The sequence below is a fragment of the Streptomyces sp. BK340 genome, from assembly GCF_007827595.1.
Lineage (GTDB): Bacteria > Actinomycetota > Actinomycetes > Streptomycetales > Streptomycetaceae > Streptomyces.
The window spans coordinates 115344-158289 of the sequence record NZ_VISR01000030.1 but is presented as its reverse complement, the minus strand read 5'-3'; the positions used below and the strand labels follow the sequence as shown (position 1 = coordinate 158289).

The 42946-nt window shown below is 71.1% G+C and carries 37 protein-coding genes and 4 pseudogenes (1 of these 41 running past the window's edge); 24 read left to right on the top strand and 17 right to left on the bottom strand.

Annotated elements, in window-relative coordinates:
- Nucleotides 1–289: 289 nt before the first annotated feature.
- The 3 genes from murC (at nt 290) to FB157_RS38425 (ending at nt 3475) form a co-directional block, all read left to right on the top strand.
- A complete protein-coding gene (gene murC / locus FB157_RS38435; RefSeq protein ID WP_145885360.1) occupies nt 290–1681 on the top strand; it encodes a UDP-N-acetylmuramate--L-alanine ligase in 1392 nt (463 codons plus the stop codon).
- A gap of 14 nt (nt 1682–1695) precedes the next feature.
- Nucleotides 1696–2103 carry a peptide-methionine (R)-S-oxide reductase MsrB gene (msrB, locus tag FB157_RS38430; protein ID WP_145885359.1) on the top strand — a complete coding sequence of 136 codons (408 nt, stop codon included), beginning with the start codon at nt 1696–1698 and terminating at the stop codon, nt 2101–2103.
- Between the two features lie 79 nt (nt 2104–2182).
- Nucleotides 2183–3475: a PP2C family protein-serine/threonine phosphatase gene (locus FB157_RS38425; protein WP_315903861.1), complete on the top strand. Its 1293-nt coding sequence runs from the start codon at nt 2183–2185 to the stop codon at nt 3473–3475.
- 623 nt (nt 3476–4098) lie between these two features.
- On the opposite strand, the pseudogene FB157_RS47720 reads toward FB157_RS38425, so the two are convergent.
- Nucleotides 4099–4353, bottom strand: a pseudogene (locus FB157_RS47720) (ATP-binding protein); the annotation flags it as partial.
- Between FB157_RS47720 and FB157_RS48930 the strand changes: the two are divergent.
- From FB157_RS48930 to FB157_RS38405, 4 genes and pseudogenes are all read left to right on the top strand, one after another.
- Nucleotides 4340–4588: pseudogene (locus FB157_RS48930) on the top strand (FAD:protein FMN transferase); the annotation flags it as partial. The pseudogenes FB157_RS47720 and FB157_RS48930 sit on opposite strands and share 14 nt — an antisense overlap.
- Nucleotides 4589–4688: 100 nt before the next feature.
- A complete protein-coding gene (locus tag FB157_RS38415) occupies nt 4689–5813 on the top strand; it encodes an ABC transporter ATP-binding protein (RefSeq protein ID WP_186581875.1) in 1125 nt (374 codons plus the stop codon).
- Nucleotides 5810–6463 carry an ABC transporter permease gene (locus FB157_RS38410; RefSeq protein ID WP_145885356.1) on the top strand — a complete coding sequence of 218 codons (654 nt, stop codon included), beginning with the start codon at nt 5810–5812 and terminating at the stop codon, nt 6461–6463. Before FB157_RS38415 ends, FB157_RS38410 begins: the two co-directional genes overlap by 4 nt.
- The gene (locus FB157_RS38405) at nt 6460–7128 is read left to right on the top strand and encodes an ABC transporter permease (RefSeq protein WP_145885355.1); all 669 of its coding nucleotides are present in this window, start codon (nt 6460–6462) and stop codon (nt 7126–7128) included. Before FB157_RS38410 ends, FB157_RS38405 begins: the two co-directional genes overlap by 4 nt.
- 4 nt (nt 7129–7132) lie before the next feature.
- On the opposite strand, the gene FB157_RS38400 is transcribed toward FB157_RS38405, so the two are convergent.
- Genes FB157_RS38400 through FB157_RS38385 form a run of 4 tightly spaced genes read right to left on the bottom strand, consistent with a single transcriptional unit; the run spans nt 7133 to nt 11118 of the window.
- Nucleotides 7133–7732, bottom strand: coding sequence for an ATP/GTP-binding protein (locus FB157_RS38400; protein WP_145885354.1), 600 nt, complete (start codon nt 7730–7732; stop codon nt 7133–7135).
- Nucleotides 7719–8135, bottom strand: a complete 417-nt coding sequence (locus tag FB157_RS38395; protein WP_145885353.1) for a DUF742 domain-containing protein — start codon at nt 8133–8135, stop codon at nt 7719–7721. The genes FB157_RS38400 and FB157_RS38395 overlap by 14 nt, the downstream gene beginning before the upstream one ends.
- A 32-nt stretch (nt 8136–8167) precedes the next feature.
- A complete protein-coding gene (locus FB157_RS38390; RefSeq protein ID WP_145885352.1) occupies nt 8168–8638 on the bottom strand; it encodes a roadblock/LC7 domain-containing protein in 471 nt (156 codons plus the stop codon).
- Nucleotides 8635–11118, bottom strand: a complete 2484-nt coding sequence (locus tag FB157_RS38385) for a sensor histidine kinase (RefSeq protein ID WP_145885351.1) — start codon at nt 11116–11118, stop codon at nt 8635–8637. The genes FB157_RS38390 and FB157_RS38385 overlap by 4 nt, the downstream gene beginning before the upstream one ends.
- Before the next feature lie 231 nt (nt 11119–11349).
- On the opposite strand from FB157_RS38385, the gene FB157_RS38380 reads away from it, so the two are divergent.
- Together FB157_RS38380 and FB157_RS38375 are read left to right on the top strand one after the other, a co-directional pair.
- Nucleotides 11350–12309 (top strand): ABC transporter substrate-binding protein, encoded by a 960-nt coding sequence (locus FB157_RS38380; protein ID WP_145885350.1) that lies wholly within the window; start codon nt 11350–11352, stop codon nt 12307–12309.
- A 23-nt stretch (nt 12310–12332) separates the two neighbouring features.
- The gene (locus tag FB157_RS38375; RefSeq protein ID WP_145885349.1) at nt 12333–13877 is read left to right on the top strand and encodes an aromatic amino acid ammonia-lyase; all 1545 of its coding nucleotides are present in this window, start codon (nt 12333–12335) and stop codon (nt 13875–13877) included.
- Between the two features lie 239 nt (nt 13878–14116).
- Here the strand turns inward: FB157_RS38375 and FB157_RS49510 are convergent.
- The 3 genes and pseudogenes from FB157_RS49510 to FB157_RS48925 all read right to left on the bottom strand — a co-directional run.
- A pseudogene (locus FB157_RS49510) lies at nt 14117–14179 on the bottom strand (AsnC family transcriptional regulator); the annotation flags it as partial.
- Between the two features lie 28 nt (nt 14180–14207).
- Entirely contained in the window at nt 14208–14663 is a 456-nt protein-coding gene (locus tag FB157_RS38360) for a tellurite resistance TerB family protein (protein ID WP_097251767.1), read from the bottom strand.
- 296 nt (nt 14664–14959) lie between these two features.
- Nucleotides 14960–15049, bottom strand: a pseudogene (locus tag FB157_RS48925) (dipeptidase); the annotation flags it as partial.
- A gap of 43 nt (nt 15050–15092) precedes the next feature.
- On the opposite strand from FB157_RS48925, the gene FB157_RS38350 reads away from it, so the two are divergent.
- From FB157_RS38350 to FB157_RS38335, 4 genes are read left to right on the top strand one after another with little or no spacing between them, the layout of a single operon-like run.
- A complete protein-coding gene (locus FB157_RS38350; protein WP_145885348.1) occupies nt 15093–16634 on the top strand; it encodes a site-specific integrase in 1542 nt (513 codons plus the stop codon).
- Nucleotides 16631–18364, top strand: coding sequence for a hypothetical protein (locus FB157_RS38345; protein WP_145885347.1), 1734 nt, complete (start codon nt 16631–16633; stop codon nt 18362–18364). Before FB157_RS38350 ends, FB157_RS38345 begins: the two co-directional genes overlap by 4 nt.
- Nucleotides 18361–20484 carry an integrase gene (locus FB157_RS38340; RefSeq protein WP_145885346.1) on the top strand — a complete coding sequence of 708 codons (2124 nt, stop codon included), beginning with the start codon at nt 18361–18363 and terminating at the stop codon, nt 20482–20484. The genes FB157_RS38345 and FB157_RS38340 overlap by 4 nt, the downstream gene beginning before the upstream one ends.
- Nucleotides 20481–20888, top strand: coding sequence for a hypothetical protein (locus FB157_RS38335; RefSeq protein WP_145885345.1), 408 nt, complete (start codon nt 20481–20483; stop codon nt 20886–20888). Before FB157_RS38340 ends, FB157_RS38335 begins: the two co-directional genes overlap by 4 nt.
- Before the next feature lie 45 nt (nt 20889–20933).
- On the opposite strand, the gene FB157_RS38330 is transcribed toward FB157_RS38335, so the two are convergent.
- Entirely contained in the window at nt 20934–22154 is a 1221-nt protein-coding gene (locus FB157_RS38330) for an MFS transporter (protein ID WP_186581874.1), read from the bottom strand.
- A gap of 67 nt (nt 22155–22221) precedes the next feature.
- Here FB157_RS38330 and FB157_RS38325 point away from each other — a divergent pair, with 67 nt between their 5' ends.
- On the top strand, nt 22222–23205 hold the full coding sequence (locus tag FB157_RS38325; RefSeq protein ID WP_145885344.1) for a helix-turn-helix transcriptional regulator: 984 nt from the start codon (nt 22222–22224) through the stop codon (nt 23203–23205).
- A gap of 130 nt (nt 23206–23335) precedes the next feature.
- On the opposite strand, the gene FB157_RS38320 is transcribed toward FB157_RS38325, so the two are convergent.
- Genes FB157_RS38320 through FB157_RS38310 form a run of 3 tightly spaced genes read right to left on the bottom strand, consistent with a single transcriptional unit; the run spans nt 23336 to nt 25156 of the window.
- Nucleotides 23336–23950 (bottom strand): M15 family metallopeptidase, encoded by a 615-nt coding sequence (locus FB157_RS38320; RefSeq protein WP_145885343.1) that lies wholly within the window; start codon nt 23948–23950, stop codon nt 23336–23338.
- Nucleotides 23951–24003: 53 nt separating this feature from the next.
- Nucleotides 24004–24453: a DUF6114 domain-containing protein gene (locus tag FB157_RS38315; RefSeq protein WP_145885342.1), complete on the bottom strand. Its 450-nt coding sequence runs from the start codon at nt 24451–24453 to the stop codon at nt 24004–24006.
- A 4-nt stretch (nt 24454–24457) separates the two neighbouring features.
- A complete protein-coding gene (locus FB157_RS38310) occupies nt 24458–25156 on the bottom strand; it encodes a DUF6230 family protein (protein ID WP_145885341.1) in 699 nt (232 codons plus the stop codon).
- Between the two features lie 723 nt (nt 25157–25879).
- Between FB157_RS38310 and FB157_RS38305 the strand changes: the two genes are divergently transcribed.
- Nucleotides 25880–26533, top strand: coding sequence for a Tat pathway signal sequence domain protein (locus FB157_RS38305; protein ID WP_145885340.1), 654 nt, complete (start codon nt 25880–25882; stop codon nt 26531–26533).
- A gap of 18 nt (nt 26534–26551) precedes the next feature.
- Here FB157_RS38305 and FB157_RS38300 read toward each other — a convergent pair whose 3' ends face one another.
- On the bottom strand, nt 26552–27508 hold the full coding sequence (locus tag FB157_RS38300; RefSeq protein WP_145885339.1) for a lytic polysaccharide monooxygenase: 957 nt from the start codon (nt 27506–27508) through the stop codon (nt 26552–26554).
- A 438-nt stretch (nt 27509–27946) separates the two neighbouring features.
- Here FB157_RS38300 and FB157_RS38295 point away from each other — a divergent pair, with 438 nt between their 5' ends.
- Together FB157_RS38295 and FB157_RS38290 are read left to right on the top strand one after the other, a co-directional pair.
- Entirely contained in the window at nt 27947–28594 is a 648-nt protein-coding gene (locus FB157_RS38295) for a ScbR family autoregulator-binding transcription factor (protein ID WP_145885338.1), read from the top strand.
- Nucleotides 28595–28616: 22 nt separating this feature from the next.
- Nucleotides 28617–29825, top strand: coding sequence for a damage-control phosphatase ARMT1 family protein (locus FB157_RS38290; RefSeq protein ID WP_145885337.1), 1209 nt, complete (start codon nt 28617–28619; stop codon nt 29823–29825).
- On the opposite strand, the gene FB157_RS38285 is transcribed toward FB157_RS38290, so the two are convergent.
- Both FB157_RS38285 and FB157_RS38280 read right to left on the bottom strand, forming a co-directional pair.
- On the bottom strand, nt 29802–31076 hold the full coding sequence (locus FB157_RS38285) for a cytochrome P450 (protein WP_145885336.1): 1275 nt from the start codon (nt 31074–31076) through the stop codon (nt 29802–29804). The genes FB157_RS38290 and FB157_RS38285 overlap by 24 nt on opposite strands.
- Nucleotides 31073–31855, bottom strand: a complete 783-nt coding sequence (locus FB157_RS38280) for an alpha/beta fold hydrolase (RefSeq protein WP_145885335.1) — start codon at nt 31853–31855, stop codon at nt 31073–31075. The genes FB157_RS38285 and FB157_RS38280 overlap by 4 nt, the downstream gene beginning before the upstream one ends.
- A gap of 220 nt (nt 31856–32075) precedes the next feature.
- Between FB157_RS38280 and cyc2 the strand changes: the two genes are divergently transcribed.
- Together cyc2 and phsA are read left to right on the top strand one after the other, a co-directional pair.
- Complete coding sequence (cyc2, locus tag FB157_RS38275; protein WP_145885334.1) at nt 32076–34232, top strand: germacradienol/geosmin synthase Cyc2; 2157 nt, start codon at nt 32076–32078, stop codon at nt 34230–34232.
- Between the two features lie 119 nt (nt 34233–34351).
- Nucleotides 34352–36241, top strand: a complete 1890-nt coding sequence (gene phsA / locus FB157_RS38270; protein WP_145885333.1) for an O-aminophenol oxidase PhsA — start codon at nt 34352–34354, stop codon at nt 36239–36241.
- 11 nt (nt 36242–36252) lie between these two features.
- On the opposite strand, the gene FB157_RS38265 is transcribed toward phsA, so the two are convergent.
- Entirely contained in the window at nt 36253–36987 is a 735-nt protein-coding gene (locus FB157_RS38265; RefSeq protein ID WP_145885332.1) for a glutamine amidotransferase-related protein, read from the bottom strand.
- 93 nt (nt 36988–37080) lie between these two features.
- Between FB157_RS38265 and FB157_RS38260 the strand changes: the two genes are divergently transcribed.
- From FB157_RS38260 to FB157_RS38245, 4 genes are all read left to right on the top strand, one after another.
- Nucleotides 37081–37944 carry a LysR family transcriptional regulator gene (locus FB157_RS38260; RefSeq protein ID WP_145885331.1) on the top strand — a complete coding sequence of 288 codons (864 nt, stop codon included), beginning with the start codon at nt 37081–37083 and terminating at the stop codon, nt 37942–37944.
- A gap of 127 nt (nt 37945–38071) precedes the next feature.
- Nucleotides 38072–38623 carry a PDZ domain-containing protein gene (locus FB157_RS38255; RefSeq protein WP_145885330.1) on the top strand — a complete coding sequence of 184 codons (552 nt, stop codon included), beginning with the start codon at nt 38072–38074 and terminating at the stop codon, nt 38621–38623.
- Nucleotides 38624–38837: 214 nt separating this feature from the next.
- Nucleotides 38838–39965 (top strand): aminopeptidase P family protein, encoded by a 1128-nt coding sequence (locus FB157_RS38250; protein WP_145885329.1) that lies wholly within the window; start codon nt 38838–38840, stop codon nt 39963–39965.
- Nucleotides 39966–40019: 54 nt separating this feature from the next.
- Nucleotides 40020–40964, top strand: a complete 945-nt coding sequence (locus FB157_RS38245; protein ID WP_145885328.1) for an aminoglycoside phosphotransferase family protein — start codon at nt 40020–40022, stop codon at nt 40962–40964.
- A gap of 18 nt (nt 40965–40982) precedes the next feature.
- Here the strand turns inward: FB157_RS38245 and treZ are convergent, their stop codons facing one another.
- The gene (treZ, locus tag FB157_RS38240) at nt 40983–42728 is read right to left on the bottom strand and encodes a malto-oligosyltrehalose trehalohydrolase (RefSeq protein ID WP_145885327.1); all 1746 of its coding nucleotides are present in this window, start codon (nt 42726–42728) and stop codon (nt 40983–40985) included.
- Between the two features lie 174 nt (nt 42729–42902).
- Between treZ and FB157_RS38235 the strand changes: the two genes are divergently transcribed.
- A protein-coding gene (locus FB157_RS38235) for a DUF1707 and FHA domain-containing protein (RefSeq protein ID WP_145885326.1) crosses the window boundary here: on the top strand, nt 42903–42946 show its 5' end (the start). 508 nt of this gene lie beyond the right edge of the window; only the first 44 of its 552 coding nucleotides appear in the window; the start codon lies at nt 42903–42905; its stop codon lies off the right edge, out of view.

Genomic DNA, 42946 nt, shown 5'->3' with positions numbered 1-42946 from the left:
CTCCACACCTACAACCACCACCGCTGCCACACCGCACTCGGAGGCCAGCCCCCGATCAGCCGAGTGAACAACGCTGCGGGTCAATACACCTAGGCACTGCGGGGCGGGGCGTCGCGTCCTTGGGTGCGGCGTCGTTGCGGCCGGTCGCGCCCACGCGGCTCAGCCCGCGGACCGGCACGGCCCCCCGCGCCTCCCGGACCGGCTGCCCCGCGGCTCTTGCGAGGTGCCCGGTCCGTCAGCGCATAGGCTAGGGGCGCCCAGCCTCGTACCGGATCTTATGGAGACTTGCATGGCACCCGGACTTCCTGCCGCCATGGACCGACCGCACTTCATCGGCATCGGCGGTGCTGGGATGTCGGGTATCGCCAAGATCCTCGCGCAGCGCGGGGCCGAGGTGGCCGGGAGCGACGCCAAGGAGTCGGCGACCGCCGAGGCGCTGCGGGCGCTCGGTGTGACCGTGCACATCGGGCACGCCGCCGGGCACCTCGCCGACGACGCGAGCTGTGTCGTCGTGTCGTCGGCCATCCGCAGGGACAACCCGGAGCTGGCCCGCGCCGCCGAGCTGGGCGTCCCGGTGGTGCACCGGTCCGACGCACTGGCCGCGCTGATGGACGGGCTGCGGCCGATCGCCGTGGCCGGTACCCACGGCAAGACCACGACCACGTCGATGCTGGCGGTCTCGCTGAGCGAGCTGGGCCGCGAGCCGTCGTACGCCATCGGCGGCGACCTGGACGCGCCCGGCTCGAACGCGCTGCACGGCGAGGGCGACATCTTCGTCGCCGAGGCCGACGAGTCGGACCGCAGCTTCCACAAGTACGCGCCCGAGGTCGCCATCGTCCTCAACGTCGAGCTGGACCACCACGCGAACTACGCCTCGATGGACGAGATCTACGAGTCCTTCGAGACCTTCGCCGGGAAGATCGTGCCCGGCGGGACGCTGGTGATCTCCGCCGACCACGAGGGTGCGCGGGAGCTCACGCGGCGGCTGGACGGGTCGGTGCGGATCGTGACGTACGGCGCGGCCGAGGACGCCGATGTACGGGTCCTGTCCGTGCTGCCGCAGGGGCTGAAGAGCCAGGTCACCGCGGTGCTGGACGGGCAGGAGCTGACCTTCGAGGTCTCCGTGCCCGGCCGCCACTACGCACTCAACGCGGTCGCCGCGCTGGCCGCCGGTGCCGCCCTCGGCATTCCCGCCGCCGAGCTGGCGCCCGCGCTGGCCGCCTACACCGGGGTCAAGCGGCGCCTGCAGCTCAAGGGCGAGGCCGCCGGTGTGCAGGTGATCGACTCCTACGCCCACCACCCCACCGAGATGACCGCCGACCTGGAGGCCATGCGCGGCGCCGCAGGCGACTCCCGGATCCTGGTCGTCTTCCAGCCGCACCTCTTCTCCCGCACCCAGGAGCTGGGCAAGGAGATGGGCGAGTCGCTGGCGCTCGCCGACGCCTCGGTCGTGCTCGACATCTACCCGGCCCGCGAGGACCCGATCCCCGGGGTGACCAGCGAGCTGATCATCGAGGCCGCGCGCGCGGCGGGCGCCGACGTCTCCGCCGTGCACGACAAGGCGGAGATCCCCGCGGTGATCGCGGGAATGGCGAAGCCCGGTGATCTCGTTCTCACCATGGGCGCGGGCGACGTGACCGACCTGGGCCCGCAGATCCTGGACCGTCTGTCGCAGCAGTAAAGGGGCTGAGGCTCATGTCGTACGACGTCGACAAGCCGGACGAGCAGTGGCGCGCGGAGCTGACACCGGCCGAGTACGCCGTGCTGCGCCAGGCCGGAACCGAACCGGCCTTCACCGGTGAGTACACGGACACCAAGACCAAGGGCGTCTACTCCTGTCGCGCCTGCGGGGCCGAGCTGTTCACCTCCACCACCAAGTTCGAGTCGCACTGCGGCTGGCCGTCCTTCTACGACCCGAAGGACACCGACGCGGTGGAGCTGATCGAGGACCGCTCCCACGGCATGGTCCGTACCGAGGTGCGCTGCGCCCGCTGCGGCTCCCACCTCGGTCATGTGTTCGAGGGTGAGGGGTACTCGACGCCCACCGACCAGCGGTACTGCATCAACAGCATCTCGCTCCGGCTGACGCCGGATGAGTCCTGAGGCTTCTGGGGCTTCGGGGGTGGCCGGGACACCAGTGACTGGTGCCCGGCTCCCTCCTGTTTGAGACTCTGTGAGGGTGATGGGTGTCGCGCGCTGGATCCAGGCCCGTCGCAGGTCCGTGCCCGCTGACGGCGACCGCGCGGACGGCGCCGGTGAGCCGGAGGGCGAGGAGGCCCGGCTGACCGTCCTGCGGGCGGCCGCGGGCGCGATCGGTACGACGCTCGACGAGGAAACCACCTGCGACGAGCTGACCCGGGCCGTCGTACGGCTGGTGGGCGGCGCGGCCGCGGTCATGCGCCGGACCGGCAAGACCGTCTCCGGGTACGAGGCGATCGCCGGAGATCCGGACGTGCTGCCCGATGTCCGCTGGGCCACCGCGGTGGCCCAGGAGGTGGGCACCCCGGCGGCCGACAGACCACCGGAGCCCTGGACCGAGCAGCCGCCGGGCAGCCCCAGCCGCCCCGCGATCTCTGTGCCTCTGACCATCGGCGACGACCAGTACGGCGTCCTGGTCGCGGGGCGGCACGGAGCGCGGTTCACCCGTTCGGAGGCCGAGCGGCTGGCCCTCCTCACCGAACGCGCCGCCTCCCACATACGGCACGCTCGCGCCTACGACCTGGTCAGCCAGACGGCCGGTGACCTGCAACGCGCGCTGCTGGCGGAGCCCGGCCGGCCGCACCCGAACCTGGACGTCGCGATCCGCTACCTCCCGGCCGGCAGCAGCAGGGTGCTGGTGGGCGGCGACTGGTGCGAGACCGTACGGCTCCATTTCGGCCGCACCCTGCTGGTCGTCGGCGATGTCATGGGCCACGGCCTGGAAGCCGCCGTCGACATGAGCGCCTACCGCTCCTCGCTGCGCTACATCGCCTCCTCCGACCTGCCCCCGCACCGCGTGCTGCGGCAGATGGACGACATCGCCTCCGGCGAGGCCGACCGGAGGCCGGCCACCTGTCTGCTGGCGCGGATCGACCCCGGCCGGGGGCAGGTCACGCTCGCCAGCGCCGGTCATCTGCCGCCCGTGCTCATCAGCGAGGACGGCCGGACCGCACCGCTGTCCGTACCGGTCGGACCGCCGCTCGGCACCGGCTTCGGCGGCTACGAGTCGGCCACCCACAAGCTGGCCCCCGACCAGACACTGGTGCTCTTCACCGACGGGCTCGTGGAACGCCGTGGCGAGGACATCGACAGCTCCATGGCCCGCCTGTCCGCCCTGCGTTTCACCGGCCACGGCGTGGACGACGTCCTGGACACCATCCTGACCAACCTGGACGCACGCCATGCGGAGGACGACGTGGCGGTCCTGGCGGCGCGGCCGTATCCGAGGCGGGAGAGTCCGGCGGTGGCGGACGGCGCCGAGGTGATGGGTTCCTGAACTGTCCTTCGGGGGCGGCTGGTTGACCTGTTCCCACCGGACGGTCGTCTTTCGCGACTCCGGCGAATCGGGCAACCGTGAAGGCGGGCACGCCTGTTGTCCGAACGCACCCACGTACGCGGCCGGGGCCCGCGCGGGCCCGCTGCGCCAGGGCGAAGGCCGACGGCCAGGACCTGATCCGGGGGCGGAAGGCGTCCCGCTCGTCCCGGCCGCTCTCATGGCCGTGGACCGTGTCCGCCACGACCACGTCGCCGAGCCGCGCGTCCTTGCGGCCGCCCGCGACGCCGACGAGGAGCAACACCGAAGGGCGCAGCCGGGCCACCGGCCGCTCGGCCGGCGCGCCGCCGCCAACTCGTCCCCAGGATCGGCCAGTTGCACGCCGACCGTCAGCGCGCCGCGCTCGCCGTGAAAGCGGCCGATCTCGTACGGCGCCGTCTGCCGTGCGCCTTTCGCGGCCGGGGCCGAGATGGCCGGCGACGGCCAGGTACTCGGGCTCGATCGCCGTCAGCACGAACGCGCAGACCTTCTCCGCCTGCACAGACCGCCTCCTCGCCATGCCCGGGCCCTCCATGGCGAGGGATGCCCGGGACCGGGGGAACCGGCCTGAAGGAGGCGGAGATCGTTCAGCGCGCGGGCCTCAGGGGAAGCCCGACCGTGAACACCGTCAGCCCGTTCTCCCGGTCCAGCGCGAGGCTTCCGCCGTGCGCCTCCACCAGCCCCCGCGCCACCGACAGGCCCGGCCCGCTGCCGCCCCGGTCCCGGCTGCGGGCCTTGTCCACCCGGTGGAAGCGGTCGAAGACGCGGTCCCGGTCGGCGGCCGGGATGCCCGGGCCCGCGTCGGCGATCCGGACCAGGGCGGCGTCCGGGGCGGTGGCGACCTCCGGGCGGTACGAGCGGGGCGACCACATCCTCGACGGGCGCACCGGACGCCCGGCGACCGGGCTGCTCAGCCTGACCTCGCAGCCGATCCGGGCCGCCGCCCAGGCCACGCCGTCCTCGCCCAGGGCGAAGGCGGCGGTGGCGGTGGCATTCGCGGTCGACGCGGGGCGGCGGGTGGTACGGACGGACGGGATGCCGATGGCGGAGGCCGGCTGGCGTCACAGAAGGGCGTGAGGGTAACGAGTGGTTGCTGGACGAACTGCCGCAACACTCGCCGTCTACACTCTCCCCGCAACGGCCCAGGTCTCGCCAGAACCGAAGGACAAGCGGCGTTTTGATACGGATAGATGCAGTCACCAAGCGGTACCCGGACGGCACGGTGGCCGTCGACGGGCTGTCGTTGGACATACCCGATCGTGCGATCACCGTCCTGGTCGGCCCCTCCGGCTGCGGCAAGACGACGACCCTGCGGATGATCAACCGGATGGTGGAGCCCAGCGAGGGCAGCATCCTCCTCGACGGCCAGGACATCCGGCAGCAGCCGGTCAACACCCTGCGCCGGTCGATGGGTTACGTCATCCAGAACGCCGGTCTCTTCCAGCACCGCACCATCCTCGACAACATCGCCACCGTGCCCCGCCTGCTCGGCTGGAGCAGGCAGAAGGCGCGGGCGCGGGCGGCGGAGCTGATGGAGCGGGTCGGGCTCGACACGGCGCTCGCGAAGCGGTACCCGTACCAGCTCTCCGGCGGCCAGCAGCAGCGCGTCGGCGTGGCCCGGGCGCTCGCCGCCGACCCGCCGGTGCTGCTGATGGACGAGCCCTTCTCCGCCGTCGACCCGATCGTGCGCAAGGGTCTCCAGGACGAACTTCTGCGCATTCAGGACGAGTTGGGCAAGACCATTGTCTTCGTCACGCACGACATCGACGAGGCCATCAAGCTGGGCACGATGGTCGCCGTGCTGCGCACCGGCGGCAGGCTGGCCCAGTTCGCCCCGCCGGCCGAACTGCTCAGCGCGCCCGCCGACTCCTTCGTGGAGGACTTCCTCGGCGCGGACCGGGGCATCCGGCGGCTCTCCTTCTTCCCTTCCGCCGAACTGGAGTTGCAGACCGCTCCCGTCGTCGCGATCGACGCGGCCGCGGAGAAGCTCGCCGCGCGAGGCACCGCTCCCTATCTCCTGGTGACGGACGTCGACGGCAGGCCGCTCGGCTGGGGCGCGCCGGACGACCTCACCGCCGGGGAGATCGACCGGGAGCGACTCCTGCCGTTCGGGCGGCCGTTCGTGCCCGGCACGGACTCGCTGCGCACCGCGCTCGACGGGGCCGTGCTCTCCCCGACCGGCTGGGCCGTCGCCGTGGACGGTGAGGGGCGCGCCGTCGGCGTCGTCTCCCAGCAGGTGATCGGCGAGGCGATCCGCGCCGCCCACACCGCGGGCCGGCAGGACGCGAAGGCCGCGCGATGAGCGGCTTCTTCGACATCCCGAGCGACCTCCAGAACAGCTACTTCGGCCTGATCGGCCTGCACCTGCGGGAGGCCCTGCTGCCGGTGCTGGCCGGGCTGCTCGTCTCGCTGCCCCTGGCCCAGCTGTGCGTGCGGTTCCGCTGGCTCTACCCGCCCGTCTTCGGTGTGACCACCGTGCTGTACGCCATCCCGTCCCTGGCCTTCTTCGTCGTCCTCATCGACTACACCGGCATGACCGAGACGACCGTGATGATCCCGCTCGCGGTGTACAGCCTGGTGGTGCTGGTCCCCGCGATCGTGGACGGTGTCCGCTCGGTGCCGCCGGAGACCCTCGCCGCCGCCACGGCCATGGGCCTCGGACCCGTACGGCGTTACTTCCAGGTCCAGTTGCCCATCGCCGTACCCGCGATCCTCGCGGGCCTGCGGGTGGCGACCGCGTCGAGCATCTCTCTTGTGAGCGTCGGCATGCTGATCGGCAACCAGGGCGCCCTCGGCAATCTGCTGCACGACGCCCAGATCTACAACCGGCCCCCGCTCGCGGTGAACTCCGTCGTGACCACCGCCGTTCTGGCCGTCCTGGTCGACGCGTTGCTGGTCGCCGTGCGTGCCCTGCTGACCCCCTGGATGCCGAAGGAGCGTGCGGCCCGGTGAACGTCCTGAACTTCGTCAACGCCTTCTTCAGCGACAGCGGCCACTGGCACGGCTACGACGGCATCCCGTACCGCGTCGTCCAGCACATCGAGTACTCCCTGGAGGCGCTCGCCCTCGCCGCCGTCATCGGGCTGCCGATCGGCCTGGTCACCGGGCACTACGGGCGCGGCGGCAACGCGCTCGCGCTGATCGCCACCGCGGCCCGGGCACTGCCCACCTTCGGCCTGCTGGTGCTGCTGGTCACCTGGCTGAGCTTCAGCATGTCGCTCGTGATGATCCCGCTGGTCGTGCTCGCCGTCCCGCCGATCCTGGTCACGACCTACGAGGCGGTCCGGTCCGTCGACCCCTCCCCGGTGGACGCCGCACGGGGCATGGGGATGCCGGAGTCACGGGTCCTGTTCCAGGTGGAACTCCCGGTCGCGCTGCCGCTGATCCTCAGCGGAGTGCGGTCGGCCGCCATCCAGATCGTCTCGACGGCCACCATCGCCGCGTACATCGGCCTCGGCGGCCTCGGCCGCTACATCATCGACGGCCTCTTCCAGAGGAACTACGAGAAGGTCGTCGGCGGCGCCACCCTGGTCGCCGGGATGGCGCTCGCGACCCTCGTGGTGTTCTGGGCGGTGTCCCGGATCGCGGTCTCGCCCGGGGTGCGGCGGAGCAACTGAGGCGTCACTGCTCGGTGCGGGCCAGCGCCAGTTCGAGCACGACGAGCAGCGCGTCCCGCACCGAGCCGCGCTCCCGGGCGTCGAACACCACGACCGGGACGCCGTCGGAGACGTCCAGGGCCCAGCGGACCTCGTCCAGGGAGTGCTCCACCTTCCCGTCGAAGGCGTTGACCGCCACCGCGAACGGGATGTCCTTGTGCTCGAAGTAGTCGACGGCCGCGTAGCAGTCGTCCAGACGGCGGGTGTCGACGATGACGAGACCGCCGACCGCGCCCTCCACGATGTCGTCCCACATGAACCCGAACCGCTCCTGCCCGGGCGTGCCGAACAGGTACAGCTTCAGCGTCGGGTCGATGGTGATGCAGCCGAAGTCCAGCGCCACCGTGGTGGTGGTCTTGCGCGGGGTGTGCGTGAGGTCGTCCACGCCCGCGGCGACCTCGGTGATCGACGCCTCGGTGGTCAGCGGCTCGATCTCCGAGATCGAGCCGACGGTGGTGGTCTTGCCCACGCCGAAGCCGCCTGCGATCACCATCTTCACCGGCAAGGGCGGCCGCACGGCGGAGGGTGCGGCCGTGCCCCGGGTGAGCGGTTCAGTCGGTGTCACTCGGTACCCCTCGGGAGTCGGGGACGGCCCGGAGGCCGTCGATAACCCTGCGCAGGACGGAGGCGTCGTGGGTGGCCTCGACGTCGGGCACGTGGACCGTCAGCTGCCCCGCCTCGCGCAGGTCTTCGGCCAGGACACGGACCACGTTGAGGTGCAGCCGCAGCCGGGCCGCGAGTTCCGCGATCGACTGCGGCAGCCGGCAGGCGGCGATGATGTCGTACCGCTCGAAGGAGAGCCGGCCGAGCGCGTCGAGACCCGCTGCGGTGGCCACCACCTGGGTCTCCACGGGCATCGACCGGCCGGGAGCGGCATCCGCCACCCGGCCGGCGGTGACCAGGAACGGCCGCACGGCGGGGGCGGGGCCGACCGGGTCCGGGCCCGGCGGCTGGGTGCCGTCCGCCATGGCTGTCCACTCCTCCTGTCCGGGCCCGCGCCTCAGCGCGTGGCGCCGACGGTGTTCTTCAGCTCCAGCACCAGCTGCGGGCTGAGGGCCGCACCGGCGCGGTTGGCGAACACCGTCATCTCGTAGGCGATGTTGCCGAGCTTGGCGTCCTTGTCGGTGACCACGCCGAGCACGGCGCCGCTGCCGATCGCGGAGACGATGACATGGCCGCCCTCCAGGTCGATGATGACCTTGTTCAGGCCGCCCAGGCCGTAGTTGCCCGAGGCACCGGCGGCCAGGCTGGTGATGCCCGAGACGATCGCGGCGAGCCGTTCGGAATGGGCGCGCTCACGCAGCTCCGACACGGCGATCAGCAGGCCGTCGGAGGAGACCGCGATCGCGTCGACGACGCCCGCGGTCTCGGTCGCGAAACGGTTCAGCAGCCAGGTGAAGTCGGCTGCGGCTGCCTGCAGGTCGGTCGGCGCGGTGCCGCCCGTCGGGGTGTCACCTGTCGACGTGCTCACTGCTCGGCTCCTTCCGGAAGGTGGTTCGGGTCGTGCGGCGGGGTCGGCGTGGGGGGAGCGGAGGAGGTCTCCTCGGGGTGCGGTCGCGCGTGGCTTCCGGTGTCGCTGTCCCGATGGGCGCGTTCCACCGCCGCCTCGAACTCCTCCAGCGCGCTGCGCTCCGCCTCGGCGTCGCGGGTGCGTGCCGTCTGCGGTGCGGCCTGGGTGGCGCCGGCGGTGGTCCGGAGGGTCGCTCCGCGCACCCGGCGGCGCAGGGGGCGTGCGGTGCCGGAGGAGGCGGCCTGCGGCTGCTCCGCGGGGGCGGCGCTCTCGCGGCTCGGGACACGGCGGGGCAGGGGGACCGCGGGTTCGGCGCCTTCCGCGGCGGAGCCGGTCTGCTGCCCGGCGGCTTCGGTCCGCTGCCCGGCGGGTTCGGGCCTCTCCGCGGCGGGTTCGGGCTTCTTCCCGGCTGAGCCGGACGGCACCGGTCCGGACGGGACGTCCGCTGCCGTCGGCGCCACGGAGACCGGCTCCGCCACCGGGCTCATCGTCAGCAGCAGTGAGGACGGCAGCGTCACCTCGGCCGTCACGCCGCCGCCGGGTGTACGGGTCAGTTCCACCCCGATCTCCCAGCGGCGGGCCAGCGCGCCGACCACGAACAGACCGAGCACCTTGGTCGGCACCAGGTCGAGGCGCTCACGACGGATCAGACGGGCGTTCTCCTCGGCCAGCCGTTCGGCGCCCATGCCGAGGCCGTGGTCGGTGACGACGACGTGGGCGCCCTCGGCACCGGACCGGACGGTCACCTCCACCGGGCTGCCCTCGGGCGAGAACGACACCGCGTTCTCCACGAGTTCGGCCATCATCAGGGTCAGGTCGCCGATGATGTCGGGTTCGACCATGGCGTCCGAGGCGGCGTACAGCCGGACCCGCTGATAGCCCTCGATCTGCCCGAGCGCGGCCCGCACGACGTTGGAGAGCGCGAGGGGCCCGCCGTCCAGCGCCGTCTCGCGGATGCCCGCCAGCAGCATGAGGCTGTCGGCGTTGCGGCGCAGGCGTACGGCGATGTGGTCGATGGAGTAGAGGCGTTCCAGCAGCGCGGGGTCGGTCTCGCCGCGCTCCACGGCGTCGATCAGCGCGAGCTGGCGGGTGGTCAGGTTGCTGACCCGGCGGCCCACGTTGCCGAACATCTCGGCGGTGTTGCGCCGGCTGAGCACCTGGCGCTCCAGCAGGGCCGCGGCGGTGGTCTGCACCCGGTTGAACGCCTCGGCCAGGTCACCGATCTCGTCGCGCGCGGTGACCGGCATGTCCCGCAACCGGGGCGGACCGTCGTCCTCGGCGTCGTCGTCGGCCACCCGGTCCAGCTCGCGCCGGGCCACCTCGGCGACCTCCTGCGCGGCCCCGGTGAGCGCCTGCACGGGCCGCACCACCGAGCGGCGCACCAGCACCGCGAAGGTGATCCACAGCGCGAACGCCACCAGCGCGCCGTACAGCAGCAGCTCCGCGTGCCACTTGGCGGAGGAGGCCTCGCGGTCGGCGCGGTCGGCGATCTGGCCGATCAGCGAGGTGGTGATCTTCAGCCGGGCGGCGGCCTGCTCGGGGTACCGGGGGTAGTCGGCGAGGGCGTCCTGGACCGCCTTGCGGATCTCGGCCCGCGACCCGGCCTCCAGTTGCGTGGGATCGATCTGCAACTCGGCATAGGCCTGCGCGATGCTCTGCTGCGCGGAGGTGTGGTCGATGCCGGCCAGCTGCTGCGCCTGGCGCCCGGTGGCGAACCGGCCGAAGCGGTCGGCCTGGTGGGTGTAGAGGTCGTAGGAGCCGACCGCGTTGGTGAACTCGATCAGCGCGTTGGGGTCCCCGGTCGTCGCGGAGAACACGCTCGTCTCGAAGGCGCCGTGGGCGGCGTCCGCGCGCAGCAGGGAGTCCAGCAGGCTGCCCGTGAACGTCGACGCGAAAGTGGTGTCGCGGTCGAGTCCGAGGGCGTCGATCAGCCGGCCCGTCACGTCGACGTAGGCGGGGTCGATGTTGTCGGCCGGCAGATAGCCCCGCTCGACGCTCTGGCGCAGGCTGGAGAGGCCGTCGACGTCCCTCAGGGCCTGTTCCTCGGCGTTCGGCAGCCGGTCGCCGTAGATGGCGCGCACCTTCTCGGTCTGGGACTTCACCCCGTCCTGCGCCGCGCGGTAGGCGGCGAGCGAAGGTTTGGACCAGCCGGTCTCGTAGCGCGCGGACAGCAGGATCGCCTGCTGGTGCTCGGCCTCGACACGGTCCACGAGCCGGGCCACCTGCGCACTGTCCCGCACCGTCCGGGCCGCCGACTCGGCGTTGTCCGACTGCTCGACCAGGTCGTTGACGAGGTACGACAGCAGGGCGGCGATCACCGCGAGCGGGACGGCGACGAGCAGGTTGAGCTTGCGCCGGAAGGGCCAGCGGTCGGCGAAGCCTCGTACACCGCTGTGTGCCGGGGCATGCCGGGCGGGCGCGTCCACCTGGTTCGTGGACACCGGGCCTCCTTCATGGGGGTGCCTTACGGCGGAAGCGGGCCCCGTGCACCGCTGTGACCGATTTCGACTTCCGTGAGACTACAGGCCCCTTGAAGGATCAATCACGTCGCCTTTTATCAAGAATGAGTTACGAGGTGAGTGCTCTCTGCGCACAACTGACCGCACATCGAAGCCAATCGGTGACCCAGAGACGCTTGACTGACCGAGAACTGGCTGGATTGGATCAGTAGTGTGACTTCCACCAAGCGCATCAGCAGGCCCATCCGGAGAAACCGAGGCGCGGCGGCGGTCGCCCTCGCGGCGACGACGGCCCTGCTGGCGGGCTGTAACTCCTCCGACGGCAAGGGCGACGACCCCCTTTCGGACAGCAAGGCAAGCGGCGACAGCGTGGTCGTCGGATCCAACAACTTCGCCGAGAGCATCCTGCTCGCGGACATCTACGGCGAGGCCCTCAAGGCCAAGGGGATCAAGGTCTCCTACAAGCCGAACATCGGCAGCCGTGAGACCACTTACGGTCTGCTCAAGAACGGGTCCGTATCGGTCCTGCCCGAGTACAACGGCGCGCTGCTGGCCTACCTCGACCCGAAGGCCACGCCCAAGACCGTCGAGGCGACCACGTCGGCCATCGAGGCCAAGCTGGACTCGAAGCTGACCCTGCTGGAGCCCTCGCCCGCGCAGAACAAGGACTCGGTCACGCTCAACGCGGCCACCGCGAAGAAGTACCACCTGACCGGGAAGTCGTCCATCGCCGACCTCAAGGGCGTCGCGAAGGACCTGGTCATCGGCGCCTCGTCGGAGTTCCAGACCCGGCAGCAGGGCCTGGTCGGCCTGAAGGACGTCTACGGCCTGGAGTTCAAGTCCTTCAAGGCGCTGGACGCGGGCGGCCCGCTCACCAAGGCGGCCCTGAAGAAGGACGCCGTGCAGGCGGCGGACGTCTTCACCACGGACGCGGACATCTCCAAGGAGAAGTTCCTCGTCCTGCAGGACCCGAAGAACCTCTTCGGCTTCGAGAACATCCAGCCGCTCGTCTACAAGAGCGCCCTGCCCCAGAAGGGCGCCGCCGCGCTCAACGCCGTCTCCGCCAAGCTGGACACGGCGACCCTGCTGGACCTGGACACCCAGGTGCAGTCGCAGAACAAGGACCCGCTGGACGTCGCCAAGGCCTGGCTGAAGTCCGCCGGTCTCGGCTGACCCACCGCGGCGCGGACGCGACCGTGGACCCGACGACGCGGGTGCCCCCGGAGGCCGGGGACACCCGCGTCGTGCTGGACGGGACGGCCCTGTCCCTGCCGGACCTGGTCCGGCTCGCCGACGCCACGGCCGAACCCGACCTGGACCCGTCGGCCCTGGACCGGCTGCACCGCACCCGCGAGCAGGCCGACCGCCTCGCCGCGGGCGGCCGTTGGTACGGCCGTGGCACCGGCGTCGGCGCCCACCGCTCGGTTCCCGTCGCCCCCGCCGACGAGAGTGCCCACGGCCTGCGGATCCTGCGCAGCCATGCGGGAGGCGCGGGCCCCCTCCTGCCGCCCCGCCAGATCCGCGCGATGCTCACCGTCCGGGCCAATCAGCTCCTGGCCGGCGGCTCCGGCATCCACCCCTCCTTCGTCACGGCCCTCACCGAGGCCCTCCGGCTGCGCGTCCACCCGGCCGTCAACGAATACGGCGGCATCGGCACGGGCGACCTGACGGCCCTGGCACAGACGGGGTTGACGTTGCTGGGGGAGCGGCCTTGGGTGCTTCCCGCCGGCCCCGGTTCTGCCGTGGCGCGGTCCGGCGAACCCAGCCCTGCGCAGCTCCGCCCCGTCGAGTCCCCGCCCGGGCTCCCGGCCCCCGTCACGCTTCGGTCGGGCGACGCGCTGGCGTTGCTGAGCAGCAACGCGCTCGCCCTCGGGCAGGCCGGGCTCGCCTGGCACGAGGTGGACGTGCTGTCGCGGGCCACGCATGCGGTTGCCGCGCTCTCGCTCGCGGCCGTCTCCGGGGCGCCGGAGGCGTACGCCGCTCCGGTGCATGCCCTGCGGCCCTACCCCGGTCCGGCGCGGGCGGCCGCCGAGGTGCGGCGGCTGCTGGGGATGCCCGATCGGCCGGTCACCTCGGGGCGCCGGATCCAGGATCCCTTCGGCTTCCGGGCCTTTCCGCAGGTGCACGGCGCCACGCTGGAGGCCTGTGAGGCGCTGCGCCGGATCGTCGAGGTCGAGATCAACTGCCCCACGGAGAACCCGGTCCTCGCCCCCGACGGCCGGCTCTACCATCACGGCGGCTTCTTCGCGGCCCCGCTGGGCCTGGCCCTCGACGGCCTGAACCTCGCCCTCTTGCAGACCGCCCAGCTCTCCGTGGCCCGGCTGAACGCGCTGGGCCGCCCCGGTCTGACCGGCCTGCCCGCGTTCCTCGCCTCCGGTCCCGCAGGCAGCTCCGGCACGATGATCCTGGAGTACACCGCAAACTCGGCGCTGGCGGAAGTGCGTTCCTGCGCCGCGCCCGCCTCGACCGGCCATGCCGTCCTCTCCCACGGCCTGGAGGAGACCGCCAGCTTCGCCGGCCAGGCCGCCCGCCAGACGAGCCGTGCCGCCGCCGCGTACGCCACCGTTCTCGCCTGTGAACTGGTCCTCGCGGTAAGGGCGTTGCGATTTCGTCCGGTGCCCCCGGCGGTCACCGCCTTCAGCGTCGCGGCCGCCGCGCTCCCGCCCGGCACCGAGGACCGCCCGCTGACCGGAGACATCACGACGGCCACCGAACTCCTGCCACGACTGGCCGAGTTGTGATTTCGCGACGTCCAGTGGTCCGGCCCCGCCCACACCCTGCCGTTCGCGCTGCCGCTGATCGCCGGCGGACGGCTCGGCGACCTCGCGGGCCGGCGCCGTGAGCCGCACCAGCCACTGTGTACGCCCTTCCCGGTGCGGATCGGGCAGGCCCGCCACGCGCACCCCCGCCTCGGTGCGCAGTGGCGGGAGCGGCGGGCGATCGTCCTGGCCGAGACACCGAGCACCCCGGCGATCCTGCTGAACGGTGCCCGGCCGTCCCGGTGCAGGGCGTGGATGAGGGCACGGTCGAGGTCGTCGAGCATGCCCTCCATCCTCGCGGCCGGCGACGGATCAGAGGTCGAACTCGTGCGGCGGCAGGTCGAGCGTGTAGCAAGCCTCACGCACCACAGCCTGCTCGGTCTTGTCGAAGTCGCCGTCCGCGCCGCCGATGACGATGCCGATCTGCACCACGGCGCGCGCCTCGGCAGGCTTCTTCTTGGCCTTGGCGATCTCCTGCAGCACGCTCACCTTGCCGAAGTCGAAGTCGGTGGTCAGCTTGTTCAGGTTCTCCTCGAAGCGGCGCCTCAGGTCGTCGGCCGGGAAGTTCTGCAACACCTCGTTCGTCGCGATGAGCTGGGCCACCCGCTGCCGCTCCGACGGGTCGATCGTGCCGTCGGCGGCGGCCACGAGCGCGCACATGGCCATGCTCGCGTCGCGGAAGGCGCCGCTCTTCAGGTCGTTCTTCTTCGCCACCAACTGGGTCTGCATCTGCGACGCCGACTCCTTGACGCGGTCCCACAGGGCCATGCGAACTCCTCGTATCCACGGTCGTATGCCTCGACGACAACGTCTGCAGCAACTTCTACAGCAACGTAGAAACTTCTGGGGCGGCCGATAAGTTCCGGCAACCTGGACCGAATTCCTCGGACACCGGCGAACGACAGCGTAGAAGCGGCCGGAGGACGGCGACAGGGGCGGCCGATGTCAACCTCGCATCACCCGCCACGGCGTTCCACCGCCGTCCGTCTGCCCCGATGAACTCGCCGCTCCGGCGTAGAAGTTCCCAAGTCACCTGTTCGGGGGACACATGCCGGCGTGCCCGGTCAGCCGAGTTCGCGCGGCCCGTAGATCGCGCTGCCGGCTCCGGTGGCCAGGGCCCAGTAGCGGTCGCCGTAGGACCAGTGCCACCACTTCCCTGATGCTTAGATGTGTTCAAGCGTCAGGGGAGGCGGAACTATGCGTGAGTGGCATGTCGTGTGGGTGCCCGACCCGGGACGGTGGGGGAACCTTCCGGAAGCGGGGGTGTTGGGGGTCGAGGACCTGCCGATAGCGGTCGAGCGGATCGGCTTGTTGCCGGGCGACCCGGTCTTCATCGCTCCGGACTTCACCATCGACTCCGATCTGCTGGACTTTGTTCTCTCGAAGCACTTCCGGTTCCTTGCACGGGAGACGAAGCGGAACTACGCCACGGATATTCGGATCCTCCTTACGTTCCTGTCGTCGCGAGGGATCAACTGGCGCCGGGCATCCGAGCAGGACTTGTTGAACTACAGGACCTGGCGCTGCGACGCTCCCCAGAATCCCGAACGGATCGGCGGGTCGAAGTGGAATCGCGAGGCCGCCGCCTTCACTCGTCTGTTCAAGTGGGCGCGGATGAGCCCGCGGCCGGTGGACGCGTCCCGGCGGGAGGACCGGGCGGCCGACTCGGTCAGCGCCCGGGTGTCGTGGCTGACTCCGCGCACGTGGAGTCTGTGGTCGGACATCGGACTGCGCGGTCATGGCCGCGATGGGGCGCCGATGTGGGGATGGGATGCGCGGACCGAGGCCCGCAACACCTCGTTCGTGCAGTTCATCCTGAGTTCGGGGCTTCGGCGGCAGGAAGGCGGGTCGCTGCTTACGTTCGAGCTGCCTGCCCATCGCTTGCAGCACGGGCGCTACCTGCACGGCCAGCTCGCCGGGGCGGTCACCCGGTCGAAGAGCGGCCGGACCTTCTACACCTCGCTGGACGCCCTGGGGCAGGTCGAGACCTACGTGCAGTCGGAACGCGCTTGGGCAGTGCAACGTGCTCAGCAGATGGGCCGCTACGAGCAGGTTGAGCAGATGCGCCTGATCACAAAGGTGACCCGGGGTCGGGCGCCGCAGGTCTTCTGGGTCGACCGCAACGGTGTCCCCGGCCACCAGTACGTGACCCATATGGGCTGGAGGGAACGGCAGTGGCTGTTCCTCGAGGGTCCGGAAGGGCCGGAGCCCGCATGGCTGTGGCTGACCGAGCAGGGCTTGCCGATGCTGCCGGACCGCTGGAACACGGTGTTCACCACGGCGAACCTGCGCTGCGAAGAAGTGCTGCTGGCCCCCGGCGAACGGGAGGTGAGCCGGAACCTTCGAGCCGCCGAGGTCAGAGGCAGGACCCCGTACGCAACCCCGCACTCCACCCGCCACTCCTTCGCGCTGTACATGCTGATCGTGCTGAATCAGCTGATGGAGGCCCGGTTCGGGTTGACCGCGGCAGACCGCCGCGACTTCGCGATGCTGTTCGGCGACCCCTGGTGGCTGGTCAAGACACTCCTCGGGCACGCGGACGTCGAGACGACCAAGCGCCACTACCTGGCGCCCGTCGCACACCTGCAACTCGAGTCGATTCTCGCGGTGGCCGATACCGACGGGCCTGAGCGGAGGATGGAGGACATCGACGGCGTATTCGCGCGGCTCGCGCGGGAGTCTGCCGGTATTCAGGACATCGACCTGGTGGTCGACCGGTTGCCGAAGGCCACTCGATGAGCCGCCGCGGGCGCCGGGCGGTCCTGCCACCGGCCGAGTTCTCGGCGGTGCCACCGCTTGCCGCGAACGGGATGGTGGTCACCATCGTCAACAAGGCGGGCCATGGGAAGGATTTCAACTTCTCCGACCTGCCGGTCCCGGAACCGATGCAGCGCTCCCTGGCGGCGGTGTTCGCCGCCCAGCAGGCGAGGTGGACCAGCCACTACAGCGCCACATCCGCCTGGAACAGGCTGAAGGTGTTCGCCGACTTCGTCTCAGTTCTCGACAGTCCTCCGGAGGACTTGACCGGCCTGGATGCCGCCGCGTTCAAGCGCTGGCGGCTGCAGAACATCAGCAGCAACACCGGCCGCACCACGCTGCGGGTGGTCCACCGAATGCTCCGCAGCGATCCACGGCTGGCCGAGGGGCCGGTCGCGGAGGAACTGGCCCGTCGCATTCCCGCACCGAAGCCCGTCAGGGAGTCCTACGACGAGGCGGAACGCGAGCACGTCCTGCTCACCGCAGGCCGCCAGTTCCGGACCGCCTGGCTCAGGATCCGGGAGAACACCGAACTGCTGGAACGGTGGCGGGCGGGAACCCTGAAAGAGGGCAGCCGTGAATGGCGGCTCGGAGAAACTCTGGACCATGTGGCTCGTGTCGGAGACGTTCCGCGTACGCGGTTGCCGAGCGGCCGGATGGCCGTCACCAACCGCGCCCTGCTGGGTGGACGAGGTGCCGAGCACACATGGGGCCGACTGTTCCTGACCCCATCGGAGCTGACGGCGCTGGCTGTGCTGCTGACTGACCGCTTCGGCTGGAACCTCTCCGTCTACGACCGGATGCCAGCCCCGAGCCGGGCGCCCTCGGCGGCCGAGACCACGAGCGTGACCTACCAGGTGCAGGTCGAGAAGCGCCGGGCTGGAAGCGGCCGCTGGTTCTCCACAGAGAACATCACTGATTCCGGGGCCGACTCGCCGGGGCGATTGATCACACAGGCACTGCAGGCCACCCTCCATGGCCGGCTCCTGGCCGCGCAACTGGCTCCGGGCACGGACCTCTTGATGACGTCCCGCTCAGTTCGCCTCGGGCGCGAGCGCAAGGACATGGACCGCCCCTCGACGATCGGTCCGCTCGTATTCGGTGTCTCGGGTGTCGACGGGAAGTCCTGGGCAAGCGAACACAAGCTGAGCGGCTCGCCCTTCCGGCAGATCCGACGCACGACGGTGACCCGTGAGGGCAAACCTCTCCAGCAGACACAGGGGACCCACGAGAGCGTCTACGTGCTGCCCGACCAGAAAGTCCGGCAGGCCTCTCAGGAGATCTTCGAGGCCGGCGCGCTCGAAGCTCTGGACCAGGCGAAGAAGGTCTTCTTCGGCGGTCATCTCACCCAGAAGCCGGACCCGGCCCACGGCCAGACTGCGACCGCGGATTGCGCGGATGAGACCACCACGGCATGGCCCGCCCCGGACGGCGGCTGTGGAGCCGATTTCCTCCTCTGCCTCGCCTGCCCGAACGCGCATGTCCACCCAGGTCACCACCCCCGCCTGGCCTTCCTCCACGAACAGATCCAGAGCCTTCGGTCGGCGATTCCCGAGCGCAGGTGGCACCAGCGCTGGCACGACCACTGGCAGAGGCTCGAAGACCTGGCGGACAAGATCGGTCGCTCGGCTTGGGCTGCGGCCCGGACCAGGGTCAACGCCACCGACCGCGCATTGGCCGACCTCCTGCTGAAAGGTCAGCTGAACCCATGAATCTGCCCCTTCCCTCCGGCGACGTTCCCCATCTGCTGCCGGTCCCCACCCCGAACAGTCCCGTCGTCCTTCCTCAGTGGATCAGCCCCGGCAACGCCAACCCCAACGGCCGCTACCAGGAATCGATCTGGCCGCTGGGCCCTCTCATCGACCGGCCCGGCGCCAGCCTGATCAAGATCCATTGGAAGAACTGCCCAGACCGTCTGGAGGGGCAGATCAAGCAGGTGACCTGGACCTTGCTGAACGGCCAGTTGCAGCCTTCCTACCTAAGGAATCGCGGAATCCGGGCCCGCGCCAGAGGCTCCGCCAGCGAGATGCGTGAGACGTGCTACGAGTGGATGCGGCTGGGGCGCTGGCTTCAGACTATAGGCGTCAAGGACCTTCGAGCCTGTACCGACGACCACTGGGCTGCCTATGCCGCGCATCGCTTCAGCACCACGACGCCCCGGCACCACGCCGGGGAGACGCTGAGCCGGCTTGCCGACCTGTGGGCATTCGATCGACTCTGCAGCAGGCCCGTCGGTGTCACCCCACCCCCATGGGAACGGGAAGGCATCGACAACTACCTGCCTTCGTCCGCCCCGCAGGACCCCGGCGAGAACTCCACCGAGCCGCTGGACCCGATGGTCATGGGGCCACTGCTGATGTGGGCCATCCGCATGGTCGACGACTTCGCTGACGACATCCTGGCCGCCTGGGCCGAGAGACAACGCATGCAGCAGCTCGCCGCCATCAACCCGAGCACCCCCTCAGGGCTCGATGCGCTGGATACCTATCTCGTGCCCCGGCTCACCGAAGGAACAAGGCTGCCGACAATCGAGAGTCGCGGCAGGACAGTCCTGGCCAGCACGTTCATCGCTGCCACCGTCGGTTGCAGCGTCAACCAGGTGAGTGGCTTTCGGCAGCGCCATCGGCTCGGCACGCTCGAGCCAGGGCCGTACCCACTCCAGATCCCGGTGACCGGGCGGATCAACGGCCGGCCGTGGCGCGAGTACCTCGACTTCAACGAGGTCACGAACTTGATGCGGCAGTTGGCCACCGCGGCAATGATCATCTGCCTCTACCTGACCGGCATGCGGCCGCAGGAAGTACAGGGGCTGCGGGCTGGCTGCTGCCCCGACCCCGAGGACGGAAGCCGCCATCTCATCCGCAGCCGTCACTACAAGAACGTCACTGACGACGATGGCCGACATGTCTCCTCCGGCGAGGAACGGGATGTTCCCTGGGTCGCGATCGCCCCGGTCGTACGCGCGCTTCGAGTTCTCGAGCGCATGGTCCCTGAGGGCGAACTGCTCTTCTCCTCTGCCCACCACGACTTTGCCCGAGGCCGTCAGAGCGGTGGCGCCTTGAAGAACAGCAGCATGAGTCAGCACATCGAGGGCTTCGTCACCTGGGCCAACCAGGAAGCCGAACTCCATGCGCTGCACGATCAGTACGTACCCGAGGACCCACACGGCGCCATCGGCCTCGGACGGTTCCGTCGGACACTGGCTTGGCATATCGCCCGTCGACCTGGTGGGCTCGTAGCGCTCGCGATCCAGTACGGCCACATGCGCACCGTCCTCGACGCCCGCACGTCCAGCGGCTACGGCAGCCGAAGCCGCCGCGGTATCCACAGCGTCCTCGACGTCGAGACCGCCCTGGCCGCCGCAGAGACCGCCGCACGGCTCCGAGACCGGCTCGCCGCCGGCGAGAAGATCTCCGGTCCGGCTGCCCGACGAGCTTTCACCGCCTCGGTTCAGGCACCACGGTTCGAGGGCCGCACCATCACCCAGAAGTTCGCCAAACAGGCCGCGGATTACCTCGCCCGCGACGGCCTGGTCCTCTTCGACAACCCCAACGCCTCCCTGATCTGCGTCTTCAAGCGAGACAACGCACTCTGCGAACCGGGCCCCGACGCAACCGCCCCGCACCAGTTCGACTGCCGCCCCGGCTGCGGGAATGCCGTCCGCCTCGACAGCCACGCGAGCGAACTGCTTCACGAGGCCGACCGGGTCGACCAGCTCGCCGCCCTCGCACCCCAGCCGCTGGCCAGGCGCCTTCGAGCCACCGCCGAGCAGCACCGCACCACCGCCGACACTCACCACGCAACCGCCCAACCCTCCGAGGCCCTGTCATGACCGAGCGATCCTCCGACGAGCGCGCACGCATCCGCGCCGCCATCGATCGGCTCCTCACCGGCCAGCCCACAGCCTCCGACGGCGCGCTGACCGTCGTTGCTCTCGCGGCCGAGGCCGGTGTTCACCGCATGGCCCTCCAGAAGCGCCATGCCGATCTGAAGCACGAGTTCTACGAGCGCGTCCGCACAGAGACGAAGCAAGTACCCGAATCAGAGAAGCGACTTCGAAAGACTGTCTCCGACCTCAAAGAGACGGTTGCCGCGCAGAAGGCCGAAATCGCAGCCCTCCGACACCAAGTCGCTCAACTCGCGCTCGCAAACGCTGTTCTCACTCTGCAGAGCAAGGAGAGGTCCTTGGAAGGGGCTCCGGACAATGTCGTCCCCCTCCACTCGCCGGAAGAGTGACTGCACGACCTCCCCGCCGTTGGCGGCCCCATAGCAGACATAACTCTAGTCCGTGGCGACGGGTTTCGGCCGGACGTCCAAGCGCGCGCCTGTTTCGGCTGCCTTCTGTTCCCCGTGCCGTCCCAGCACTGCGAGGGCTAGTGTCACGGCGATCGAGGAGGCCGCCATCAGCGTCATCGCCATGGCTGGGGAGGCCAGTTGAGCTAGCGCTCCCGCGAGGACAGCGCCGATGCCCTGGAATGCGGCCATACCGGTGGCGTGCAGCCCGAGGGCCTGACCCGAGAGTTTGTCGGGCGTGAGCGACATCAGGCGTTCCTGCAGGACCAGGCTCGCGGCGAACCCCACGGAGGCCGTGGTGACAGCCACGGCCGACACCATCACTCCTGGCCGCAGTACAAAGAACAGATAAGGAACGGCGAGGAGCAGACGCAGAGGCGTCGCGAGACGCGGGCGCACCGCCGGCGGCACCAGGCGGCCCACCGTCAGGTCGCCCAGGAGCATGCCCAGCGCACCGAACGCGTACAGCATGCCGGCGGCTTCTGGGGCATAGGAAACGTAGAGCGAATCGCTGCCGACGATCAGGCCGTTGGGCACCCACAGACCCAGGTACGTCAGGCGGCGGGAGCGCGACGACCACAGCAGGGCGTTGGTGTGCCAGGTCGCCGAGAGGGACGGGCGGCCGGCGGAGCGCGGCGGGCGGGCGGTCAGGCCGAGGCGGGTAACGAGGGCGGACAGCCCGTACAGCGCCGCCGCGAGGAGCAGGCAGTTTCGCGGGGAGAGCAGTGCGAGGAGTGCGCCGCCCGTCGCGAAACCGGCCATCTGTGTCAGGCCCCAGAGCATGTTGAACACCGAACGCCCCAGGACATAGCCGTCCTTGGGCAGAATCTCGTTGAGCAGTCCGCCGCGCACTCCGCCGCCCAGCGACGCGACCAGGCCCTGCAGGAGCACGACGGCGAAGACGGCCCAGACCGGCAGACCGGGCAGCGCAAGGACCGCGGTCGCGGCCGCGAAGGCGAGGGCTAGGACGGACAGGACCGCGCGCGGCGGCAGCCGGTCGGAACCCGAGAGCAGGAACGCGCCGCCCAGCAACTGCGCCAGCTGCGGCCCGAACATGCTCACCGCCGACAGGAACGGGGAGCCGGTGGCCCGGAAGACCAGCGTGCCGAGGGCCAGTCCGCCGACCGTCTGGGCCGCGGCGAAGGCGGCGAAGGAGAGCAGGAACGGGGTGAACTCCGTGGTGCGGAACAGGGATCTGTAGCTGCGCATGTGCCGCAGTCTCCGATCGCCCCGAGGCCATGTGTATTGTTTCGGCGACACGCGAAAGGTCGTGGTCATGGGCTTGTGGCAGATCAACACCGACACCCTCGCCCGCAGCCGGTTCGTGCTCTCGCCGTTCGCCGAGACCTTCGCGAGCCTGAGACTGCTGTACGCGGGGACCGGCGCCCACCCGGGCGAGGAGGCATGGCTCCGTACCCACCTGCCCGGATACCGCGCGTACCTGGCGGCCGACCCGGCGGCCGCGCCGTTCGTCCAGGCGGCCATCGGCACCTCCTGGATCGCCGACTTCTTCTGTCCCACCTCGTGCGCCGGTGAGAGCTTCGAGGGGACCGTGACCCGGGTGCGGGCGACCGATGCCAGGGAGGCGCGGGCCGACCTCCGGGTGTCCCTCCGTGGCCCGCTCCCCGCTGCCCTGGAGCGGGACGACCTGCCCGAGCTGGCGACCCGGCTCCTGACGAATGTCTGGGAGGAGGCCGTACGCCCGGACTGGGAACGCCGCCGGCGCATCATGGAGGCCGACATGGCTGCCCGGACCGCGCGGGTCAACCAGGGAGGCTGGGCGGCGGTGCTTGACTCGCTGAAGCCGGGGACGCGGTGGCTCGGGGAGAGCCGGTTCCAGGTCAACCCGCTCGCGTATCCGCCGCGGGAGATCACCGCCGGGGCTGAGCTGTTGTTCATGCCGGTCACACCGAAGACCAGCTGGGTGTCGTGGGAGGGAAAGGAACGGTACGCCGTCGTCTACCCGTGCCTCGGGGTGCTCGCCGAGGACCACGACCGGCGCCCCGTCCCAGCCGGGCTCCGAGCGCTCATCGGGACCGCACGCGCTGGCCTCCTGGCGCTGCTCGGAACTCCGATGAGCACGACCCAGCTGGTCGCCATGACTGGGCAGGCGCTGGGGTCGGTCGGGGGGCATCTCAAGGTCCTGCTGGACGCGGGACTGGTGGAGCGGCGGCGGGCAGGGCGGTCGGTGCTGTACGTCCGGACGGCGGCGGGAGAGGTGCTCATGGAGGCGTCGGGGGCCGGCGCAGGCGAGCAGTAGCCGAAACGGGGGTTTCACGAGTGTTCGGCACATTCACGGACGGGACTCCGCCTCACCCTCCGAGGTACATCCAAGGCGCCTGATCGTCACCAACCATGCACGGAGCGCACCACGGCGCGACCCAAGAGAGTCACTCATTCAGCCTGGGAAGCTGAACACAAGAACTTGACTGGGAACACCACTCGGTGGGGTAGTTCACCAGGCCCGCGGCGGTCAGGGCGTCCCCGAGGATCCGCCGGTTGGCACGTGCCCTCGCGCCGACGTTCTCGGCGTCCGTGTAGCAGGCGCCCGCACTCTCCTCCGGGCTTGCGTTCAGCCGGGTGCCCATGTCGAGCTCCCGCCCGTCGGCGGTGACGAGGGTGAGGTCGACCGCGGCGCCGGCGCCGTGCGGCGCGATCTCCGGCGGCGACACGTACCGGCTCGCGGCATCCCGGACCTGCGCCGGCGACCAGTCCGGGTTGTCGCCGCGCAGCTCGCCGGCATACCCCTCGAAGTAGTGGGCCTGCAGTGCGGGTGGCCGGTACCCCTCGACGAACAGCAGCCGTATGCCCTCCGGCAGCAGTTCCTGAGCCTTGAGGAGCCGGGTCAGCACCCCTTCCCGCAGATGCGCGAACGCCCCCGAGTCATCGGCTTTGCGGGGGTCGACGGCGAGGCCCCGCTGCCGTACGTCCACGAGCGGTTCACCGCAGTCGGCCACCGGGACGGCCGCGATCTTCGGATCCGACATCAGCACGATCTCGTTCATGCGTCGATCATTGCCGAGGATCGGATCCGGCCGTGGGTGGTCGGGCGTCGAAATCAGGCCGGTTCCCCTGCTCCTTCCCCAAGGCTCCGACCCGTGGTCCTGGCCTCCTGGCGGCGTCCGCGGCGGCTCGTCCGGGGCTCCTGGTCGGGGAGCCAGCCGAAGGCGAGGCAGCTGCCGGTGACGCCGAGGAGGAGGCCGACGAAGAAGCCGCCCAGGTTGGAAGTGAGCCAGGTGCCCAGGGAGAGCAGAACGCCGGTGACGGAGTAGAAGAGCCGCTGGGAGGGGTTGAAGAGGATCAGCAGACCCAGGATCAGCATCAGCCCCGGCAGCAGATAGCCGGCCAGGCCCTGCATGCCGATGTGCATCACGACCTTCAGCGAGGCCTTCTCGGTGAGCAGGATCTCGCCGCCGCCGAGGGCCAGCAGCAGCCCGCCCCAGAACGGCCGGCGGGCCCGCCACCTGCGGAAGGCGGGCCTCAGTCCCTGACGTGGACGCTCCGGCATCGGATCAGCAACCCGAGCCGCTGAAGCCCAGCTTGAGCCCCGGCAGTTTGAACACCCCGGCGGTGGTCGCGTAGTTGGTCTGCCGCAGGTTGCCGATGTGCACGGTGTCGGCCTGCTGGCTGAAGACGCCGATCGGACCCTTCGCGTTCGCCTTGTTCAGCGTGCTCGCGTCGTTGCCGATCTCGATGTTGTTGAAGGCCGCGTCACCCGACAGCTCCGTCGAGTCGGTGGTGAGGTCGCTGGCGGTCACCTTCTGCTCGCCACCACCCGCGGTGATCTTCAGGTTGGTGCCGCCCAGGTCGACGCTCTGGCACAGCTTCGTGAGCGTGGCGTTCTTGATCGCGGAGGTGACGATGAGCACCTGCCCACCGGTGTCCCCGGCGTTCGGGCTGCCGTCCGCCATGTTGTCGAGCCCGCCGAACTGCTCGAAGCCGGTGCCGTTGAGTTCCGTCGCGGTGACGGTGAACGGCATACCGGAGATCGCGAACTGCACACCGAGAGCACCCTGCGCGGTGAGGACCGCGAGGCCCGCGGCGACCATCGTGGCGGGCACCGCCATGACAGCGGCCCTGCGCAGTCGTACCCGGCCTCGTCTTTCGCCGCCGGCGGCGGTCCCGGGCGTGGCTGGGGCTTCGGACGGGGAACCGCTTACCGGGTTCTCCGGGGTGTTGTCGGCGGACGAGAGGTCCGGGGACGAGGCCATGTCTGCTCCCATGGGCATAGATCAATGCGGGTTGGGCTTCAGTGGCGCGTTGTCCTGGCGCGGACAGCGGCTGCCGCGCACGTCTCCTCGCACTCCCGGCGGATGCAAGGGCTTTCTCGTTACGCGGCAGTAGCCTTCGAGGAAGTTACCGCCGGTTACTTTTAGGGGTCAAGGGAGTTGTGAAAAAAGGGTGTTGGATGTGCGCGGGTGCTGGCGAGCCGCGTTCCGAAGCGGTGTCCGACCGCCCCCGATGAACAGCAACTCCCCTTCTGTGCCTTGACGTTGATGGTTGAGCAGGTCTACAACTCTCCCTGGTTTCCCCGGATCCGTGGCGCCGGATCCGCCGGGCGGCATCGGCCGCGTTCCCGGCCTTCATCTCGGTAACCGCTCTGCCTTCCTTCTTTCGACAACCGCACCGCACCAGCGCGGCATCGGCACGGTCGCTTCCCTCCTCGGTCCGTGCCCGGCCGCCCCTTGTCCGGCCCGGTCGGAGGCCTTCCCCCGAGGTCTTCGACCGGTGTCCGGCGTGCCGCCGTCGCCGGTCCGTCACGTACGGAGAAGGCGTCACGGCCCGGCGACGGCGGCCCGCCCACCCCGCATCAGCCCCGGCTCCACGGCGCGCCCCCCACTCCGCGTCACCGCCCCCACAGCGCCACCCCCCACGTCACGCACACCCCCCACATCACGTCACGTTGCCCCCCACCCCAGAAATGAGGCACCCGCATGCGCACGCGATCCCTCCTCGCCCTCGCCGGCACCGTCACCGCGCTCACCGTCGCCGTGGCCGTCCCCGCCTCCGCGGACGGGAGCGCCGTCCTCACCACGGGCAGCGCCGGCGGCCCCGCCGCCGCGGTCGGCGACACCCTGACCGCACCGCTGGCCGCCGGCACGACCGCGACGCTCTACTCCAGCGCGACCGGCACCAGTGGGGTCACCTGCACGTCGTCGCAGTTCACCGCCACGGTCACAGGCAACCCGACCGCACCCGGTACGGCCACCGAGTCGGTCACCGGACACACCTTCAACAGCAGCAGCTGCACCAGCAACGTCACCGGTGTGCTCGGGGTCAGCAGCATCACGGTCGACAACCTGCCCTACAGCGCGACGGTCGGCTCCGACGGCACCCTCACCGTCTCGCCGGCCAGTGGCTCCACCATCCAGACCACGGTGAAGCTGCGCACCCTGCTGGGCACCATCACCTGTGTCTACCAGGCGCCGAGCCTGACGGGTAAGGCCGACAACAGCGACAGCAGCATCGCCTTCACCAACCAGCAGTTCACGAAGAGCTCCGGGTCGTCACTGTGCTTCGCGAACGGCTACTTCACGGCCAAGTACGCCCCGGTCACCGACGCGGGCGTCCCGGTCTACGTCAACTGACCTTCGCAGGCGCGACGTTCAACGCCGGCGTAGACGCAGAACCAGGGCGGCGCCCCCGGTGAGCACCAGCATCGCGGCCGCGCCGCCCGCCAGCAACGGCGCCGAGGGGCCCGCGTCCGCGCGGGTGGCCTCGGCCACCGGCGTGCCGTCATCGGTGGCGCCAGCCGAAGTTCCCCTCTTCTCGGCGGCGTTCGGCGTTCCGGACGACGGCTGTGCAGCCCCCGTCCGTGCGGGACGGGGGCTCGCCGGCGCCGGCGAGGCGGTGGCGGTCTCCGTTGCCTTCGCGGCACCGGAATCCGACCCGGAGCCCGTCCCCGACCCGGCCCCCTTGCTCCCTCCTGCAAACACCACGTCGGAACACGAGTAGTACGTGTCCGGCGTGCTGCTGTTCTGCCAGATCGTGTAGAGCATCTGACGGCCCGTCCGGTCCGACGGCAGGGTCGCCCGGATGTGGTACGCCCCGTTCGTCAGTGGCGGGTCCGTGACCTCGGCGAACGGGCGTGTGGGCAGGTCGGCCCACTTCAGCGGCTTCGACGGGTCGTAATCGGGCTTGGTGAGGTACAGCCTGAAGGTGCCCGTGTGCGCGATCGTCGAGGCGTACGTCATCGTCAGTCCGCCGCCGGGCGTCAGCCGGGTCGCGGGCCAGTCCCGCCGGGCCAGATCGAGGCCCCGGTAGGCGGGCAGGTTTCCGCTGCACAGCCTGCCGTCCGGAATCACCTGCCGGTCCCGGCCGTTCACCCCCGCCACGCGCAGGTTGTCCCACGCGGTGAACGGGGCGCCGTTCGCGTCGATCGCCGCGCGACAGGCCGCCGACCGGTTCGCGCTGCCGCCCTCGGGCGAGCAGGCGTACACCCGGCTGACCGGGTCCGTCGGGGCGCCGTGCGCCTGGGCGGACCCCGCCGTCCACGGCAGGAGCAGGAGTGGGGTCGCCGCAGCGACCGCCGTGACGCTCAGGCGGGCGGTCATCCGAGTCATCCGGGACTTCTCCTCGGCGGGCGCGGGAACGGGGTCTGTCGAGTCCAGTACGGGACTCGTGTCCGTCGCGTTCAACTACTCCTGTGTCCTTGGAGCCGCTTCGGCGCACAGCACCCGACCGGTCAGACTGTTTTTGCCGGCCGCCGTGAGGACCGGGTGGAACACGCGCCAGGAGTCGCCCGCCGAGGTGGCCAAGGGTGTGGTGAACACAGTGCCTTGGCTTCCGGAAACACTCAGAAGTGGTGGGAGGAGTGCGTTCCGGGGCCGTCCGTTTGCGGAGTGTCATGTCCTGGCCCGGTGTCGTGCGGATGAGCGAAACCTGTGACAGATGGAAGTACGACCGTCCGACTCCCTTTGGCGCTTGGTGAGTTATCGTATGCGTGGGGTCAAAACAAACCGCGTGTCCCGTTCGGTAGAGCTGCGAGGAGGGGTCAGTCGATGGCGAGGCAATTACGCGCTGAGCAGACCCGGGCGACGATCATCACTGCTGCCGCCGATCTGTTCGACCGACAGGGCTACGAATCCACCAGTTTGAGCGACATCGTGGGCCATGCGCAGGTCACCAAGGGGGCGTTGTACTTCCACTTCGCCGCGAAGGAGGATCTGGCCCACGCCATCCTGGAACTGCAGGCCAGGGCCGCGCAGCAGGTGGTGGCAGACGTCGAGGGCCGGGGTTACACCTCGCTGGAGGCCCTGATGCGTGCCACGTTCGCCATCGCCCGGCTGGCTGTGGAGGATCCGGTGCCGCGCGCCGGACTCCGCCTGGCCACCGCGGACGTCACCGTACGGCCGCCGTTGAGACACCCCTTCACGGAGTGGCTGGAGTTCGCCACCCGTAAGTTCAACGGCGCCGTGAAGGAGGCGGACGTGCATGCCGAGACCGATGTCGGTGTCGTCGCCCATTCCCTCGTGTGCTTCTTCATCGGCACCCGGGTCGCCGGCCGTTCCCTGGAGCCGGTCGGACGGCTGCCCCGCCGGGTGGCGGAGATGTGGCACCTGATGGTCCGGGGCCTGGTGCCGGTGCACCGCCGCCCCCGCTATCTGACCCTCGCCACGCAGCTGGAACGGGAGACGAGAACCGGCTGACCCGCGCGATACGGTGACGCCCATGCCCGACACCCCCACGGCACCCGTCATCCTCGGCGACGAATCCGGCTCGTTCCCGCACAGTGTGCTGGCCGAGCGGCACCCCGCGATCATCCGGCAGGTGCGGGACGCGTTCCCGTACACCCCGGGGCAGCATCGCGCGCTGGACGAGCTGCTGAAGAGCTGCACCGACGGCGTGATCGAACCGTTGCCCGGGGGTGCCGGTGACCTGGACCTGTGGCGGGCCTGGGGGCTTGACGGCTACGTCGGCAGGTCCTGGTTCGACGTGCCGTGGCTTTGGTCCGAGAGCCACTTCTACCGTCGGCTGCTCGACGCCGTCGGCTGGTTCGGCCCGGGTGCCTGGCAGGGCGTCGACCCGTTCCGTCCCTTCAAGCGTGCCGAACTCGACGCGCCGGAGACCGACGAGGAACTCGCCGCGCTCGACGAGCTCCAGGACCGTCCGGAGCCGGAGCGGGCCCGCGCCCTGCTGCACGGCTCGCTGTGGGGCAACCGCGCCGACCTGGGCTTCCGGCTGTCCGCCGCGGGCGCCGAGGCCGCGGAGCCGGCCCCTGCTCTGGTCGCCGACGACAGTGAGACCCTGTGGTCGCTGCTGCCGCCCTCCGGTACGGGCACGCTCGTGCTGGTCGCGGACAACGCGGGCCGCGAACTCGTCCCCGACCTGCTCCTGACCGCCCATCTCCTCACCGAGGGCCGGATCGGCCGGGCGGTCCTGCACGTCAAGCCGTACCCCTACTACGTCTCCGACGCCACGACCGCCGACGTGGTCGACGCCCTGCAGCGCCTCACCGCGGCACCGGGCGCGGCCGCCGGGTACGGTCGCACGCTCTGGTCGGCCATGGCCGACGGCCGCCTCACGGTACGCGCCCACCCCTTCTCCTGCGCCCCACTGCCGTACGCGGACCAACCGGACGACCTGCGCGCCGAGTTCGCCTCGGCCACGCTGACCGTCTTCAAGGGCGACCTCAACTACCGGCGTCTGGTGGGCGACCGGCTGTGGCCGCCCACCACCTCCTTCCAGGAGGTGACCGCCTACTTCCCCGGCCCGGTCGCCGCCCTGCGCACCCTGAAGTCCGACGTGATCACCGGCCTGACCGCGGCCACCGAGAGCGCGCTGGTCGCGGCCGAGGGGCAGCGCTGGCGCACCGGCGGCACCCACGCGCTCATCCAGGTGAACGCCTCGGACGTCTCAAGCGAGGTGCACGGGAAGTGACTTGAGGCCGTTGATGAAGTTGGACACCAGACGTCCGGCAGGTCCCGCGGGGCGCAGGCCGGGCAGGGTCCGCAGCACCTCCTCGTAGAGCATCCGCAGCTGCAGCCGGGCGAAGTGGGCACCCAGGCACACGTGCGGGCCGTCCCCGAAGGACACGTGCGGGTTGGGTGTGCGGGACAGGTCCAGCCGGTCGGGCTCGGTGAAGACCCGCTCGTCACGGTTGGCCGAGGCATGGAACACCACGACCTTGTCGCCCGCCCGGATCCGGCGGCCGGCCAGCTCGGTGTCCTGTGCGGCGGTCCGGCGGAAGGTCAGCACCGGCGGGTGCCAGCGCAACAACTCGTGGATCGCGGACGGTATTTCGGTCTTCCCCGCACGCAACAGCTCGTACGCCTCCGGATGCTCCGCCAGGGCCAGCAGCCCGCCGGGTGCCGCGCTGCGCACGGTGTCGTTGCCCGCGATGGTGAGCAGGAAGAAGAACATCTCCAGCTCGGCGTCGGCGAGCTCGGTGTCATGACCCAGTGTCGTCATGATGTCGTCGGCGGGATGCCGCCGTTTGTACGCGGCCAACTGCCCGGCGTACGCGAACATGTCCCGCAGCATCGCCGGTGAACGCGGGTCGACCGGCTTGCCCGCCCCGTCCAGCACCGCAGGGCCGGCCTCGTCCGGGTCCTGGTAGCCGATGACCCGCTGCGTCCAGTGCAGCAGCAGCCGCCGGTCGCTCTCCGGAACCCCCAGCAGATCCGCAAGGTTGAGCAGGGCGTACTCGTCGGTGACCGCGGCGACCAGATCGACCGTGCCGTCGCCCCTCCGGGCTTCGTCCACCGCCCGGTCGAGCAGGGTCCGGGCCCGCTCGCGCGCGATCGCCGTGAACCGGTCGACGCGTCCCGGAGTGAACGCCCGGCTCACCAGCCGCCGCAGCCGGCCGTGCCGCGGCGGATCCTGGTTGAGCATCATGCGCCGGATGAACGGCAGGTCGTCCGGGTCGGGATCACGGATCTGGGTGGCGCCGAGGTGCGAGGAGTACGTCGCCGAGTCCCTGAGCACGCGGACCACGTCGGCGTGCCGGGTCACCGCCCAGAACCCGGGACCGGACGGCCAGCCCAGCACCTCGGGCTCGTCCTGCCAGGACACCGGATGGTGGTCGCGCAGGACGCGGTAGTCGGCGTACGGCACCCCGGCGGCGTAACGGCGCGGGTCGAAGACGTCGGGGACGCCGGGCACCGGCTCGGCCTCCTCGCGTGCGCTCACGCCGGCTCGCCCTCGTCCGCCCGCAGAAAGTCCTCCACCGTGCGGATCAGCTCCAGCGGAGTCTCGTCCATGGCGTAGTGCCCGGCACCGGGCAGCCCTACGAGCTCGGCGCGCGGATACCAGGACATCCACGTCTGCCGCATCAGCGAGGGCGGCAGCGCCGGATCGAGTTCGCCGGCCACCGCCAGCGCGGGCACCTCACTGCCCTCGACATCGGCGCGGAAGTCCTCGCCCGCCCAGGAGTCGAGCCAGGCCCGGAACGCCTTCGCGTCGCTGCGCTCCAGCGAGCGGTCCACCATCCGGTCGAGCCAGGCGGCGGGACGGCGGCTCCCGCTGGTGAAGTCGATGATCGTGCGCCGGTTCTCCGGCCGGTGCGCCGCGTCCGCGAACAGCACACCCTGCTCCCCGGGCAGCGGCAGACCCGAGGCGGGCACGGGGGAGACCCCGACGATCCGGCGCAGCCGGTGCGGGGCGACCGACAGCAGCCGCTGTGCCACCGCACCGCCCATGGAGTGTCCGATCACCGAGAACCGACCCCAGCCCAGCCGGTCGGCCAGCTCCACCAGGTCCACGGCCGCCTCGGTCGTCGTGTACGAGCCCACGGCGTCCCGGGCCGCTCCGTAGCCGCGCAGATCGACCAGCGCGTAGGTGAAGGCGGTCCGGTCGAGATCCGGCAGGACGGTCTCGTAGGCGGAGCGGTCGGCGAACCAGCCGTGCACGGCGAACACCTTGTGGGTGCCGTCGCCGTGCACCTCGTGGGGCAGTACGAAGGAGGTCATGCGCCTACCGTGACCCGCGCGCGAGGACTCGGCAAGGGCACGGACGGGACAGGGCGGCGGGCGAGCCGATGCCGTACCGCGCACCGGACGGGACTCGCGCGGTTCAGGGCCAACGCCACAGAAAGCCATGGAAGTTCCCTGTTTTACGGTGGTTCACGCGATGGTGTGATCATCGCCCGGGGGGTGGATGGCCCTTCCCGGCCCCGGGTAGGGCCCGGCCATGACGCAGCCGTTCGAACTCCCGCACTTCTACATGCCGTATCCCGCGCGGCTCAACCCGCATGTCGACGAGGCACGTGCCCACTCGACGGGGTGGGCGCGCGAGATGGGCATGCTGGAGGGCTCCGGGATCTGGGAGCAGGCCGACCTGGAGGCGCACGACTACGGGCTCCTGTGCGCCTACACCCACCCCGACTGCGACGGCCCGGCCCTCTCGCTGATCACCGACTGGTACGTCTGGGTGTTCTTCTTCGACGACCACTTCCTCGACATGTACAAGCGCACCCCGGACCGTGCCGCCGGAAAGGCCCACCTGGACCGCCTGCCCCTGTTCATGCCGCTGGACCCGGCCACCCCGGTGCCGGAGCCGGAGAACCCGGTCGAGGCGGGCCTCGCGGACCTGTGGAGGCGGACGGTGCCGTCGATGTCCGTCGGCTGGCGCCGGCGCTTCTCCCTGGCCACCGAGCACCTGCTGAACGAGTCCATGTGGGAGCTGTCCAACATCGACGGGGGGCGGATCGCCAACCCGGTCGAGTACATCGAGATGCGCCGCAAGGTGGGCGGTGCCCCCTGGTCGGCGGGGCTCGTGGAGTACGCGACCGCGGAGGTCCCGGCCGCCGTCGCCGGGACCCGGCCGCTCAGAGTGCTCATGGAGACGTTCGCCGACGCGGTCCACCTGCGCAACGACCTCTTCTCCTACCAGCGGGAGGTCGAGGACGAGGGCGAGAACAGCAACGGCGTGCTGGTGCTGGAGACCTTCTTCGGCTGCACGACCCAGGAGGCCGCCGAGACCGTCAACGACATCCTCACCTCACGTCTGCACCAGTTCGAGCACACCGCGCTCACCGAAGTGCCCGCCGTCGCCGTGGAGAAGGGACTCAGGCCCGACGAGGTCGCCGCGGTCGCCGCCTACACCAAGGGACTTCAGGACTGGCAGTCCGGCGGCCACGAGTGGCACCTGCGCTCCAGCCGCTACATGAACCAGGGCGCCACCACCGTCGCGCCCTGGCAGAAGCTGACCGGTCCCGGCACCTCCGCCGCCGACATCGGCGCGCTGCTCGCCACCGCCGCCGCGGAACGCTTGCGCGCGTACGCGCACGTGCCCTTCCAGAAGGTCGGCCCGTCGCTGCTGCCCGATTTCCACATGCCCTACCGGACCGGGTTGAGCCCGCATCTGGAGGCGTGCCGCACCCGCCTGACCGCGTGGGCGCACCGTATGGGGATGCTGCAGGAGGGCATCTGGGACGAGGACAAGCTCGCCGCCTACGACCTCGCGCTCTGCTCGGCCGGAATCGACCCCGACGCCACACCGCAGGCCCTGGACATCAGCGCCTGCTGGCTCGCCTGGGGCACCTACGCCGACGACTACTACCCGCTGGTCTTCGGGGGCCGCCGTGATCTGGCCGCCGCCCGGCTGACCACCGCCCGTCTGTCGGCCTGCATGCCCTGCGACGGCGAGGAGACGACCGTCGTCCCGGTCAACGGCATGGAGCGCGGCCTGATCGACCTGTGGGCCCGCACCACCGCCGACATGACCCCCGACCAGATGCGCGGCCTGCGGGACTCCGTCGACAGGATGACCGAGAGCTGGGTGTGGGAGCTGTCCAACCAGCTGCAGAACCGAATCCCCGACCCGGTCGACTACCTGGAGATGCGCCGCGCCACCTTCGGCTCCGACCTCACCCTCAGCCTCTGCCGCGCGGGCCGGGGACCCGCGATCCCGCCGGAGGTCTACCGCAGCGGCCCCGTCCAGGCACTGGAGAACGCCGCCGTGGACTACGGGTGCCTGATCAACGACGTCTTCTCGTACCAGAAGGAGATCGAGTACGAGGGGGAGCTGCACAACGCGATCCTCGTCGTGCAGAACTTCTTCGGCTGCGACTACCCGGCCGCGGTCGGCATCGTCCACGACCTGATGACCCAGCGCATGCAGCAGTTCGAGCACATCGTCAGCCATGAACTGCCCGTCCTGTACGACGACTTCGGCCTGTCGGCCGAGGCGCGCGAGGCCATGGGGCATTACGTGGCCGACCTGCAGAACTGGATGGCGGGCGTCCTGCACTGGCACCGGGAGGTCGACCGCTACAAGGCCGGCTACCTCGCCCGCCGGACCCACGGCTTCGTACCGGACCTGGGGTCGGCGCTGCCCACGGGCTGACATCGCCGGCCGTTTCGGAATCTTCTCGTACGGAACGGGATATTCAGGGAACTCCGGAGGGGCGCCGGGAGTCTTCTGAGACAAGGGGAACAGACAACAGAACACGGGGGTGTTCGACCGTGACCGACATCATCGAGAGGATCACCGAGGACGCGGCGGGCAAGCAGGCGCCGGAACCGGGCGAACTGACGCCGTACGCAGCCCGGTTACCGGTCCCGCCCGTCCTGCGCCCGGCGGCCACGGCCGCCGACGTGACGCAGGAGACGGAGATCGCCCTGCGCCCCACCTGGGTCCGCCTGCACCCGCAGCTGCCGCCGACCCTGATGTGGGGGTACGACGGCCAGGTGCCCGGTCCGACCATCGAGGTGCGGCGCGGACAGCGCGTCCGCATCGCCTGGACCAACCGCATCCCGAAGGAGAGCGAGTACCCGGTCACCTCGGTGGAGGTGCCGCTGCGCACCGACGGCCGCCCGCCCGCCACCACCGAGCCCGGCCGCGAGGGCGTCGAACCGGACAAGGACGTCGCCGCCCTGCCCGCCTGGACGGTGACCCACCTGCACGGCGCCCAGACCGGAGGCGGCAACGACGGCTGGGCGGACAACGCGGTCGGACACGGCGACGCCCAGCTGTCCGAGTACCCGAACGACCACCAGGCGGTGCAGTGGTGGTACCACGACCACGCGATGAACATCACGCGGTGGAACGTGATGACGGGCCTGTACGGCACCTACCTCATCCGTGACGACGAGGAGGACGCCCTCCACCTCCCCTCCGGGGAGCGGGAGATACCGCTGCTGCTCGCCGACCGCAACCTCGACACGGACGAGGACGGCCGCCTCAACGGCCGGCTGTTGCACAAGACGGTGATCGTCCAGCAGCAGAACCCGGAGACGGGCAAGCCGGTCTCGATCCCGTTCAGCGGCCCGTACACCACGGTCAACGGCCGTATCTGGCCGTACGCCGACGTCGACGACGCCTGGTACCGCTTCCGGCTGGTCAACGCGTCCAACGCGCGCATCTTCAACCTCGTCCTGGTGGACGAGGACGACGACCCGGTGCCGGGCGTCATCCACCAGATCGGCAGCGACGGCGGGCTGTTGCCCCGGCCCGTCCCGGTCGACTTCGACGAGGCGCTGCCCACGCTGACCGCGGCCCCGGCGGAGCGGTTCGACCTGCTCGTCGACTTCCGGGGCCTGGCGGGCCGGAGGCTCCGGCTGGTCAACAAGGGCCGCAACCAGCCCGCGGGCGTGCCCGATCCGGCGGGCGACGTGCGCTATCCGGCGGTCCTGGAGTTCCGCGTCCGCGAGACCGCAACGTGCGACACCTTCGAACTGCCCGCGGTGCTCTCCGGGTCCTTCCGCCGCCTCACGCACGACATCGAGCACGGCCACCGCCTGATCGTGCTCACGCCGCCCGCCACCAAGGGAGCCGGCGGCCACCCGGAGATCTGGGAGATGACCGAGGTGGCGGACCCGAGCGGCCTCCAGCTCCCCGCCGACGGCGTCATCCAGCTCACGGGTGCGGACGGCACCACGAAGACGTACCGGCGCACGGCACGGACGTTCAACGACGGTCTCGGCTTCACCATCGCCGAGGGCGGCTACGAACAGTGGAGCTTCCTCAACCTCGCGCCGATCGTCCACCCGATGCACATCCACCTGGCCGACTTCCAGCTGCTGGGCCGGGACGCGTACGACGTCTCGGGCTTCGACCCGGCGGTGGGCGGCACCCGGACCCCCATCGCGTACGACGCGGGCACACGGATACCGCTCGCGCCCAACGAACTGGGCCACAAGGACGTCTTCCGTGTCCCGGGCGGGCAGATCCTGCGCGTCATGGGCAAGTTCGACGGGGCGTACGGCCGGTTCATGTACCACTGCCACCTGCTGGAGCACGAGGACATGGGCATGATGCGGCCCTTCGTCGTCGTGCCGGCCGAGGCCATGAAGTTCGACCACGCGGCGCACGGCGGTCATGACGGCGGCCACGGCGGGGGTCACACCGGCTGATCCCGGTCAGGTCACGCGGGCAGGCCCGCCGACCGGCCCGCGTGCTCGACCGCGGCTCGCGCCAGCGCCCGTACCACGGGGTGCGGGCGTGAGCCGTCGCCCGACAGCTCCGGCTGGAACAGGGTGCCCAGGAAGAAGGGGTGGCCCGGCAGTTCGGCGACGCGGACCTGCCCGTCCCCGTCGTGCCCGGAGAACCGCAGACCGTGGGCGCGGAGGGTGTCGAGGTGGCGGGACGGGCCGTAGGCGCAGTGGTACCGCTCGACCGTCCGCTCCGCACCGATCACGCCATGGGCGAGCGAGCCCGGCTCCAGGGTCACCGCGGCCTCGTGACCGGCGAGCGAACAGGCCAGCGGCTCGATGAGCAGGTCCTCGGCGCCGGGGTCGTTCTCGGCGTGCGCGGTCCCGGTCAGCCCGCACACGTTCCGGGCGAACTCCAGCAGTGCGTGCTGGAATCCGCCGCAGGTGCCCAGGAACGGGATGCCCTCCTCACGCGCCGTGCGGATGGCCGCGAGGACGCCCGCCTCGCTGCGGTACGGGCTGCCCGGCAGCACCCAGACGGCGTCGAAGCCGCGCACCGCGCCCTCGGCGGCCGCGTCCTCGGACGGGATCCAGTAGGCGTCCAGGACCAGCCGGTCGCGTCCGGCGAGGGCGTCCAGCAGGAGCGGGACGCGGGTGTGCGAGACGACGCTGGGGGAGCGGTCCCCGACGAGGGCGAGGGTGGCGGTACGAGCCGCGGTGTTCGTCATGCCGTTCATCCTGGGCGGCGCCCTTCGTTCACGTCCAACGATGATTCCTGCACGGTCGATAAGCGTTCCTGATGGAGTGCGATCCTGGTCCGCATGGACCCGCACCTGCTGCGCACGTACGTCACCGTGGCGCGCCTCGCCTCCTTCTCCGAGGCCGCCCGCGAGCTGGGCTACACCCAGTCCGCGGTGTCCCAGCACATCGCCGCCCTCGAACAGGACCTCGGCGCGCCCCTGCTCACCCGGCGGCCCGTCGCACCCACCGCGGCAGGCGAACGTCTGCTGGAGCATGCGGGCCCGTTGCTGCTGCGCCTGGACGCGGCCCGCGCCGACGTGACCCGCATGGCCGCCGCGCCCGCGCCAGGCCTGACCCTCGCCACCACACCGACCGCTCTCGGACCCGGCGTCCTGGGCGCGCTCCCGGCCGCGGGCGTGACCCTGCGTGTCCTCACCCGCGACGAGATCCCGGCCGCCGTCGCCACCGGCACCGCCGACCTCGGCCTGGTCGACGGCGTCGCCGCCCCCAGCGATCCGCTGCGGCTGCCCGACGTGGCACCGCTGACCACGCACGGCGTCGCCGAGGAACCCGTCAGCGTCCTGCTGCCCACCGGCCACCCCCTCGCCGGCCGAACCGGCCTGCGCCTCGGCGACCTCGCCGACGCCCGCTGGCTGGACGCACCCGACGCGGCCCTCCCCCTCGCCCAGCTGCGTGCCGTCGGCGGCGGCGCCTTCCGGCCCGCCCTCCGCTACGAGGGCACCGACCTGCGCACCCTCACCGCGCTCGCCGCCGCCGGACACGGTCTCACCCTGCTGCCCCGCTCGACGGCGGCCGGCGTCCCGGGTACCGTCGCCGTCCCGCTCACCGCGCCGCGGGTCGTCCACCGCACCGAACTCGTGCACGGCGGTGCCCTGACGGGAACGGCGGCGGAGGTGGTCCGGCAGCTGGTGGACCGTGCCTGAGCGTGGGTCCGGTGCATCGCCTCGTCGGCTATGACTACCCTCCGCCACGCTCCGGCCAGTCTCACTCGTTCGTGTCTCGTCGTGGAGCGGAGCCCCGGGTAGAGCACCAGCCGGAGGCGAGCGAACCATGGATCAGACTGCGTTGCGTCCCAAGCCGATGCCCGGCCAGGAGCGGCGGGGGACCGGCACCCCCGGCCCCGTCCGGCACCCGCACGCCGCGCGCCGCCGCGGCCGGCGGCTCAGGACCCTGCTGTTCGGACTGTGCACCGGCACCGTCCTGGTGCTCTGCGGGGTCGGCATCGGTACGGTCGGCGCCACGGTCATCGGCATGAGCAGGCTGGCCGAGCTGCAAGGCCAGGCCCCGCCGCACCACCCGTCGGCCGCCCCTTCGCCGAGCCCCTCGGAGGCCCGGACCGGCGCGACCCTGGGCGTGGAGGCCGTGGACGCCGACAAGGCCGGCGCCCTGGTGGTGGGCGTCCACGTACCCGGCCCCGGTTACACGGCGGGCCTCGTCCGCGGCGACGTCCTGCTGCAGTTCGGCAGGGCCCGCGTCGACACGGCCGCCGACCTCGCCCGGGTCGTCGCCCACGTCCGCCCCGGCACGGAGGTGACCCTGACCGTGCGCCACCCCAGCGGCGGCTACCAGCAGCTGACCGTCGTTCCGGGCGTGGTGACCTGACCGCGGCCGACGTGCGCTCCCGCGTGTCCGGGCACGTCGGGAAACCCGCTGGTCGCACCCTGCCCCACCCGCCATGACGGCCCCATGCCGAGCCCCGTCCCCGCGGACCGCCACCACAGGACTTCGCGATCGGCTCGCGCCGCCCTGTCCGGCCGGGCAGGATGCTCCCCGAGACCGATTCGCCCCGTCACCACGACCGCGCTCGGAGGCCCGGATGACCGGTAGCACGCCCGCGCCCTTCACCGCCGACGACTACCGGGCCCGTATGGAGCGCGCCGTGCAGGCCGCCGCCGACGCCGGCCTCGCGGGACTGCTCGTGGCGCCGGGACCGGACATGGTGTGGCTCATCGGCTACACGCCCACCGCGGTCACCGAACGGCTCACCGTGCTGGTCCTCGCCCCGGGGCACGAGCCCGTGCTCGTCGTGCCCACCCTGGAGGCCCCGGACGCCGGGCACGCGGCCGGCGCCTCCGCTTTCACCGTGCGTGACTGGACCGACGGCAAGGACCCCTACGCCGTCACCGCCGCCCTCCTCGACCACAGCGGCCGCTTCGGCATCAGCGACAACACCTGGGCGATGCACCTGCTGGGCCTCCAGCGCACCCTGCCCGGCACCTCCTACGCCGCCCTGACCGACGCCCTGCCCATGCTGCGCGCCGTCAAGGACGCGGCCGAACTGGAACTCCTGGCAGCCGCGGGAGCCGCCGCCGACGCAGCGTTCGAGGAGATCCGGAAGGTTCCCTTCGCCGGGCGCCGCGAGTCCGACGTCGGCCACGACCTCGCCGACCTGCTGCGCCGCTTCGGGCATTCCCAGGTCGACTTCACCATCGTCGGCTCGGGCCCCAACGGCGCCAACCCGCACCACGAGGTCGGCGACCGCGTCATCCGGCACGGCGACATGGTCGTCCTCGACTTCGGCGGTCTCAAGGACGGCTACGGCTCCGACACCACCCGCACCGTCCACGTCGGCGAGCCGACCGACGAGGAACGCACGGTCCACGACATCGTGCGCGCGGCCCAGGAGGCCGGCTTCCGGGCCGTACGGCCGGGCGTCGCCTGTCAGGAGGTCGACCGGGCCGCCCGCGCGGTGATCACCGACGCCGGATACGGCCAGTACTTCATCCACCGCACCGGCCACGGCATCGGCGTCACCACGCACGAGCCGCCGTACATGATCGAGGGCGAGGAACAGCCCCTGGTACCCGGCATGTGCTTCTCCGTGGAGCCCGGCATCTACCTCCCCGGCCGCTTCGGAGTACGCATCGAGGACATCGTCACGGTGACGGAGGACGGCGGTCGCCGCCTCAACAACACCACCCGTGAGATGGTCATAGTGGACTGAGAGGCCCAGGAGACACACCCTCGACGACACCCCGGAACGGCTACGGCGCGACCCATGACCCAGGCACCGACACCCACCGCGGACTCCGTCCGCAGACTGGTCCGTTCCCTGCTCAAGGAGAGCAAGGAGACCGCGAGCGGAACCGAGGGGCCCGACGTCCGGCCCGTCGCGGAGGGCCGCGAGCACACCTGGTGGGTCGGTACCCGCCATGTGCTGCGACTCGCTCCCGACCGGGAGGCCTCCGCCCGCCGCCGCCGCGAACTGCGTGTGCGCGACGTGGTCCGCCCGCACGTGCCCGTCGCCGTCCCGACCAGCGTCGCCCACGGTGACTGGGCGCCCGGCCTCGCCTACACGCTCGACACCAAACTGCCCGGCGGCACCGCCGACGAGTACGACGTCTCCGCCGTCGGCGAGGCCGACCTGGCCGGGCTGCTCAGCGGACTGCGCGCCGTGCCGGTACGCCAGGCGGAGGCGCTCGGTGTGCCGCGGACCGCGGCGCGCTCCCTGGAGGCGCTGCGCCGCATGGCCGTGCACGCGGCCGAACGGCTCGCCGCAGCCGACGAGTTCGACGCCGCCCGGCTGCTCCAGCTCACCCCGCCCGGTGCCGCCCAGCTCGCCGCACAGACGGGTACCGCCGTCCTCACCCACCACGGCCTCACCGGCGAGCACGTGGTGGTCAGCGCCGACGGACGGGTCCGCGGCATCCTGGACTGGACCGAGGCAGCCTTCGGCGACCCCGCCGAGGACATCGCCGGGCTCGCCCTGGCCGTGGGCTCCCCGGCCGCCGTCCGCGCCGCCACCCTCGCCGGTTACGGCGCCCGCCCCTGCCTGCGCGGTCTGTGGCTCGCCCGCTGCGACACCGTGATCCGCCTCACCGACCACCTCGAAGGCCGCGTCCCCGGCTCCCTGACGCTGCTCCGGATCCAGCTGCGGCGCGTCTGGGAGCCGATCCTGCTGGAGCGGGTGACCGAGTTCAAGGACGACGGGGCGGAGCCGTAGGGCCTGTCCGGCCCTGGCTCAGGGCTGGATCAGCACCACGCACGACTCCCCGGGCACCTGCAGCAGCCCGTCCCGGCCCGGCGCCGCCACCGGTTCCCAGGCGGCCAGGACCTGCACCCGTCCGGTGCCCAGCGGGATCGCCGCCTGCTCCTTGCCCAGGTTCACCGCCACCCGGACGTCCCCGCGCCGGAACGCCAGCCAACGGGCCTCCTCGTCGTAGGCCACCTTCGTGTCGGCCAGGTCGGGATCGGTGAGGTCCGGCTGCTCCCGGCGCAGCTCGATCAGCCGCCGGTACCAGGCCAGCACGCGCGCGTGGGGCTCGCGTTCCGGCTCCGACCAGTCGAGGCAGGAACGCTCCCGGGTCGCCGGGTCCTGCGGGTCCGGTACGTCCTCCTCGGCCCAGCCGTGCTGAGCGAACTCCCGCCGCCTGCCCCGCCGTACCGCGTCCGCCAGCTCCGGGTCCGTGTGGTCGGTGAAGAACTGCCAGGGCGTGCCGGCCGCCCACTCCTCGCCCATGAACAGCATCGGCGTGAACGGCGCGGTCAGCGTGAGCGTGGCCGCGCAGGCCAGCAGACCGGGGGAGAGCAGGGACGAAAGGCGGTCCCCCTGCGCGCGGTTGCCGACCTGGTCGTGGGTCTGGCTGTAGCCCAGCAGCCGGTGCCCCGCCACCCGCGCCCGGTCCAGCGGCCGGCCGTGGCCGCGGCCCCGGAAGCTCGAGTAGGTGCCGTCGTGGAAGTAGCCGCCGGTGAGCGTCTTGGCGAGCCCGGCGAGGGGAGCGCGCGCGAAGTCCGCGTAGTAGCCCTGGGACTCGCCGGTCAGCGCGCAGTGCAGGGTGTGATGGAAGTCGTCGTTCCACTGGGCCTGCAGCCCGATGCCGTGCTCCGCGCGCGGGGTGATGATCCGCGGGTCGTTCAGGTCGGACTCGGCGATCAGGAACAGCGGGCGGCCCAGCTCGCCGGCGAGGGTGTCGACGGCCGCCGACAGCTCCTCCAGGAAGTGGCACGCGCGCGTGTCGCGCAGCGCGTGCACCGCGTCCAGGCGCAGCCCGTCGATCCGGTAGTCCCGCAGCCAGGCCAGCGCGCTGCCCGCGAAGTACGCGCGCACCTCGTCCGAGCCGGGCGCGTCCAGGTTCACGGCGGCGCCCCACGGCGTGTGGTGGGTGTCCGTGAAGTACGGCCCGAACCGGGGCAGATGGTTGCCGGACGGACCCAAGTGGTTGTGCACGACGTCCAGCACGACACCCAGGCCCAGTTCGTGGGCCCGGTCCACGAACCGCTTCAGCGCCTCGGGGCCGCCGTACGGCTCGTGCACCGCCCACGGCGACACCCCCTCGTACCCCCAGCCGTGCCGTCCCGGGAACGGGCACAGCGGCATCAACTCCACGTGGGTGACGCCCAGTTCCACCAGGTGCCCGAGGCGCCCGGCGGCCGCGTCCAGGGTCCCCTCGCGGGTGTACGTGCCCACGTGCAGCTCGTAGAGCACCGCACCGGGCAGCTCGCGCCCCGCCCACGCGGAACGCCACGCGTACCTCCCGTGGTCGACGACCGCGCTCAGGCCGTCCGGGCCGTCCGGCTGACGGCGCGAACGCGGGTCCGGCAGCACCGCACCGTCGTCCAGTGCGAACCCGTACCGCGAGCCGTCCTGCGCCGATGCCTCCCCCGTCCACCAGCCGGCGCGCCCGGAGTCGCGCTCCAACGTGTGCGTGGCGCTGTCGCAATGGAGCGTCACACTGTCTGCCTGCGGTGCCCACACCTCGAACTGCACGGACGGTTCCCCTTCGTCTGCTCACCGTGATGTAGTCCGTCCATCGTGCCGCGAAAGCGATCAATCCGCTTTCGAATCCGCCCTTTACCGGCAGGTGTCGTGGAACTATGCGTGTGCGGTAACCGTTCTCCGCGTTTCTGGACACCGGGGGTTCACTGCCCGACAATCACCAGCGTGACGTCGTCTTTCGAGATCCCCATGTACCCCGCGCGGCTGTC

Bases quoted from the DNA above. Each gene is read 5' to 3' on its own strand.
- murC (WP_145885360.1), top strand. From the start codon at position 290: ATGGCACCCGGACTTCCTGCCGCCATGGACCGACCGCACTTCATCGGC.
- msrB (WP_145885359.1), top strand. From the start codon at position 1,696: ATGTCGTACGACGTCGACAAGCCGGACGAGCAGTGGCGCGCGGAGCTG.
- FB157_RS38425 (WP_315903861.1), top strand. From the start codon at position 2,183: ATGGGTGTCGCGCGCTGGATCCAGGCCCGTCGCAGGTCCGTGCCCGCT.
- FB157_RS38410 (WP_145885356.1), top strand. From the start codon at position 5,810: ATGAGCGGCTTCTTCGACATCCCGAGCGACCTCCAGAACAGCTACTTC.
- FB157_RS38395 (WP_145885353.1), bottom strand. From the start codon at position 8,135: ATGGCGGACGGCACCCAGCCGCCGGGCCCGGACCCGGTCGGCCCCGCC.
- FB157_RS38360 (WP_097251767.1), bottom strand. From the start codon at position 14,663: ATGGCCCTGTGGGACCGCGTCAAGGAGTCGGCGTCGCAGATGCAGACC.
- FB157_RS38350 (WP_145885348.1), top strand. From the start codon at position 15,093: ATGCGTGAGTGGCATGTCGTGTGGGTGCCCGACCCGGGACGGTGGGGG.
- FB157_RS38345 (WP_145885347.1), top strand. From the start codon at position 16,631: ATGAGCCGCCGCGGGCGCCGGGCGGTCCTGCCACCGGCCGAGTTCTCG.
- FB157_RS38340 (WP_145885346.1), top strand. From the start codon at position 18,361: ATGAATCTGCCCCTTCCCTCCGGCGACGTTCCCCATCTGCTGCCGGTC.
- FB157_RS38335 (WP_145885345.1), top strand. From the start codon at position 20,481: ATGACCGAGCGATCCTCCGACGAGCGCGCACGCATCCGCGCCGCCATC.
- FB157_RS38330 (WP_186581874.1), bottom strand. From the start codon at position 22,154: ATGCGCAGCTACAGATCCCTGTTCCGCACCACGGAGTTCACCCCGTTC.
- FB157_RS38325 (WP_145885344.1), top strand. From the start codon at position 22,222: ATGGGCTTGTGGCAGATCAACACCGACACCCTCGCCCGCAGCCGGTTC.
- FB157_RS38320 (WP_145885343.1), bottom strand. From the start codon at position 23,950: ATGAACGAGATCGTGCTGATGTCGGATCCGAAGATCGCGGCCGTCCCG.
- FB157_RS38315 (WP_145885342.1), bottom strand. From the start codon at position 24,453: ATGCCGGAGCGTCCACGTCAGGGACTGAGGCCCGCCTTCCGCAGGTGG.
- FB157_RS38310 (WP_145885341.1), bottom strand. From the start codon at position 25,156: ATGGCCTCGTCCCCGGACCTCTCGTCCGCCGACAACACCCCGGAGAAC.
- FB157_RS38305 (WP_145885340.1), top strand. From the start codon at position 25,880: ATGCGCACGCGATCCCTCCTCGCCCTCGCCGGCACCGTCACCGCGCTC.
- FB157_RS38300 (WP_145885339.1), bottom strand. From the start codon at position 27,508: ATGACTCGGATGACCGCCCGCCTGAGCGTCACGGCGGTCGCTGCGGCG.
- FB157_RS38295 (WP_145885338.1), top strand. From the start codon at position 27,947: ATGGCGAGGCAATTACGCGCTGAGCAGACCCGGGCGACGATCATCACT.
- FB157_RS38290 (WP_145885337.1), top strand. From the start codon at position 28,617: ATGCCCGACACCCCCACGGCACCCGTCATCCTCGGCGACGAATCCGGC.
- FB157_RS38280 (WP_145885335.1), bottom strand. From the start codon at position 31,855: ATGACCTCCTTCGTACTGCCCCACGAGGTGCACGGCGACGGCACCCAC.
- cyc2 (WP_145885334.1), top strand. From the start codon at position 32,076: ATGACGCAGCCGTTCGAACTCCCGCACTTCTACATGCCGTATCCCGCG.
- FB157_RS38265 (WP_145885332.1), bottom strand. From the start codon at position 36,987: ATGACGAACACCGCGGCTCGTACCGCCACCCTCGCCCTCGTCGGGGAC.
- FB157_RS38260 (WP_145885331.1), top strand. From the start codon at position 37,081: ATGGACCCGCACCTGCTGCGCACGTACGTCACCGTGGCGCGCCTCGCC.
- FB157_RS38255 (WP_145885330.1), top strand. From the start codon at position 38,072: ATGGATCAGACTGCGTTGCGTCCCAAGCCGATGCCCGGCCAGGAGCGG.
- FB157_RS38250 (WP_145885329.1), top strand. From the start codon at position 38,838: ATGACCGGTAGCACGCCCGCGCCCTTCACCGCCGACGACTACCGGGCC.
- FB157_RS38245 (WP_145885328.1), top strand. From the start codon at position 40,020: ATGACCCAGGCACCGACACCCACCGCGGACTCCGTCCGCAGACTGGTC.